Source organism: Salinibacillus kushneri (assembly GCF_900111405.1).
Taxonomy (GTDB): domain Bacteria; phylum Bacillota; class Bacilli; order Bacillales; family Alkalibacillaceae; genus Salinibacillus; species Salinibacillus kushneri.
Window position 1 is genome coordinate 1 of the sequence record NZ_FOHJ01000013.1, and the last position, 57,671, is coordinate 57,671.

At 37.2% G+C, this 57,671-nt stretch carries 62 protein-coding genes, 1 pseudogene and 2 riboswitches (1 of these 65 running past the window's edge); of the genes and pseudogenes, 17 read left to right on the forward strand and 46 right to left on the reverse strand.

Annotated elements, in window-relative coordinates; all coding sequences use genetic code 11:
* The 8 genes from BMX63_RS15085 to BMX63_RS15120 form a co-directional block, all read right to left on the reverse strand.
* The coding region (locus BMX63_RS15085) for a DUF5694 domain-containing protein (protein WP_143060174.1) at window positions 1-454 on the reverse strand (454 nt) is incomplete at its 3' end.
* 226 nt (window positions 455-680) lie between these two features.
* Window positions 681-1,085, reverse strand: coding sequence for a hypothetical protein (locus tag BMX63_RS15090; protein WP_093137112.1), 405 nt, complete (start codon window positions 1,083-1,085; stop codon window positions 681-683).
* A gap of 165 nt (window positions 1,086-1,250) precedes the next feature.
* On the reverse strand, window positions 1,251-1,484 hold the full coding sequence (locus BMX63_RS18190; protein WP_093136933.1) for a hypothetical protein: 234 nt from the start codon (window positions 1,482-1,484) through the stop codon (window positions 1,251-1,253).
* A gap of 196 nt (window positions 1,485-1,680) precedes the next feature.
* Window positions 1,681-1,890, reverse strand: a complete 210-nt coding sequence (locus BMX63_RS15100) for a hypothetical protein (protein WP_093136934.1) — start codon at window positions 1,888-1,890, stop codon at window positions 1,681-1,683.
* A 107-nt stretch (window positions 1,891-1,997) separates the two neighbouring features.
* Entirely contained in the window at window positions 1,998-2,231 is a 234-nt protein-coding gene (locus BMX63_RS15105) for a DUF3953 domain-containing protein (RefSeq protein WP_093136936.1), read from the reverse strand.
* A gap of 547 nt (window positions 2,232-2,778) precedes the next feature.
* Window positions 2,779-3,030, reverse strand: coding sequence for a hypothetical protein (locus BMX63_RS15110; protein WP_093136938.1), 252 nt, complete (start codon window positions 3,028-3,030; stop codon window positions 2,779-2,781).
* 70 nt (window positions 3,031-3,100) lie between these two features.
* Entirely contained in the window at window positions 3,101-3,541 is a 441-nt protein-coding gene (locus BMX63_RS15115) for a GNAT family N-acetyltransferase (protein WP_093136939.1), read from the reverse strand.
* A 23-nt stretch (window positions 3,542-3,564) separates the two neighbouring features.
* Window positions 3,565-3,756, reverse strand: a complete 192-nt coding sequence (locus tag BMX63_RS15120) for a hypothetical protein (protein WP_093136941.1) — start codon at window positions 3,754-3,756, stop codon at window positions 3,565-3,567.
* A 343-nt stretch (window positions 3,757-4,099) separates the two neighbouring features.
* Between BMX63_RS15120 and BMX63_RS15125 the strand changes: the two genes are divergently transcribed.
* Window positions 4,100-4,372 carry a hypothetical protein gene (locus BMX63_RS15125; protein ID WP_093136942.1) on the forward strand — a complete coding sequence of 91 codons (273 nt, stop codon included), beginning with the start codon at window positions 4,100-4,102 and terminating at the stop codon, window positions 4,370-4,372.
* Window positions 4,373-4,426: 54 nt separating this feature from the next.
* Here the strand turns inward: BMX63_RS15125 and BMX63_RS15130 are convergent, their stop codons facing one another.
* Window positions 4,427-4,882, reverse strand: coding sequence for a DinB family protein (locus BMX63_RS15130; protein ID WP_093137114.1), 456 nt, complete (start codon window positions 4,880-4,882; stop codon window positions 4,427-4,429).
* Between the two features lie 265 nt (window positions 4,883-5,147).
* Window positions 5,148-5,576: a VOC family protein gene (locus BMX63_RS15135; RefSeq protein ID WP_425441499.1), complete on the reverse strand. Its 429-nt coding sequence runs from the start codon at window positions 5,574-5,576 to the stop codon at window positions 5,148-5,150.
* Between the two features lie 158 nt (window positions 5,577-5,734).
* Between BMX63_RS15135 and BMX63_RS15140 the strand changes: the two genes are divergently transcribed.
* Window positions 5,735-6,505 carry an ArsR/SmtB family transcription factor gene (locus BMX63_RS15140; protein ID WP_177167347.1) on the forward strand — a complete coding sequence of 257 codons (771 nt, stop codon included), beginning with the start codon at window positions 5,735-5,737 and terminating at the stop codon, window positions 6,503-6,505.
* Window positions 6,506-6,611: 106 nt separating this feature from the next.
* Here BMX63_RS15140 and BMX63_RS15145 read toward each other — a convergent pair whose 3' ends face one another.
* On the reverse strand, window positions 6,612-7,502 hold the full coding sequence (locus tag BMX63_RS15145; RefSeq protein ID WP_093137117.1) for a manganese catalase: 891 nt from the start codon (window positions 7,500-7,502) through the stop codon (window positions 6,612-6,614).
* Between the two features lie 187 nt (window positions 7,503-7,689).
* Here BMX63_RS15145 and BMX63_RS15150 point away from each other — a divergent pair, with 187 nt between their 5' ends.
* From BMX63_RS15150 to BMX63_RS15160, 3 genes are read left to right on the forward strand one after another with little or no spacing between them, the layout of a single operon-like run.
* Window positions 7,690-8,166: a DUF2975 domain-containing protein gene (locus BMX63_RS15150; protein ID WP_093137118.1), complete on the forward strand. Its 477-nt coding sequence runs from the start codon at window positions 7,690-7,692 to the stop codon at window positions 8,164-8,166.
* A 10-nt stretch (window positions 8,167-8,176) separates the two neighbouring features.
* Window positions 8,177-8,395, forward strand: coding sequence for a helix-turn-helix domain-containing protein (locus tag BMX63_RS15155; RefSeq protein WP_093137120.1), 219 nt, complete (start codon window positions 8,177-8,179; stop codon window positions 8,393-8,395).
* Window positions 8,396-8,446: 51 nt separating this feature from the next.
* Window positions 8,447-8,881 carry a hypothetical protein gene (locus tag BMX63_RS15160; protein WP_093137121.1) on the forward strand — a complete coding sequence of 145 codons (435 nt, stop codon included), beginning with the start codon at window positions 8,447-8,449 and terminating at the stop codon, window positions 8,879-8,881.
* Window positions 8,882-9,019: 138 nt separating this feature from the next.
* Here BMX63_RS15160 and BMX63_RS15165 read toward each other — a convergent pair whose 3' ends face one another.
* From BMX63_RS15165 to BMX63_RS15190, 6 genes are all read right to left on the reverse strand, one after another.
* A complete protein-coding gene (locus tag BMX63_RS15165; protein WP_093137122.1) occupies window positions 9,020-10,231 on the reverse strand; it encodes an alanyl-tRNA editing protein in 1,212 nt (403 codons plus the stop codon).
* Between the two features lie 160 nt (window positions 10,232-10,391).
* Window positions 10,392-10,565, reverse strand: coding sequence for a hypothetical protein (locus tag BMX63_RS18545; RefSeq protein WP_245732851.1), 174 nt, complete (start codon window positions 10,563-10,565; stop codon window positions 10,392-10,394).
* A gap of 537 nt (window positions 10,566-11,102) precedes the next feature.
* Window positions 11,103-13,136 (reverse strand): iron ABC transporter permease, encoded by a 2,034-nt coding sequence (locus BMX63_RS15175; protein ID WP_093137125.1) that lies wholly within the window; start codon window positions 13,134-13,136, stop codon window positions 11,103-11,105.
* A gap of 5 nt (window positions 13,137-13,141) precedes the next feature.
* Window positions 13,142-14,152, reverse strand: a complete 1,011-nt coding sequence (locus BMX63_RS15180; protein WP_093137127.1) for an ABC transporter substrate-binding protein — start codon at window positions 14,150-14,152, stop codon at window positions 13,142-13,144.
* A 522-nt stretch (window positions 14,153-14,674) separates the two neighbouring features.
* Entirely contained in the window at window positions 14,675-16,132 is a 1,458-nt protein-coding gene (locus tag BMX63_RS15185; RefSeq protein ID WP_093137128.1) for a catalase, read from the reverse strand.
* A gap of 324 nt (window positions 16,133-16,456) precedes the next feature.
* On the reverse strand, window positions 16,457-17,287 hold the full coding sequence (locus BMX63_RS15190; RefSeq protein WP_177167348.1) for a patatin-like phospholipase family protein: 831 nt from the start codon (window positions 17,285-17,287) through the stop codon (window positions 16,457-16,459).
* Between the two features lie 276 nt (window positions 17,288-17,563).
* On the opposite strand from BMX63_RS15190, the gene BMX63_RS15195 reads away from it, so the two are divergent.
* Entirely contained in the window at window positions 17,564-17,944 is a 381-nt protein-coding gene (locus BMX63_RS15195) for a hypothetical protein (protein ID WP_093137132.1), read from the forward strand.
* Between the two features lie 167 nt (window positions 17,945-18,111).
* Window positions 18,112-19,311, forward strand: coding sequence for a DUF819 family protein (locus tag BMX63_RS15200; RefSeq protein WP_093137133.1), 1,200 nt, complete (start codon window positions 18,112-18,114; stop codon window positions 19,309-19,311).
* A 188-nt stretch (window positions 19,312-19,499) separates the two neighbouring features.
* Here the strand turns inward: BMX63_RS15200 and dapA are convergent, their stop codons facing one another.
* From dapA to BMX63_RS15230, 6 genes are all read right to left on the reverse strand, one after another.
* On the reverse strand, window positions 19,500-20,396 hold the full coding sequence (dapA, locus tag BMX63_RS15205; RefSeq protein WP_093137135.1) for a 4-hydroxy-tetrahydrodipicolinate synthase: 897 nt from the start codon (window positions 20,394-20,396) through the stop codon (window positions 19,500-19,502).
* 104 nt (window positions 20,397-20,500) lie between these two features.
* Window positions 20,501-20,679, reverse strand: a riboswitch (Lysine riboswitch).
* Window positions 20,680-20,817: 138 nt separating this feature from the next.
* On the reverse strand, window positions 20,818-22,308 hold the full coding sequence (locus BMX63_RS15210; protein ID WP_093137136.1) for an MDR family MFS transporter: 1,491 nt from the start codon (window positions 22,306-22,308) through the stop codon (window positions 20,818-20,820).
* A gap of 338 nt (window positions 22,309-22,646) precedes the next feature.
* Window positions 22,647-23,387, reverse strand: a complete 741-nt coding sequence (locus BMX63_RS15215; RefSeq protein ID WP_093137138.1) for a P-II family nitrogen regulator — start codon at window positions 23,385-23,387, stop codon at window positions 22,647-22,649.
* Window positions 23,384-24,112 carry a DUF1538 domain-containing protein gene (locus BMX63_RS15220; protein WP_093137139.1) on the reverse strand — a complete coding sequence of 243 codons (729 nt, stop codon included), beginning with the start codon at window positions 24,110-24,112 and terminating at the stop codon, window positions 23,384-23,386. Before BMX63_RS15220 ends, BMX63_RS15215 begins: the two co-directional genes overlap by 4 nt.
* Window positions 24,109-24,801 (reverse strand): DUF1538 domain-containing protein, encoded by a 693-nt coding sequence (locus BMX63_RS15225; RefSeq protein ID WP_093137141.1) that lies wholly within the window; start codon window positions 24,799-24,801, stop codon window positions 24,109-24,111. Before BMX63_RS15225 ends, BMX63_RS15220 begins: the two co-directional genes overlap by 4 nt.
* A gap of 319 nt (window positions 24,802-25,120) precedes the next feature.
* Window positions 25,121-26,380 (reverse strand): molybdopterin molybdotransferase MoeA, encoded by a 1,260-nt coding sequence (locus BMX63_RS15230; protein WP_093137227.1) that lies wholly within the window; start codon window positions 26,378-26,380, stop codon window positions 25,121-25,123.
* A 160-nt stretch (window positions 26,381-26,540) separates the two neighbouring features.
* Here BMX63_RS15230 and BMX63_RS15235 point away from each other — a divergent pair, with 160 nt between their 5' ends.
* Window positions 26,541-27,053: a MogA/MoaB family molybdenum cofactor biosynthesis protein gene (locus BMX63_RS15235; protein WP_093137142.1), complete on the forward strand. Its 513-nt coding sequence runs from the start codon at window positions 26,541-26,543 to the stop codon at window positions 27,051-27,053.
* Between the two features lie 4 nt (window positions 27,054-27,057).
* On the opposite strand, the gene BMX63_RS15240 is transcribed toward BMX63_RS15235, so the two are convergent.
* From BMX63_RS15240 to BMX63_RS15290, 11 genes are all read right to left on the reverse strand, one after another.
* Window positions 27,058-27,522 (reverse strand): hypothetical protein, encoded by a 465-nt coding sequence (locus BMX63_RS15240; RefSeq protein WP_093137144.1) that lies wholly within the window; start codon window positions 27,520-27,522, stop codon window positions 27,058-27,060.
* A gap of 116 nt (window positions 27,523-27,638) precedes the next feature.
* The gene (locus tag BMX63_RS15245) at window positions 27,639-28,994 is read right to left on the reverse strand and encodes an acetyl-CoA carboxylase biotin carboxylase subunit (RefSeq protein WP_093137145.1); all 1,356 of its coding nucleotides are present in this window, start codon (window positions 28,992-28,994) and stop codon (window positions 27,639-27,641) included.
* 243 nt (window positions 28,995-29,237) lie between these two features.
* Complete coding sequence (moaC, locus tag BMX63_RS15250) at window positions 29,238-29,726, reverse strand: cyclic pyranopterin monophosphate synthase MoaC (RefSeq protein WP_093137147.1); 489 nt, start codon at window positions 29,724-29,726, stop codon at window positions 29,238-29,240.
* Window positions 29,727-29,761: 35 nt separating this feature from the next.
* Window positions 29,762-30,004, reverse strand: a complete 243-nt coding sequence (gene moaD / locus BMX63_RS15255) for a molybdopterin converting factor subunit 1 (RefSeq protein ID WP_177167349.1) — start codon at window positions 30,002-30,004, stop codon at window positions 29,762-29,764.
* Window positions 29,997-30,485 (reverse strand): molybdenum cofactor biosynthesis protein MoaE, encoded by a 489-nt coding sequence (locus BMX63_RS15260; RefSeq protein ID WP_093137150.1) that lies wholly within the window; start codon window positions 30,483-30,485, stop codon window positions 29,997-29,999. Before BMX63_RS15260 ends, moaD begins: the two co-directional genes overlap by 8 nt.
* Window positions 30,478-30,978, reverse strand: a complete 501-nt coding sequence (gene mobB / locus BMX63_RS15265; protein ID WP_093137152.1) for a molybdopterin-guanine dinucleotide biosynthesis protein B — start codon at window positions 30,976-30,978, stop codon at window positions 30,478-30,480. Before mobB ends, BMX63_RS15260 begins: the two co-directional genes overlap by 8 nt.
* Before the next feature lie 26 nt (window positions 30,979-31,004).
* Window positions 31,005-32,096, reverse strand: coding sequence for a TDT family transporter (locus BMX63_RS15270; RefSeq protein WP_093137154.1), 1,092 nt, complete (start codon window positions 32,094-32,096; stop codon window positions 31,005-31,007).
* Between the two features lie 392 nt (window positions 32,097-32,488).
* Window positions 32,489-32,860, reverse strand: coding sequence for a RidA family protein (locus BMX63_RS15275; RefSeq protein WP_093137155.1), 372 nt, complete (start codon window positions 32,858-32,860; stop codon window positions 32,489-32,491).
* 149 nt (window positions 32,861-33,009) lie between these two features.
* Window positions 33,010-33,873 carry an MBL fold metallo-hydrolase gene (locus tag BMX63_RS15280; RefSeq protein WP_093137157.1) on the reverse strand — a complete coding sequence of 288 codons (864 nt, stop codon included), beginning with the start codon at window positions 33,871-33,873 and terminating at the stop codon, window positions 33,010-33,012.
* Window positions 33,874-34,009: 136 nt separating this feature from the next.
* Window positions 34,010-34,276, reverse strand: coding sequence for an AbrB/MazE/SpoVT family DNA-binding domain-containing protein (locus BMX63_RS15285; protein WP_093137159.1), 267 nt, complete (start codon window positions 34,274-34,276; stop codon window positions 34,010-34,012).
* A 283-nt stretch (window positions 34,277-34,559) separates the two neighbouring features.
* Window positions 34,560-36,620 carry a thioredoxin domain-containing protein gene (locus BMX63_RS15290; protein ID WP_093137160.1) on the reverse strand — a complete coding sequence of 687 codons (2,061 nt, stop codon included), beginning with the start codon at window positions 36,618-36,620 and terminating at the stop codon, window positions 34,560-34,562.
* A 283-nt stretch (window positions 36,621-36,903) separates the two neighbouring features.
* Window positions 36,904-37,004: riboswitch (purine riboswitch) on the forward strand.
* Between the two features lie 98 nt (window positions 37,005-37,102).
* On the opposite strand from BMX63_RS15290, the gene BMX63_RS15295 reads away from it, so the two are divergent.
* Window positions 37,103-38,398: an NCS2 family permease gene (locus tag BMX63_RS15295; protein WP_093137162.1), complete on the forward strand. Its 1,296-nt coding sequence runs from the start codon at window positions 37,103-37,105 to the stop codon at window positions 38,396-38,398.
* A gap of 212 nt (window positions 38,399-38,610) precedes the next feature.
* Here BMX63_RS15295 and BMX63_RS15300 read toward each other — a convergent pair whose 3' ends face one another.
* Window positions 38,611-39,036, reverse strand: coding sequence for an OsmC family protein (locus BMX63_RS15300; RefSeq protein ID WP_093137163.1), 426 nt, complete (start codon window positions 39,034-39,036; stop codon window positions 38,611-38,613).
* A gap of 264 nt (window positions 39,037-39,300) precedes the next feature.
* On the opposite strand from BMX63_RS15300, the gene BMX63_RS18195 reads away from it, so the two are divergent.
* Window positions 39,301-39,468, forward strand: coding sequence for a hypothetical protein (locus BMX63_RS18195; protein ID WP_177167351.1), 168 nt, complete (start codon window positions 39,301-39,303; stop codon window positions 39,466-39,468).
* Window positions 39,469-39,544: 76 nt separating this feature from the next.
* On the opposite strand, the gene BMX63_RS15305 is transcribed toward BMX63_RS18195, so the two are convergent.
* Complete coding sequence (locus BMX63_RS15305) at window positions 39,545-39,754, reverse strand: heavy-metal-associated domain-containing protein (protein ID WP_093137165.1); 210 nt, start codon at window positions 39,752-39,754, stop codon at window positions 39,545-39,547.
* 255 nt (window positions 39,755-40,009) lie between these two features.
* Between BMX63_RS15305 and BMX63_RS15310 the strand changes: the two genes are divergently transcribed.
* The 5 genes and pseudogenes from BMX63_RS15310 (at window position 40,010) to BMX63_RS15330 (ending at window position 44,671) form a co-directional block, all read left to right on the forward strand.
* Window positions 40,010-40,279 (forward strand): hypothetical protein, encoded by a 270-nt coding sequence (locus BMX63_RS15310; RefSeq protein WP_177167352.1) that lies wholly within the window; start codon window positions 40,010-40,012, stop codon window positions 40,277-40,279.
* A gap of 348 nt (window positions 40,280-40,627) precedes the next feature.
* Window positions 40,628-42,364 (forward strand): carbon starvation CstA family protein, encoded by a 1,737-nt coding sequence (locus BMX63_RS15315; protein WP_093137168.1) that lies wholly within the window; start codon window positions 40,628-40,630, stop codon window positions 42,362-42,364.
* 70 nt (window positions 42,365-42,434) lie between these two features.
* Window positions 42,435-42,695, forward strand: a pseudogene (locus BMX63_RS15320) (cory-CC-star protein); the annotation flags it as partial.
* 31 nt (window positions 42,696-42,726) lie between these two features.
* On the forward strand, window positions 42,727-43,698 hold the full coding sequence (locus tag BMX63_RS15325; RefSeq protein WP_093137171.1) for an ArsA family ATPase: 972 nt from the start codon (window positions 42,727-42,729) through the stop codon (window positions 43,696-43,698).
* Entirely contained in the window at window positions 43,679-44,671 is a 993-nt protein-coding gene (locus BMX63_RS15330; RefSeq protein ID WP_093137172.1) for a zinc-binding dehydrogenase, read from the forward strand. Before BMX63_RS15325 ends, BMX63_RS15330 begins: the two co-directional genes overlap by 20 nt.
* 461 nt (window positions 44,672-45,132) lie before the next feature.
* On the opposite strand, the gene BMX63_RS15335 is transcribed toward BMX63_RS15330, so the two are convergent.
* From BMX63_RS15335 to mntR, 8 genes are all read right to left on the reverse strand, one after another.
* Window positions 45,133-46,452 (reverse strand): alpha/beta hydrolase family protein, encoded by a 1,320-nt coding sequence (locus BMX63_RS15335; protein WP_245732852.1) that lies wholly within the window; start codon window positions 46,450-46,452, stop codon window positions 45,133-45,135.
* Between the two features lie 136 nt (window positions 46,453-46,588).
* Complete coding sequence (locus BMX63_RS15340; protein ID WP_093137174.1) at window positions 46,589-48,067, reverse strand: aldehyde dehydrogenase family protein; 1,479 nt, start codon at window positions 48,065-48,067, stop codon at window positions 46,589-46,591.
* Window positions 48,068-48,234: 167 nt separating this feature from the next.
* Complete coding sequence (locus tag BMX63_RS15345) at window positions 48,235-48,687, reverse strand: DUF2269 family protein (protein ID WP_093137175.1); 453 nt, start codon at window positions 48,685-48,687, stop codon at window positions 48,235-48,237.
* Window positions 48,688-48,759: 72 nt separating this feature from the next.
* Window positions 48,760-49,359 carry a histidine phosphatase family protein gene (locus BMX63_RS15350; RefSeq protein ID WP_093137177.1) on the reverse strand — a complete coding sequence of 200 codons (600 nt, stop codon included), beginning with the start codon at window positions 49,357-49,359 and terminating at the stop codon, window positions 48,760-48,762.
* 491 nt (window positions 49,360-49,850) lie between these two features.
* Window positions 49,851-50,204, reverse strand: a complete 354-nt coding sequence (locus BMX63_RS18550; RefSeq protein ID WP_245732853.1) for an alpha/beta hydrolase — start codon at window positions 50,202-50,204, stop codon at window positions 49,851-49,853.
* 130 nt (window positions 50,205-50,334) lie between these two features.
* Entirely contained in the window at window positions 50,335-50,835 is a 501-nt protein-coding gene (locus BMX63_RS15360; RefSeq protein WP_093137179.1) for a kinase, read from the reverse strand.
* Window positions 50,836-51,948: 1,113 nt separating this feature from the next.
* Entirely contained in the window at window positions 51,949-52,290 is a 342-nt protein-coding gene (locus BMX63_RS15375; protein WP_093137182.1) for a hypothetical protein, read from the reverse strand.
* Between the two features lie 369 nt (window positions 52,291-52,659).
* A complete protein-coding gene (gene mntR, locus BMX63_RS15380) occupies window positions 52,660-53,091 on the reverse strand; it encodes a transcriptional regulator MntR (protein ID WP_093137183.1) in 432 nt (143 codons plus the stop codon).
* A gap of 465 nt (window positions 53,092-53,556) precedes the next feature.
* Here mntR and zupT point away from each other — a divergent pair, with 465 nt between their 5' ends.
* Both zupT and BMX63_RS15390 read left to right on the forward strand, forming a co-directional pair.
* Window positions 53,557-54,369, forward strand: coding sequence for a zinc transporter ZupT (zupT, locus tag BMX63_RS15385; RefSeq protein WP_093137185.1), 813 nt, complete (start codon window positions 53,557-53,559; stop codon window positions 54,367-54,369).
* Window positions 54,370-54,526: 157 nt separating this feature from the next.
* On the forward strand, window positions 54,527-55,759 hold the full coding sequence (locus tag BMX63_RS15390; protein WP_093137187.1) for an aminopeptidase: 1,233 nt from the start codon (window positions 54,527-54,529) through the stop codon (window positions 55,757-55,759).
* A 104-nt stretch (window positions 55,760-55,863) separates the two neighbouring features.
* Here BMX63_RS15390 and BMX63_RS15395 read toward each other — a convergent pair whose 3' ends face one another.
* A complete protein-coding gene (locus BMX63_RS15395) occupies window positions 55,864-56,937 on the reverse strand; it encodes a Ger(x)C family spore germination protein (protein ID WP_093137188.1) in 1,074 nt (357 codons plus the stop codon).
* Window positions 56,934-57,671, reverse strand: partial view of a GerAB/ArcD/ProY family transporter gene (locus tag BMX63_RS15400; RefSeq protein ID WP_177167353.1) — the 3' portion only. It continues 351 nt past the right edge of the window; only the last 738 of its 1,089 coding nucleotides appear in the window; the start codon falls outside the window, past its right edge; its stop codon occupies window positions 56,934-56,936. The genes BMX63_RS15395 and BMX63_RS15400 overlap by 4 nt, the downstream gene beginning before the upstream one ends.

The following is a 57,671-nucleotide window of genomic DNA, read 5'->3' on the forward strand; positions in this document are numbered from 1 at the left end:
CATCAGAATTACTCGTTTCAACAATATTTTTGAAAACCATCAATTCTCTTTCCAACCATTTGTTTAAAAAGTCAAAACCAATCATTTTTTCATTGTTATCAGTTACAGTAACAAATGATAAGTACATTCTCTCTAGTTCTTTAGTAGTTTCATTGTTATTTAATTTTCTAAACGAATTAACCAATGGCGTGTTAAGACTAATATCAGGAGCATTTTCACTAATGACCTTCATTGTATTTAGTAATTCAGGATACGAACCTTGAATTAAGGCATTAAGTTCCGTCATATCTTCTTGGGAAATTTCCCCTGCCCAATTCACTGCATATACTTCCTTGTGATTTAACTTTTTGGCTAACCTAAATCCAATTTGTTGAATTTCATCGATTGAATAATTTCCATTTGATTTTTGGTATTCTATATTTAGTTCTTTATCTTCTGACTTTTCCCATTCCACAGCGACTTTAGTTGGCTTGTAATGTGCTAAATACTCAACTAACTCTATTACTTCCTTTTCTTTTTTTCTATTAGTTCTTCGTCTTGTTCAAAATGATAAGTCCCGACAAGTATTATTTCTTTTTTCAAGTATCTCTCCCCCAGTTACTTTGTTCCACTAACCTGCCCTTTAATGCAATAAGGTCTACGTTTTTGTTCCAGATACGCCCCCGTTTGTTTAATAGCTATCATTTGCTTAAACTGTCTAACAAAACAAAACCAAAGACAATTCCAGCTGTTGTTGTCAATGTTGTATTGCCTAACATTACCAACTCTCTGCTAAATAGCAAATTCACCTCAGAATAGTAAGACAGTATTGGGAGTATCGTGATATATAAGGAAGGTACACCTACTGCAACTATCTTTATCCAATCAAACTTCCATTGTTTCGTCTCTTTAATTTCAACAATTAGCTTAGGCAATCGTAAGCACATACCTATAAAAATAGGAAATACGGATGAAAATAACAAAACAGGCATTAAATCAAATGTTATATTCCCTTCTTCCTCTAACCAAATTTGATACTTCACACCTAGATAAAAAACAAATCCCATAATAACCGTACAACCGAAATAATATAAAAATCTTTTCATTTCAAATTTCCCCTTAAACTATATTTACTTTATATAAATACGATTGCTCTCTTGATATGTTTCAATATTCAGTTAAGTTTACTTGTTAAACTCTTCTGCTCCTTTAATTCAATAAAACAAGCTATTCTCCTTCTTGAAGAATAGCCCCGCTAAATGAATTGCCCACTAATTTAGAATTTCACTATTTGCATTTCGTATTTTAATTTCAAAAGAGGTAATATTGGAAACTGACTTTAGTTCTAGTTTATTTAATATTTCTTTTGCAGTTTCTTCAATATCCGAAGCTAACTTGTTGGTATCTTTACTTGAACCTTCTATGGATGTTTGTATGGTAATGCTTTTTTCTTTACTATCCGTAGTTATATCTCCTACATTATACTCTTTTAGACCTTTGTTCAATCTAGATGTTATTTGTAAAAAATCTTGGTTAATTCTTCTTTATTCTTCTTTCAATGAAGGTACTTCGAGTCTTTCTACAATAACAGAATAGTCCTTTAAAGGAGTTGATTTTATGATGTTTTTTACAGTGGACTCCATTTCACCTTTAACTGATTTAAAATAATCTTGTTCCTTTTTAACTTGTATTCTTAATTCTTTATGTGAATTCGTTATACTTCTCACCAAGCTGTTCTGTTACCAATTCTATTGTAGATATTATTTGATTTCTTTCTTTAGCGGTTAAAGATTTTGGTTCCTCTTCGTCTGCAACAGCCGTATTAGCTTCTGAAAAATAGCTTGTCAAAGTATGTGTAGTTATTCCAATCAGCATAAGTATTCCAACAATCATAAATGTCCTTTTCACCATATAATCCCTCCTTATTAGGAGGGTACGTACAACCACTAATAGTTATCCCTAAAAAGTACCAATATCATTTTTGAAAATTCATCTTACTTATTGTAGATACGCACCCGTTAACGTAATAAAAGTGTTTGAATCGATACGAATAATAAAAATAGAAAAACAACAACAAGTAACCAACCATACGCTTTTCGCTCTTTTTGAAATTCTTCTACCCCCATTACCAACAACATTAAACCTAAGAAGAACATCATATAAGGCTGAAAATTAAAATCACTCGTAATTAGTCCATAAACCGCAAATACCATAGCTATTATCGAAAAAATATAACGTAAAATCTTCAGCAAATAAACACTCCTTTTATTGAACAATCCTACTCCGTTAGCTCAATATCTCCTAAACTAATGTTAACATAATATTCCAATTATTTATAGATAAAATAAAGACGACCAAATTGTTGATCGCCTTGTTAAACTATCGCCCCCGTTAGTCAAGAACAAGTTCTATTTATATATAATAAAAGCAACAACTCCTAAAACGGCTAAGAAACCTGTTCTAAATATAACCTTTTCCTTTGTAGTAACACCTATCTTATTATCTGCAAATTGAAAGTAAGTAACAAGTCATAAATAACCAAACATAGTCAATGCCTACCCAATTGTATCTTGGATAACAGTTATGTGCCTCACTGCGGCTAACCCTACAAGCAGAAGACCTGAATATCCTATTACCAATCTGAGATATTTTTTCTTATTCTCGTCGTTCATATCTTATCCTCCCAAAAATCTTCTGCAACTAACCTGCTCCTTCGTAAAATGCCCGTTAGGATTCCTTATCGGCTGTTACTACCCCTCCCAGATAAATAATAGTTACGGGATATCTTCCAAGTATTCATTACTGGTGAATGGCCCGAAGTGCTTTTCCCTTATCATCAAGTTTTACATAAATTTTATATTCATCACCTAAATCACTGTATGCTCCACTTGGTGAAGTTGACACATTCGAAATTGATGCAACTCTGTACATCACTTGATTTGCTTTTAACCGATCGATCACCTTGTAGTAATCCTGTTGATTAAATGTGGTGTATATTAGAGTCTTTTTTTTCGAAAAACAATACTCAAGGAAATTTACAATAAAATCCAACACACATTCCCCCTTAGGAAGGTCTCTATTACTATACTTTATGTGTGTACCCTCTTAATTAGAAGAATTCTCATGAATGGAAGTCTTTCTTCAGCACATAACTTGCTATATAATAATCCATTTTCTCCTCATAAAATTGATGAGCATCCTTTCTATGTAATCCAGATGAAAGAGCTATCCGCTCATATTGATGTTCTTTAGCCCATTTTTCAACAAAGGAAAGCAGTTTTCTTCCATACCCGTTTGAACGATTTCTAACATCTGTTACCAAATCGCAGACCCATACAAACCTGCCGTAATATAAAGTAATCATTGGTTTAAAACCAGTCACTGCAACCAGCTTATTGCTATCATATAGAACTGCCATTTTATATCGATCATTCTCCATAGCTTCTAACACTAAATCCAGATAGGTTTCCTCATCAAGATGCGTTCGTAATTGTTTCATTAGGGGATATGCCTTCCGAATTTCTTCCTTCGAATCTAATTCTTTTATTGTCATAGTTTCCATCCTGTCATCCTCCATATAACGATTTAATCTTTATCTGTATATAAGGCTGCAACCAATTGAACAATAAATAACAAGATAATAATTACTAGATCGTTTTTCATTTCATCCATATACGATTTACCCATTACTAGATTGAAAATGATGATGACGGAAATCCCGCCCGAAAAGGTTGAAATCCAACGTTTTATAGATTTATTTAAAGACAATTTCTTCACTCGATTGCTTCCTGACATTGACTTTCCTGCCAGGAGTCGAATTTTGCTATTGCAGTGAAAAATTCTAAATATTCCCGTTATTTATTACCCTTATTTTACCATTTGTTTATGGAAATCACCACTAGTGGATTAGGTGGATGGTTAATAACTTTTCTTTCTTCGTACTAAAGATGCTCCATGTTCAAGTGTTTTAAAAAACTTCTATAGATCATCCATCCTATTAAATTCTTGTTCTTTGAAGCAAGTGATGAGATTATGTATGTTTCTATTGGAAAAACATACATAATCCGGCTACTATCAGAAATAATAAATATAGAAATGATTTGTAATGGAGGATACCGGAATGGCAGAAGAAAACCTACATCAACAATTACAGCAGGTAAGTAAACAAATTGATAAGGCAGAGGAAGCTGTTCGTCTATCACAGGGAACAGACTTTCAACTTGTCCAACAAGCAAAACAGCAACTAAAACATGCAGAGCAAAATCTGCAAAATGCTCAGGATCAATCAGGAACTGAGGCAACAGAAAATCCACAATTTCAACAAGCATTTGAACAAATTCACAATACACGTCAGCACATTCAAGAGGTTGAACAGCATAGTGATGACGTATAACCCACATACCCAAACGCTTGGATAGCATCCAAGCGTTAGTTCATGAAAATCAATCTACCCATTTACACCATCTTGCGGATTCCATGTACCCTGCCATTTTCTAATATAGATAATCTGTCCGGTATGGTAGGTCGTATGAATCGTCAAGTGGGCTAGTTCAAGTGCCATATTATCGAGTTTATTCTCACCTGCCTCACGGACAACTTCTGTCCATTCAGACATAATATTTTGGATACGTTTAACCGCAGCATCCCAACTTAATTTCTCTCTGTTTGTAAACGTATTGTTATCCTTATTCTTTTCATTTGGTATGTCTTTGAACCGGTTTAAATAACGTTGATTATAGAAAATCAAATGATTCACAATCTCAAAAATCGAGTTTGTTGCTTCACTAGGCTTCCATTTTGCTTGTTCTTCAGTAAGACCGTCAACTGCGTTTAGTAATGATACAAACCACGTATTTTCACGACAGGCATCCAGCTGTGCTAATAACATATCCTTTACATTCATTAAATGATATCCTCCCTTATATTCCTACTTTTTAAAAATGAACATCCCTTTGATCACATTCATGACTTAAGTTAAAAACTTCTATTCATTTACGATTTCGTTTACTTGTAAATGGAAATACAGTTGCCACCTGCCATCTATATATTTCCATATAGAACTGCGAAGTGTATGACGATTTTTGGTTTTATCAATTATAGAATAAGGAGTTAAAACTACATCGGAAGCTATTCATTTTTTTAATTGTTACTTTTACTTGCATGATTTATTATTCAATATATTCTTTTCCTAATATTACACTTACTCGTTCTCTCTCATCACCCTTATTTTTGTACTCAAATAACCCCAAATCATTTCCCCAGGGATCAGCGAAGGTAGCCCAGTAAACGGGTACCTCATCTCGAGTATTTACAGTAAAGTTTTCCACTTCTAATTCACGTATGAGTCTGTCTTTCTCCCTTTCGATATCCGGTACACCTAAACGTAATGGCCCACTGCCTTTTATTGGTGTCCCTTGTGCTAATTGAAGCCAGCTACCAGGAATCATTTCCCATTCAGCGATCCCTGCATGAGGTTCAAAATCAGGCTTTCGCTGAAAAAGCCTTTCGTACCATGACCTGCCTTCTGGAAAATCGTCCACTCGAAATTGAATCGTTATTTCAAACAGCAGCTTTCCTCCTCCTTTCACCTCATCCATATTTGTAACTGTATGGTTAACATATTCAATAAAATGTTCCTGTCTCCTTTTATTTTTATAATTTTTTACATTTTTTATTTACTCAGACAATTATTTATGTTACTATTTGGTCACATAAATAGCCTGTTATTATTTGGTAGTCTATGAGGAGGAATTGTGTGGGTACCGACAATATGAGTAAAGTATTTCAAGCTTTATCCCATCCTATCAGAAGAACTATTATCGATTTATTATCCAAGCAGCCATTAACCACAGGTGAACTTTGCGAACAGTTTGACGTATCCAGGTATGCCGTAATGAAGCATTTAACTATTCTGGAAAGCGCTCAAGTTGTCCTTACGAGAAAAAATGGAAGAGAAAAAATTAATTATTTTCATGCTGTTCCTCTACAGGAAGTCTATAGGAGGTGGATGAACCAATTCCAGGCTGATGATGCAAGCTCTATGATAAATCTAAAACATTTATTTAAAAAAAAGGAGAGTGATGATTGTATGACAAGAATACAGGAGAATAATTCGTTTCATATTGTACAGGAAATTTGTATTCAGGCAGGAAGAGAGAAAGTTTTCCAAGCTCTAACCAAAGACATTAACAAGTGGTGGTCCATTCGATTATTTGATCAATCTGAGCTTGTTGCAGAAAGTAAGCTTGGCGGAAAGTTTTATGAAACATCAGCAGAAGGAAAAGAAGCCCTTTGGGGGACACTGAATTTAATAAAGTCGAACGAGGAATTGCATTACAACGGAGCATTAGGGATGCCCGGAGCAGTAAATAGTTATTATATTTATAAATTAAAAGAAGACCGCCCTAATGAAACCATTTTACAGCTTGATCATACAGCCTTTGGCATGATTGATTCGTCATGGGAGGAAGATTATGAAGAGGGATGGAATCGTCTTCTTCATGATTTAAAACATTTTATTGAATGACAATGGATGGAGAAATTCATATTGCCATTATAATTTTCCAACTGCCTGCCTTTGGTATTCATTTAAAATAACGAAAACCCAGCATTATTTTTTGCTGGGTTTAAGGCTAATTTACTGGACCTGGACCTTGCTCCATATTCTGTTCATACTTAGCACTCTCGGTACCTGGTGGCATTTGTCCCGGTTTTGGGGTCCCATGAATATAATTGGGGGATGGATTTAATTCCGGAATTTGGCCCATTGCCTCTGGTTTAGCAATGTATTCAAATTCTCCTTGCCCATCCATGCTTTTTCCATGTGCCCAACTACCTTCTTCACTTTCAGTTCCTTCAGAGAAATTATAGAAAGAATAGGAAACCTCCTGCTTTTCTAAGTCCTGAGGGAAAGTACTTGGAACGATAGCTTTCTGATTTTGTTCGAGCTCCTCGATGGCAGCCATCCATTGATTTTGATGCATCGTATCACGTGCAATTAAAAAGGATAGCATATCCCGAACACCCTTATCGTTTGTCGATTCATAAAGGCGCACTACTTGGAGACGTCCCTGTGATTCCGCATTAAGGTTTGCCCTGAAATCCGCAAGCAAATTGCCACTTGAAATTGTATAACGGGAATTCCACGGATAACCAGCACTATCAGTTGGAGTCGCCCCTAAGCCCGATACAATGACATGCTGAGGATTCATCCCACCAAGTACCGCCTCAACGACAGGATCTTTTGCCGCATTTTCCTGTTCCTTTGCCGGTGCCCCGTCCAGAAGCTGTGCAATCATCGTTGCAATCATCTCCACGTGAGCAATTTCCTCCGTACCTATGTCCAAAATCATATCACGGTATTTTTTCTCTGCCCGGCAATTAAATCCTTGAAATAAGTACTGCATCATTACCGTTATTTCACCGAATTGCCCGCCCAGTATTTCCTGAAGCTTTTTTGCATAAACCGGATCTGGCCGCTCAGGCTTGGCATCATACTGTAATTCTTTTACGTGATAGAACAATGTTTGTTCCTCCTTTGCTGTCTAGTTATTCTATAGATTGTGCGGCAAATTCATTTCTTATTCTTATCAGGTGTTAAAAAGCATCCCTTCAACAATAAAAAAATAACATATTTCAATATTAATTTATCGTAAAACGATAAAATTTGTGTTATTATTAATTTTATAATAAATAAGTGAGGTGCTTTATATGAAACGACGTTCAACACTCTTTTTAAAGATAGCTGTTATTCTTATTGGACTCCCCGTTCTTGTTTTGTGTATATATATTTTGCTTTTCATTGCTCATGATCCGGTGAATCCAGATTATGCCCATATACTATATCCTATTTTAATTAGTATGTATGGATCAACCATACCATTTTACATTGCATTGTATCAGGCTTTTAGACTTTTAAATTATATTGATAAGAACAAAGCTTTTTCACAGGATTCTGTTCAAGCTTTAAAGAATATCAAGTTTTGCGCCATGACAATCAGTGGTTTGTATGTGGTCATTATGCCATTTGTCTATCTGGTAGCAGAACTGGACGATGCACCAGGTCTCATCATAATTGGAATGGTTCCTATCTTTGCTTCAATAGTAATTGCGGTGTTCGCTGCTGTTCTTCAAAGACTTTTACGGGAAGCAATTAAAATAAAATCAGAAAATGATTTAACGGTCTGAGGTGAAAACAATGGCGATAATAATCAACATTGATGTGATGCTGGCAAAAAGGAAAATGAGCGTAACGGAACTTTCAGAGAGGGTTGGAATCACGATGGCGAATCTTTCTATATTAAAAAATGGAAAGGCAAAAGCCATCAGGTTTTCCACTTTAGAGGCCATTTGTAAAGCTTTGGACTGTCAACCTGGAGATATTCTTGAATACCAAAGTGACATGGACATTGATTAATAAGCTAAAGGAATTGCTTTAAATCGAATTTTATTAGAAGGGAATGCTTTTATGAAAAGATTATGGGTTTTATCCATTACCGTTTTGTTCGTTATTCTTCTGTCGGCTTGTTCGGATAATGCAAGCGATGCAATGAAATCGAACAAGGATAATATGATTATAAATATAAAAAACAATGCGAATTTTGATTTTTACTCGATAGGATTCAAAACCTATAAAAATGGAGAATTGAAAACCTCAGGCGGTGTCAGTTACGCTGATGGTTCTAAAATACAAAAAGGAGAATCTCTCAGGAAAGAATATATTGACCAGAAAGATTTAAAATTAGAAGGTGAAGCATCATTTGAGGTTGTATTATTAGGTAAAGATCAAACAAATCAAGTACCTTTGAATACTGTTACACTTGAATTAACAACAAATAAGGAATACTTTTTTGAAATTACTGGTGAATCATCAGAGCAGGCAGAATTAAAAAGAGTAAAATAAGTATAAGGGTATCTATTAAGCTGTTAAAATGACACTTAGGATTCCAGAAGAAAGCCGCCTGTTAAATGAAAGTAGGACTGACGAAATAAGTCCATTCAAGAGGATCATAAAAGCCAACACACAATTGTTGGCTTTTATTCATACAAAGTACCATGTATCTATTTTTTTTATCATTTCTTCTAATAAAGCATCTGAAGAAATAAGCTTGTTTCCTCCCCCTTGGGCAATCGTTTCACTTCCTCCGCCTTTACCATTTATTTTAGGTAACAAATCTGTAATAAATGCTTTCATATTGATACCAACATCTTCACTTCGCGCACAAACCACTTGAAGCTTATCTTCCTTTTCGTTAACCATAAACACTAGCATATTGTCAGCTTTTTGCGTCACATTCCTGGCCAACTGCTGAAGCTCACCCATTGGTCTGTTTGAATAAATTTCCTTGACCATTCGGCAGTTATTCCTTCTTTTTGCCTGATAAATCAGCTTATCTTCTTCCTGTAGTAGAAGCTCCTTTTTTAACTCGCTAATGGTTTTTTCCAGAATTTCTTGTTTATCTAATAAGCGTTTTGCGGCAGCTTCTAAATTCTCCTGAGGTGCCTTTAATAAAGGATTTAAACCCTGTATGACTTGATGTTTTTCGTGTAGCTGTTTTCTCACTCTGTTTCCACATACAAAGTGAACACGAATCTTTTTCTTTTCCTTTTCCCAATGGAGAATTTTAATAGAACTAACCTGACCCGTTCCTTTTGGATGTGTTCCACCACATCCGTTGTAATCATAGTCTGGAATAATAACAAGACGAATATTTTCATTTACGGATATAGCCTTTCGTAATGGGAAATATCTTAGTTCATCTTGTGTTACCCACTTTGCTTCAATCGGTCGATTCTCAAGAATGATTACATTTGCTCTTTCCTCCACTTGGCTTGCTTCCTCTTCTAAAATTTTGGGAACATCAAGATCAATCGAACACACTTCTTTTCCCAAATGAAAGCTTACTGTTTTATATCCAAACATGTCCTCAAATGCAGCTGATAATATATGCTGTCCGGCATGCTGCTGCATATGATCAAATCGTCGTTCCCAGTTTACCTCTCCATAGCATTCCTTCTCTTCCAGGGGACGATCGATATAGTGCCGAATCACTCCATCTACTTCTTCTACATCATAAACCTGTACATCATTAATAGTACCGGTATCATGTGGTTGTCCACCACCTGTGGGATAAAAGGCTGTTTGCTTTAAAACAGCGTAGAAACATCCCAACTCATCTGTTTCGCATTGAAGAATTCGGCTAGAAAAAGACTGTATGTATGGATTCTGATAATATAATTTTTCTGTTGTCATAATGATCACGCCTTTATTTGTATTTTACCTTAAGGTGTTTTAAACAAAGAGCATAAAATAGATATCGGACATGTTAAAAGATAAAATTAAAAAATCAATCATCCAGAAGAAACCAAAAATAAGAAACAGCTATCATCTTAATTGTGGATTGTAATCCGTATTATTTTGCCTCTTTTAGTTGGTCAATATATTCCTTCCCTTCAATTAAGGACAGGCCTAAAGTTTCCCGGGCTTTCTTTACTGCCTTTACTTCTTTTCCTTCTTTAATAAGCTCACGTAATTCTTCGTCGATTGGATTTTCTCCTATTCCGAATTGCTCTGTCAATTGCTTCAACGTATATTGTATACCTTTCACCCGACCTTCTAATTTGTTAACCTTTATCACTAAAAAAAGGACCATAACAAGTAAAAAACTTATCAGAGTGTATTCCATAGTGTCATCTTTCCTTCCTTAAAGGAATCAATAATAAAAAATCTTTTTAATTAGTTTGTGGTTTGTTTCTTTTTACAACTTTATACGATACCAAATACCAGTAAGATCAATAGATAACCCATTCCTAAAATTACTGACAACATGAATATCTTAATCACGCCATAACAACTGAATGGAATATAAAGAAGTTAAAAAATCTTCTTACTTCGCTTGTTTTGTAAATAAATCGAAGTGAATAGGGCAAAAGCCAAGCTCATCCCGATTAACATACTAATCCATACCATTCCATACAGAATGACTTGCTCCATCCCGCTTTTCCAATTATTTCTAGCAAGCTCCTTTATATTAATTTAACATTAAACAATCATCATGCAGTCTATTCTTAAACCGATTTTCGATTAAAAAACGTGAATTCAATCAAGTATTCACGTTTTACATTTACCGTTGTATTTTATTTGTCCGCTTCATCAACCATAAAAAATAAGGTGCACCAATCAAGGCCACTAACACACCAGAGGGAATTTCTTTTGGAACAAGCAGCGTACGGCTTAAAATATCCGCAATCGTCAGGAATATGGCTCCAGTAATCGCCGTTAATGGCAACAGTTGTTTATTTTTTGGACCGATCAAAATCCGGGATAAGTGTGGAGCAATTAATCCAACAAAACCGATTGTTCCAACTGTCGCTACACTCGCAGCCGCTAAAATGGTAGCTAACATTGCCATATAAAAGCGAGTGGATTTTACGCTTAATCCTAAACCTAATGCTGCCTCATCTCCAAGAGATAGAACATCCAGCTTTTTCATGTTCATAAACAGGATTGGTAGAATAATAACAAATGGAAGTAGTAAATATTGAAATAGCTCCGCCCAGCCCTTCGCATATGTGCTGCCTGATAGCCAAGTTAACGCTGAAGCCACTCCCATATCCGCTTCTACGACTAAAATTTGAATGATTGAGGAACCAAATGCCGAAACCCCAATTCCAAGTAATGCCACAACAGACGGCTGAAAATGTGATTTAAGTGAAAAGAACATAATCAGTAAGAATGCAAGAATAGCTCCAATAAACGCTCCAACCGGAATAAAGAAAGCTGGTAGACTAAAGACATAAAGAACAAGCAGGGCACCGACACCTGCTCCCGATGTAATTCCAATCACAGATGGATCAGCTAAAGGATTTCTCAGAATCCCTTGTAAAACAAGACCTGCTATCGCTAACCCCGCTCCACTTATAGCTGCTACCAGTATTCTTGGCATGCGTAAATCAAAAATCAGATTACGCATAAACTCGTTACTGTTTCCTAAGATTACATCGATCGTTACACCGATTTCCACACCATAATTCCCCGTTGATATACCAATAAAAATCGCGATGACCAATAAGAACAATAATGACGTAAATAACCATTTAGGAGAAATCGGCAACTGAACCTGTCCTGCCGATACCGCCCCTTTTTCACTGGAATTGGCCCGAAATTTTCGGACGACCAGAATAATTAACCATGGAGATCCAATTAAAGCCGTCACCGCACCAACCGGAAGTTCAGAAAATGAATCATCTAAAATTCGCGCTAATACATCAGCTCCAATTAAAACGTTTGCTCCCCATAAAAAGGCCGCTGGAAGTAAAAGGTTATGATTACGGTAACCAATTAATTTCACTAAGTGGGGGGCAATAAGACCTACAAATCCAATCGGGCCGACAACACTTACAGTAACAGCGGTTAAAAAGACTGCGTTTACTAAAGCAAATAGCTTCACCCGATTAACATTTTGCCCCAGTGAAGTCGATACTTCCTCTCCTAGTCGCAAAATATCAAGCTTTTTAGCCATTAATAATAGAATGACAAAGCTAACAATAACAAGAGGCAAAGCAAATTGTACACCGGACCAATTATTTTGTACGAGTGATCCTGCCCCCCATAAAAACAGCCCGCTTGTTTCATATTCGTAAAAAATTTGAATGACGGATGTAAAGGAGGAAAACATGATGCTGACCACCATACCTGCTAAAACCATCTTGACGGGCGTGGTAGTCGAGCCCGCACCTGAGAGAGCATAGACTAAAAAAGCTGTCGCTAGTCCCCCTAGCATCGCTACAAGCAACCCGTTTGCTCCTAAAGCTGCAGGGAAAAAGACCGTAGCAAAAACGACAGCAAAGTACGTTCCAGAGTGAATCCCTAATGTACTTGCTGAAGCCAGTGGGTTTTTTGTAACCGTTTGGAGAATCACACCCGAAACCGCAAGTGCTCCCCCTGCTAATATGCCAATCACAACGCGGGGCATACGCAAATAACGCACGGTATGGTGTTCAATGATATCCTGTGGGGAAAAAATCGATTCAAGTACAGTCGAGATCGCTATATGTACATTTCCCTGATTAATATGTATAAATATGAGTAAAAATAAAACGGCGGCTCCCCCTCCAAAGGTGAGAACCGCTTTTATCCATTTATTTGAATCAGGCATTTACATCACTTCTTTTCTAACATGACATTGGTGATTTGGCTGGCGAATGTTTCGGCAGATAGCGGGCCACCAAATGTCCACGTATCTCCTGGTAATTGATAAAGTCTGTCATTCTTTACAAAATCAAGATTTTCCCAGGCTGGATTACCGCTTAATTGATTTTCAAACACATTATCGTCTTCCTGAACAATATAAAAGAAATGGGCATTCTGGAAGTTTTGCAGTGCTTCTACATCCGTCTGCTTATAACCATACAACTCCCAATCAGTCTCATCATAAGCATTTTGTAAGCCAAGCTTCTCCATTATTTGGGTTGCCATTCCATTGTCCGTAAACAGACGAATCGTAGGAGTGTTCTGTCCGCTATAGGCTTGTGTTAACACAAAAGGTGTATTATCAAAGCCGTTATCGACCAGTTTCTGTTTGGACTCTTCAAATGTATCCTCCATATTAGCTAAAACCTCTTCAGCCTTATCCTCTTTGCCCATTACCTTGGCAATTTTGTTGAAGGTACTATTCATCTCCTGATATTGATCCCCTTGCCCTTTTTCAGGATAAGGGTTAAAGGCTAATGTTGGTGCAATCGATTCTAAATCTTCCATAATCGCATCATGTCTGTAACTTGCCGTAATAATCAAATCGGGGTTTAAACGTGAAATCGCTTCAAGATTCGGCTCCTGGCGAGTTCCAACATCTTTAACTTTATCAGATAACTTCGGTTCAATATTTACCCAATTATGATAACCTTCAATGTCTGCCATTCCTACTGGCTCAACACCTAAAGCCAATAAATCTTCTGCATAGACCCACTCAAGTACGACAACTCGTTTTGGAGTCCCTTCAATCGTTTTCTTATCATAAACATCTTCAATTGTAACAGAAGCCTGTTCATTTGTAGAGTCTGATTCGTCTTTATTCTGATTGGCCTTCGAATCATCCTCTTGATTTTCTGTATTTCCACATGCTGCTAAAACAAGCACAAGACCCGTTACCAGAACTAAAAAGAACTTTTTCACCTCGTACTCCTCCCTCTATATGTAATTTTCTAGTTGTAAATACCCCATTTAACATGTGATAATCTGTCAATCAACAACTAATTCACGGAATATTCTAACTAATTGAAAAAGATTATCAATTAACTAATCAATGATAATGATAATTATATTCAATTAGAAAGTCAACTGGAAGTTTATAATTTTTCATCAATTTTGAAACATCTTTTCGTTTAGCTAGTATTTATTATCGTATCGTTTGGCTATATTAGAGTCTATGAAATTTTATTTTGCTATTTTGCGGAAAATATTAACCAAGTAGCGTTATTTTATTTACTGCCAACACATATTTATTTGTCAGCACCTCCATTGTTTGCCGTAAATATCGATTTATTGTGCTGCAATCAACCATTTCTTTGCCAAACTGCTACCTTACTAGTACGCCTCACCTGTCCCACTGCGACCTAATACAAAAAAACCGCCCCATTAAGGACGGTTTTTCTGAGAATGAGATTGAGAGATGAAAAGCGAAATCTAATTCTTAAATTATTTTACACCTTCTGGTACAGCAACGCCTAGTCCTTCAGCAACACGGCGGCCATACTCTGGATCACACTTATAGAAGTTTTGAACTTGACGTTCTTTTACTTCTTGACGAACAGGGTTCATAAAATCAACAACTGTTTCTATTAGACGATCTTTTTCTTCATCAGACATAAGACGGAATAAATCGCCAGCCTGTTGATAATGATCTTCATCATCGTAACCAACAGCTTCAGCAAAACCATTTACCTCATAGGAAGCTGGTTTCGCTTCAGGTACTTCTTTTGGTCCATTAAGACTATTAGGTTCATAGTTTGGTGCACCACCGTTATTTCCGTCGAAACGTAGGTAACCATCACGCTGATAGTTATTTACTTCTACTTTTGGACGGTTAACTGGAAGTGCAGTATGGTTTGCACCAATACGATAACGATGTGCATCTGCATAAGAGAACAAACGGCCTTGTAGCATCTTATCAGGAGAAGCACTGATTCCAGGTACAAAGTTTCCTGGTGAGAATGCTGCTTGTTCTACTTCTGCAAAGTAGTTTTCAGGGTTTTTATTAAGAGTCATGCGACCTACTTCAATTAATGGATAATCTTTATGTGACCAAGTCTTCGTTACATCAAATGGATTGAAACGATATGTCTTCGCATCCTCTTCAGGCATAATTTGTACATAAAGCGTCCAAGAAGGATAATCACCTTTTTCAATGGCATTGTAAAGATCTTCAATGTGGTAGTCTGGGTTTTCACCAGCCATTTTATCCGCTACATCATTGGTTAGGTTTTTAATGCCTTGATCAGTCTTGAAGTGGTATTTAACCCATACAGACTCTCCTTCATCATTGGTCCATCTGAATGTATGACTTCCATAACCATTCATATGACGCCATGTAGCAGGAATACCACGATCACCCATTAAATATGTTACCTGGTGCAAGGATTCAGGTGATAGAGACCAGAAATCCCATACAGCGTCAGGGTCTTTTAAGTGTGTTCTTGGGTTACGCTTTTGCGTATGGATAAAGTCTGGGAATTTAATGGCATCGCGAATGAAGAAGATTGGTGTGTTGTTACCAACTAAGTCATAGTTTCCTTCATTCGTATAGAATTTCACTGCAAAACCACGTGGGTCGCGTACAGTGTCAGCAGAGCCAAGCTCACCCGCAACAGTTGAGAAACGAATAAACATGTCTGTTTTCTTACCAACTTCGGATAAGAAATCAGCTTTTGTGTATTTAGATACGTCGTTGGTTACTTCAAATGTACCATAAGCTCCTCCACCCTTGGCGTGTACAACACGCTCAGGTACACGTTCACGGTTAAAATGAGCCAGTTTTTCCAGCAAATGAACGTCCTGGATAAGTGTTGGGCCTTGCGCTCCTGCTGTTTGTGAGTTCTGGTTGTCTGATACTGGGGTACCAGTACTCGTCGTTAAGTATTTTTTGTCTTGAGCCATTCTTTAATCACCTCATATTTTCAAAGATTTTACCCACTTAAAATTATAATATATATAGGTTTATAGTCAATACTTTTTTATAATTATTATAAATAACTTATGAGCATTTCCTAAAATATATCTAAGATAAGTGTTGCGGATTTCTGCCAAAAAGGAATCGTCAGTACATTTTTACTGTACAAAATGTAAGAGAGATTATCAATTAATAGGAACTAAATAAAAATATACTTCAGTTTCTTTATGTATCATTATAAAACTAAGAGAGAATAGATTTCTAATAAAATGCTTATGCAAGTTTCATGGATTTAGGACATAAAACGATTATTAGCAGGAAAATGTTTCAATTAAATTGTCCATTCGCTCTTTTGTATGAGAGTATCCTAGTTCAACACAGCGAGAAATTTGTTTAAAATCAAACAATCCTACATCCCCTAAATCTGGTTTTAAACACATAGTGGCTTTTGTATAATCTTCTCTCATTTGAGCCTCTAATAAAATATTCATGGACTGGTTTAATATCGTTGACATATCATCATAAGGTTCCGTATTCGAAAATGTTGAGATAGGATCAATGGCTAATACCTTCTCAGCGCCCAACCCTTTAACAATATCAACCGGACAATTTTTTAGCATTCCGCCATCAATTAAAATGTAATCATTCCAACGCACAGGCTGATACATAATTGGAATTGAAGCACTTGCTCTTACTCCTCTATCAATAGGCATATCTAATAGTGTTTCAAAGTCTTTTATAAGATGAGAGCTAATCACGATTGTTTGCTGACTTCTAAGGTCTGTAGTCGATACAGCACAAGGGATTTGGCAAGCTGAAAAAGTATCATCTCCTGTCAACTGATGAATAAGTGACTGCAGCTTTTCCCCCTTTACTCCTCCATCTAAATTCCGATGAAAGAAGAGAAAACGGCGACTAATCCCCTTCCAATCAACATCTATATGCGAGTTACTCAGCTGTTGAAGCTGAATTTCAATCTGACAGGGTGTATATCCATATGCATAAAGAGCAGCTACAATGGCACCTGCACTCGTTCCAGCAATATGACTAATTTGAATGCCTTCTTCTTCTAATGCCTTTAAAACACCTATACATGCAAATTTAGGTACAGCCCCACCAGAAAGCGCAACACCTATTTTCATTTTCATCCCTCCTTTACATCACTACTAAAAAAGCTAAGCATATACATATGCTTAGCTTTTTTAGGTATTTTTAGTTTTGTAATACAGTTTCATACATCCTTGTAATCATTCTCCTTAATAAATGCATCCGTTACGGTGTACAGATAATCCTGGATCTTTGATTCCCACTAAATATTTCTCCTTTTGTTCTCTCTGCTATATATACACATTTTTTACCACACAATTACATGTTTGATGTGTAATGGGAAACCTATAGTTTATAGGGAGGAATTTAATATGAATGATTTTCTAAATGGTTTATGGAAACAGGCAAAAAAGAAGACAGGAAAATGGGCAGAAACGGTAAAAGCTGCTCTACAACGAATGCAGGGAACAGAGCACATTACCATTCACGACTTGGCCACCGTTCTCTTATTACACCCCGAAACACAAATAAAGCAAGAGGAATATTTGAATCTAATCTTTAATGATTGCTATTTAAAACTAAATAAGTTTGAAGTTTATTTAGAAACAAAAGGCAAAAAACACCAGCAAATTCTTGGCTGCCGAATTATGAAACAGGGACAACCCCTTATCCACTATCAATCCTATCGTGCAAAAGATGACAAAATTGCATTACCTTCTGAAGTCAGTGTCTCACTTTCTCATTATTCATGAAGGATGTGGAATCTTCCACATCCTTTTTCCTTATAGGAGGTTGGAGATATATTCCTTTGCATATGGAAAAATAGGTGTGCTAAAATTTATTTTTCTTACATGTGTGATTGTTTGTAATTTCACAATTCAAAATGTCACAATATTTTCACCCAGAAGGAGTGTACAGCATGAATAATGGAGAACCATTGATACAAGAGCCGATGGCGGTTTTTGCTTATTTAATCGCCATTGTCGGAATGATGTTTATGTTATCAACTGTAAATAATAAAGGAATCCAGAAGTTTTTCAAATATGCACCACCTGTGATTTGGATGTATTTCTTACCGATGCTTTCCACTACCTTTGGAATTATTCCTCAAAGTTCTGATTTATATAGCTTCTTAGGTACTTATATCCTGCCTGCTGGTTTATTACTATTAATGATTAGTACCAATGTTCCGGCTACTTTTAAACTCGGGGGAAAAGCGGTTTTAGTATTTTTAGCTGGAACTTTAGGGGTGGTCATTGGAGGTCCGATTGCCATTGGCTTATTCCAGGGTATTTTACCTGAAGATACCTGGAGAGGAGTTGGAGCCCTTGCAGGTAGCTGGATTGGCGGTTCGGCGAATATGGGAGCTATGCTTGAGGCATTTCATACACCTGATGATATTTTAAGTCCGATTATCTTAACAGATACACTGGTTGGAATCAGTTGGATGGGAGTTATGATTGCTCTTGCCAATTTCCAGGATCGATTTAACCAATGGAATAAAGCAGATAATTCCACGATTAAAAAAGTAAACGAAGAAATTGCATCTGATATTGAAAATAATGCAAAGCCTTTGCAACTACCACAACTATTTGCGATTATCGCCATTGCTTTTGCAGGTTCTTATCTAATTCGAATGCTTGCGAAAATGGACTTCATTCCAAAAAGTGATATTATGAATGTTTCAACCTGGACATTTATTATCATTACAGCTATCGGAATTATTCTATCTTTTACAAAAGTTCGTAATCTCGAATATTATGGAGCCAGTAAAGTCGGGTATCTTGGGATTTTCCTTTTCCTAACAAGTATGGGAGCCCAGGCCAATCTGGCTGATATTGTAGAAGCACCGCAATTTATTTTAATGGGAGCCGTATGGCTTTCGATTCATATTATCACGATATTTACAGCTGCACGACTACTCAAAGCCCCATTATTCTTCGTTGCAGTTGGTTCTCAAGGAAACATTGGAGGAACAAGCTCCGCCCCCATTGTTGCCTCTGTATTCCAACCAGCTTTAGCCCCAGTTGGTTTATTAATGGGAATACTAGGTACTATTGTTGGAACTTACGCCGGCTTGTTAACAGGTAAATTGGCGCAAATGGTGATTGGTGGATAAAGCTCTCAACATTAAGTTACAATCTTACTTCTTAAAAAGATCGCCTATGAAAAGGCGATCTTTTTTATTGGCTGAAAAACAGTACAGATTTATTTTTTCCATACAAATTCATATTTTTTACGATATTTATCAGTAGTAAAAAACCAAAAAAAGAGAATAAGCCTATGCCTATTCTCTAACCATAATTATCATCCAGCAACTTCATTCGTTCCAATTTGATGATTAGCCAATACTTTGTACAATGAAGCTCGTTCCGTATCATTTAAAGGCACAAGCGGCAAACGTACACTTCCCACTGGTATTCCAATTCGATTTAAAGCTTCTTTTACAGGTGTTGGACTAGGTGCTGCAAACAACTCCTTCATTAACGGCAGAATATGGCGATGGATGGCTGCAGCATTAGCCACATCTCCGTTTTTATAATGATTAATCATTTGCTGCATCTCATTACCAATCACATGTGAAGATACCGATACAATACCTGTTCCTCCTACAGAAAGATGTGGTAATGTCTGACTATCTTCACCACTATAAACCGTAAATTCATCCGGGGTATGTGTAACAATCTGAGTGACTCGATCTAAGTCTCCACTCGCTTCTTTTATAGATACAATATTCGCAATTTGTGATAAACGACTAATGGTTTCCACTTCCATATTTACAACGCTTCGTCCAGGAATATTATACAGCATAATCGGAAGTTGGGTACTCTCCGCAATCGTATGGAAATGCTGATACATTCCTTCCTGAGAAGGCTTGTTGTAATATGGGGTTACAAGCAGTACTCCATCTACACCCATTTCTTCTGCTTCTTTTGTTAAATCAATGGTAGCTTGTGTATTATTAGAACCTGTTCCGGCAATAACCGGCACTCTTCCATCTACTACATCCACAACAAACTGGAAAAGCCTTACTTTTTCATCATGTGATAAGGTTGGAGATTCACCTGTTGTCCCCGCAACGACTAAACCGTCCGAACCATTAGCGATTAAATAATTGACTAATCCTCTCGTTGCCTCCAAATCCAGATTATCATTTTGATCAAATGGTGTTACCATAGCTGTTAATACTTGACCGAAATTCATAGCTTCACACCCTTTTTCTAAGGATTTTTTAGGTGTGGAGGACCAAAATAAAAAGCAACAACGAGAGAGCCGCTGTTGCAAATAGAACATATACCAGTTCTAAAGCATTAGATAGCCCTCCATATAGTCTCCTATATGACAGTCCTGCCTTTATTCAAAAACAGAACCAGCTTCAGGATAATGAGACTCCCTCCACTTCGGCAGATTCCCCTTTTCCCATGCTTCAGCGGAGCTCATTCTCCTCCACATGAGTAATCATGGTCTCTGCACCTCTATCCTTACTTCAAATATATTGAAAATAAGAATGTATACGATTATTACGTATAACATAACAGAAATAAAACGATTTAACAAGGATATTTTTGTTTTTTTAAGGATTTTTTATCTCACAGCTTGTGTTCTACCTTATTTATTTGGCTTACTAGCCTTCATTTACTGTTTGGGTTGTCGATGTCGTTACTTGTTGGTCAGTTTTCTCTTTCCTCCCTTTCTTTTCTAAAAAGAACGAAAGAAGCATACCGCCAAACGATAATACAGAAGCTAAAATAAAGGCTTGATTATATCCGCTAAGAGAAGCTTGATTCATCACTTGTTGTTGAGCTTCAGCCTGCGTTAGACCCTGTAAGCCTTGCATATTTGGTTCATAATTTTTTGCAGCTGTTGTCATAACCGTCATGAGAATTGCCGTTCCAATGGACCCGGATACTTGTTGCATCGTGTTAGCCATTGCTGAACCATGGGCATTCCATTCTTGTGGCAACTGATTTAGACCACTTGTCATAACAGGCATCATAGCCATTGATAAACCAAACATTCGAATGGCATAGATAACAGATAGGAATACGAATGAAGTATCCATAGATAAATTTGTAAACATAAAAGTGGTTATTCCTACAATAGTAAGTCCAGTAACAGCCAATTTTTTAGCACCGATTTTATCAAACAATGATCCTACAATTGGAGACATAATCCCCATAACGATAGCACCCGGCAATAGCATTAAACCAGATTCTAGTGGACTAAATCCACGTGTATTTTGCATGTATAACGGGAGCATGGTCTCTGCACCAATCATTGACATTATCACCACCATGGTGACAATTAATGCTATGGTAAAACGGCTAAATTTAAATACTTTAAACTCTAACATCGGTGTTTTCAACTTCAACTGGCGCCAAATAAACAAGGCGATAATTACAGCTCCACCCAATATAGTGGTAAGCACAGTCTTATCTGTCCAACCATCTTCACCTGCGCTACTGAAACCAAATAATAACCCACCAAATCCAAATGAAGATAAGAGAATGGATAAAACATCAATTTTAGGATAGGTTAATTTTGTAACATTTTTCACTGCAAAATAAGCGAACACAAGATTTAAAATCGCAATAGGTAACACTACGTAAAACAAAGACCGCCAGGAGAAATATTCTAAAAGCCACCCTGAAAGTGTTGGACCAATAGCAGGTGCAAAGGCAATGACCAGACCTGCAAAACCCATTGCTCCTCCTCGTTTATCAACAGGAAAAATCGTAAGAACTACTGTCATCATAAGTGGAAGCATGACCCCGGATCCCACGGCCTGGATTACCCGAGCCGTAAGTAATAGTGGAAAGGTATGAGAAATAGAAGCTACTAATGTTCCCAAAGTAAAAATACTAATGGCCGTTAAAAATATCTTTCTCGTACTAAAACGCTCAATTAAAAAAGCTGAAATAGGTATCATAACCCCATTGGTAAGTAAAAAGGCTGTCGTTAACCATTGAACTTTATTTTCAGTTATTCCAAAGTCATTCATAATTTTTGGCAGCGCTGTTGCCAATAAGGTTTCATTAAGTAAAGCAAAGAAAGCACCAATAAGCATAACCGCAATCATTGGGCCTTTTTTAAACTCTTGTTGTGTTTCCGTCATTTTACTACCTCCTAATCCTATTTGTTCTCGTATCTCAGTTGAAACCTTTCCTATTTAGCATTTATTCAGGCGGTAAAACGTTAAAACGCCGTCATGGATATTGATATCATCATCACTTAGACAGTCACTTAAAAAGTCTTTTATACCAATAAAAAACCAATCAGTCACAACGAATGACTATTTGGTCACGATATGTATCATACCTACTATCCAATCATTTGTCAACAAAAAATTCCACAAAAAATTAAAGGACTTCATTTAAAGCTAACAAACAGAAGAAAGATAAATGGAGAAATCAACGTAAAAAAACTAAGCCCTTAAGGACTTAGCTATAAAGTCTATTTTTTTACCTCATTATACTTTTCATTTACCATGTGATTTAAAAGATGATTAATCCCTACCGTACGTTCAACTTCCATTACAAAGGCAATTCCTTTTCCAGGTTTATTTAACTCACCTTCTTCTTCTATAGCTTCCAGTACGTCGTTCGTTTTATCCCGGCTTATTAAAGTTAATACCACTTCTTTTTCCGGCTCAATTAAAATATTAAAAAGTTTTGCCTTCTCATGAATGCCTGTGCCACGTCCGTTAATTATAGTACCACCTTCAGCACCAGCAGATTTAGAGGCTTCTACAACCTGATCCGAATCACCTTTATTTACAATCGTTACAATAAGGTCATATAACACCTTTTGATCTTCTAACATATCGCTTACCCCCTCTTCCTCTGAGGCTTCCCTATCCACCTCAAAGCCTAGCATATGGCAAACACCTGCAATGTTTTTTGTATCTAATACAAAGCCAATCCCTTGTCTTGGCTGATTCAGATTTACTGATTCTGTTATCGCTTTTAAAACGCTTTCATATATATCATTTGGAACGAGGGTTAAGATTATAGCTCTTTCACGTTCCACAGGGATCCCTAATACTCTTCTTTTTTCATTCATTTTTATACCATTTCCCAAAAGGGTGGTGCCCCCCTGGGCCCCAGCATTTTTGGATTCCTGAATAATTTTTTTCGCTTTATCCTTCTTTACGATGGTGACGATTACCTTTTGACCCTGATTCAAAATCGTCATTCCTGCCTCTTCTCCTTTCTACCGAATAAAATTCCCAACGTCAAAACAGATAGAATCGGAGCGAGTGCAACTAAAGCGACCATTCCGAAACCATCAAGAAGAGGATTACGCCCTTCCGTAACAGAGGAAATACCTACAAACATCGCTAATATAAATGTTGCAGTCATTGGGCCAGTGGCAACACCGCCCGAATCGAAAGCAATTAACGTAAAGACTTTTGAAGAGTAGTTTATCATGATTAACGCTATTATATAACCTGGCAGAATAAAATACCATAGGGAAATTCCATAAATAATTCGAATCATGGATAAAGCAACAGCTAACCCAACTCCAATAGATAAGGTATAAAGCAGCACCTTTTGAGGAATATAACCAGCCGATACCCTTTCAACCTGTCGATTTAAGACGGCTACCGCCGGTTCAGCATAAACAGCGAAAAACCCTAGAATAAATCCTACGAGAATAAGAAACCATTTGTGTGGGAAGGTGCCTAATTTTTCTCCCATTATTTCACCAACTGGAAGAAAACCGATGTGTACACCCTGTAAAAAGAAAGCTAAACCAAAATATGATAGTAAGAAGCCTATTCCAATATCCTTAAACCTTCGAATAGGTAATTTTAAAAAGAAAACCTGAAAAAATAAGAAGACAATCAAAAGTGGTGACAGGGCCATGGTGACATCAACGAGCACATCACCAAAACCTTGAAATATGTGTATATTCATCCGTAGATAACCCCCAATAACAGGACCGATAAGATGGGACCGATAGATGCAAGCCCAATAAGCCCAAATCCATCTCTAGAGGCTGATTTTCCTCGCAGGACAGATGCCACCCCTAATCCTAATGACAGAATAAAAGGAACCGTTAATGGACCCGTTGTGACTCCACCTGAATCAAAGGAGATGGGAACGAAAGTCGGGGGTGTGAAAGCAGCCAATAAGAATACGAGGCCATAACCAACAGCAAGCAAATACACTATCTTAACATTAAATATAATACGAAATATGGCTAATGAGACAAAAATCCCTACCCCTAGAGCCACAGACAAAATCAAGATACTCTGGGGGATTTCTCCATTTGAGACCTGATCAATCTGCGTCGATAAAACCCGCACATCAGGCTCTGCTATTGTAACCACAACGCCTAAAACAAAAGCGAAAAAGAGAATCATCAACAGGCTTCGAGTCTTGGATAATGCCGAGCCAATCATTTCCCCTACAGGCTGTAATCCTACATTTACACCTAACAAAAACAAAATAAGGCCAACACTAACTAAAACCGAACCAATTAGAAACTGGATAAATAATTCCATAGGAAGCCATATAATGGTAAATTGCAAGGCTGTAACCACTAATGTAATCGGTAAAACAGAATGAATCACTTCCATAACAGTCTCTTTAATATTCTCCATATAAAACCTTCCTTCAAGTTGTGATGTAATGTGTCCTGGTGGTAAATACATTCTTACTGGAAAAATAAAGCAGATGCATAAATAACAGAATTTTTATGCATGGTGCAGAAGTTTTAAAAACCATAGAGGACTCTGTGAAATCCTTATGAAGTTCATCAGGAAATAAAGCTTAAAATACTCACCTGGAAATGAGGGATAAACTTGAGGTCAAACCTTTACTACTATTATATTAACAGAAATATAAGAAAATTCTCTATTCATTTGCACAAATGCTTACCCTCTCACGAAATAAAGGATGTAAAGAGGAATCCCTACATCCTTATACCGGTATAACATTGACTTTTTCACCCGCCTTCATCCCCGTTTTGGTAGGTGGAATGACAATGAGCGCATTGGTATCTTTCATGGATAAAAGTGCACTGGATTGATCGAGTCCAACGGGTTGTGCCCACAGTTCTCCATCCTTTACTTCATAATATCCTCGTAAAAAACGGGGGAAAGCATTTACTTTTGTATAATTCACTTTCAAATAGGCTGTTTGTTTGTCCTGAACTCCCAGTCCACCAAGCATTCGTTCGATGGAAGGCTTTACAAATAGTTCAAAACCAACATAGCTGGCCCCTGGATTTCCCGATAAACCAAATAGGATTTTATCTCGGAATACACCTGCTGTAGTTACACTGCCTGGACGCATTTGAACTTTATTAAACAACGTCTTTCCTTCCCAATTGAGAAATATGTCTGTCATAATATCATAATCTCCAACAGAGACTCCACCTGTTGTTATGATCATATCCAATTCCTGATTTGCCAAAAGGGATTGCAATTTTTTCCTGGCAGCATCCACATCATCAGGAAATTTTTCAATTATAACAGGCTCTCCACCATTATGCTGAATTTGTCCTGCTATCATATATGTATTGCTATTACGAATTTTGCCCATTTCTAATGGTTCATCTACTTCCAGTAATTCCGTACCAGTAGATAAAACAGCTATTTGGGGTTTCTTATAAACGGGTACCTGTGAAAATCCTAAAGAAGATAAGACAGCCATCGCACCTGGGTTAACCTCTGTTCCTTTAGTTAAAAGGACTTCTCCTTCAGCTGTTTCCTCCCCAATCGGTGTAATATTTTTTCCCGATTGAATCGGTTTGGTGAATTTTACATAAGTGCTTCCGTTCCTTTCTTCCTGCTCCGTTGCTTCTAGCATGATTACACTATCTGCTTCTTCTGGTACCATGGCTCCAGTCATGATTCGGGCCGTTTGTCCACTTTCAAGCCGCCGACCTGGTACCTCGCCACAAGGAATATCATCGACAAGTTTTAAGTAAACCGGGGATTGTTTAGAGGCCTGTTCTACATCTTTAGATTGTACTGCATATCCATCATAACCAGAACGACGAAAATGCGGAACGGGATGCGAGGTCTGTATGTCCTCAGAAAGCGTTCTTTTTAAAGATTTTTCAAGTGAAACCTTTTCTGTTTTAGCCTTAGATATGTACGAAATAATGGATTGAAGAGCATCCTCCACTTTAACTGCTTTACGACGAAATCTTGTTAATGGCTGATTTTCACTCATCAAATCTCCCTTTCTATTAATAGAGTCAGGAAAGTCCAAGCATTTTTCATCCCCTTGGTACCATTTTAATGCTATTACTATTTTATCATTCTCCTATCTTCAAAAGAACTACCGATTATAATAAACTGTGAATATATAGTAAATATTAGGAGGAATAAAAGTGGGCGTTCATGATCACCGACAATCGTCACCGGCAATCGTTCCATGTGCGATTGTTACTCTATCGGATACAAGAACAGAAGAAACAGATAAAAGCGGAAAACTTATAAAAGATTTGCTTACGGAAACGAACCATAAGTGTGTTGATTATCAAATCTTACATGATGATTATCATTCCATTCAGAATATCATTAAAGATTTATCCAAACGTGAGGATGTGCATTGTATTCTTCTTAATGGAGGAACAGGAATTTCTGTTCGGGATACGACTTATGAAGCCGTTCGTGATTTACTCGAAAAAGAAATGCCAGGCTTTGGTGAAATTTTTCGAATGTTAAGCTATCAAAAAGATATTGGCTCCGCTGCCATATTAAGTAGAGCCACCGCAGGCATCTATCAAAACACAGCTATATTTTCCATGCCTGGATCTTCAGGTGCAGTTAAACTTGCGATGAAAGACATTATTCTTCCTGAATTATCCCATATCCGGCATGAAATAGAAAAACAATTGTAGAGCATCATGCCTCTTTCTTCTGTTTAGAGATAAGCAATTGATAACTATAAAGGAGAAGAGCATACCCTATATAAGTCAAAAATAGATAAACAGCTTTAAAATTGACAAACTTATAAAGATTATACCTTTGGAAAAGTGGATTCAATAAAAAAGAAAGAACAATATTCAAAATGGAATTGACAACGACATAACGCCGAAAATTCCCAAAAGTAAAGTGAAAAATCCAAAGGGTTCCAGCAAAAAAAGGACCAAACACAAAAGATAAATCATTAAAAAATCGTTTCACTATATTCCCGCTGACCATCCAAAACTTATATCGAAATGAAACAGAGCAAAATAATAAGACAAGTCCGGAAGTAAATAAGGATACGGGGAAATAGTTTTGCAAGGATTTTTTCGGATATAAAATGAAGGACAGCCACGAAAGTACAAGAAGACCTAAACGAATAATGGATGGAAGCATCTTCATCTATTACTCCTTTTTTCTTTACGTTTTGTAAAAGGGGCTGGTCTTATTCCAGCTTTTTTACATATACGCTAAAAACTGACCTGAACAAGCTATCCAGGTCAGTTTTGTTCATTTTATTAGAATTTTGCATGCTGTCCCTGTAAATATTTCGATACAAAGTCTGTTGTTGTATCCCCTGATTGAAAGGCTTGATGCTGAACAACATCTATTAACATCGGAATATTTGTTTTGATACCTTCCACTTTATAATTTTCCAGTACATTTAATAAGGAGTGTATGACTTCATCACGGGTCTTTCCCGATACAACTAGTTTTGCAATCATTGGATCATAAAAAGGCGTAACCTTTGACTGAGAATGGACGGCTAATTCATGACGGATATTTTCTCCTTCAGGGTAGTTCAGTTCTGTGATTTGGCCTGGAGAAGGAAAGAAGGTTTTAGGATCCTCGGCATAAATCCGAACCTCCATCGCATGTCCTTCCTTTTTAATCCTAGTTTGTTCTAACGTAAGAGGTTTTCCACTTGCAATCCGAATTTGTTCCTCAACTAAATCAAGACCTGTTATTTCTTCAGTAACAGGATGCTCCACCTGAAGTCGTGTATTCATTTCAAGGAAGTAAAAATTCTTTTCTTCATCGACTAAAAATTCAATCGTCCCAGCGTTATAATATCCAATCGACTTCGCACCTTTCACGGCTGCCTCACCCATTCTTTTTCTTGTTTCTACATCTAAAAACGGTGAAGGAGCCTCCTCTACTACCTTTTGATGACGCCGTTGAATAGAGCATTCCCGTTCCCATAAATAAACGGTCTCTCCTGCTTGATCGGCCAGGACCTGAATTTCAATGTGGCGAGGGTTGGAAATATATTTCTCCACATACATCGCTCCATCTCCAAAGAAGGTTTGGGCACGTTTTTGATTGCCTTCAAATGCTTTTTTTACCTCTTCCTCGTTATGAGCGATTTGCATTCCAATTCCCCCACCACCCGATGAGGCTTTTAACATAACCGGATATCCCATTTTGTTGGCTACATGTGCAGCCTCTTCTGCATCTTCAAGGGGATACTGAATACCGGGAACCACAGGCACTCCTGCTTCCTGCATCGTTTTTCTTGACTCAATTTTGCTTCCCATTTTCGCTATTACTTCAGGAGATGGACCGATAAACACAATACTATCTTCCTGGCAGCGCCTTGCAAAATCAGGATTCTCGGACATTAATCCATATCCTGGATGGACAGCCTCGGCTCCAGACTCATGAATCACTTCAAAAATACGGTCCATATTCAGATAGCTCTCCTGTACTTGATTTCCACCTACTTGATAGGATTCATCAGCCATCTTTACATGGAGACTTCCTGAATCTGCCTCAGAATAAATCGCTACAGTTTCAATCCCTAGCTTTTTACATGTTCGAATGACCCGTGCTGCAATCTCCCCACGATTGGCCACTAAAATTTTATGAAACAATCTTTTCCCTCCTTTTACTTCCAATAAAATGTTTATACCTTATTATCTATCATAATATGTTAACGCTTACATTTAAATGATATATCTATAGATTATTCTATTTTTAACAAACGGAAGCTTGTCACTAAGAAGGAAATTAGTTCTTTTTTTGATTGAAGCTCGCTTTAGGTCAATATGGTCATTACATATCATAGTAAAAGAAGCTTGGCTATCCAAGCTTCTTTTTGGCTGATTCACTGTTATTTATGGTTCTATTGTTGAGTATCTTTGATAATGACCACTTTTCCCGCCATCTTTTTCAATAAGATAAGTTGGTCCAAGCTCCATGCTCTTATCCATTGCCTTACACATATCATAAATCGTCAATCCGGTAACACTTGCTGCTGTTAATGCTTCCATTTCCACACCCGTGGATCCTTTTGTTTTAACGGTTACATAGATTCCAATTAATCCTTCTTCAGGGAACTCAAAATGAATATCCATTTTGGTTAACATTAAAGGGTGACACATAGGAATAAGGTCAGAGGTTTTCTTTCCCGCCATAATCCCTGCCGTTTGGGCTACAGCCAGCACGTCCCCTTTTTTCATGTTCCCTTCTTGAACCGCTTTCCATACGGTTTCCTTCATTTTAACTTGTGAGTACACAACAGCTTTTCGCCCTGATTCATCCTTATCAGATATGTCGACCATGTTGGCTCTTCCCTGCTTATTAAAATGGGTAAACTCTGACATGTAAACACCTATCTTTCTATTCCTGTTTTTAAATTTTATCCCCCGCTCACTGGAGGAATGAATGCGACTATATCATGATCTGCCAGTGTTTCCGTTCTCTCTGCATATTCTTCATTTATGGCAACCATCGATTGCGCTAATTCACTTTTCGCACTTGGATATTGTGCTTGAAGCCACTCGGTTAATTGATCAATCTGCCAATTTCCAGCTTCTTCAATCACCATCTCACGTTCTCCTATTTTTTCAGCAAGTCCTGCAAAGAATAAAATTTTAACCATTTGCTTCCCCTCCATCTATTGGTTCACCTTTAGGATAGGCAATGGTTTCCTGTTGATTACCAACCCATGACTCCCCATTTGTCCAAAATTCCTTCTTCCAAATCGGAACCATCTGTTTAATACGCTCGATGCCATGGCGGGAAGCTTCAAAAGATTCGTTTCGGTGTGGTGTGGACACTGCGACAATGACTGCTATATCGGAAATGTCCATTCGCCCTATTCGATGTTGAATAGAAACACATGCCTCAGACCATTTTTCCTTAATTTCATTTCCAATTTTCTGAAGCATTTTTTCAGCCATTTCATCATAGGCTTCATATTCTAAATACTGTGTTTGCTTATCCCCCGTCCATTCTCTTACAGTACCGACAAAAAGATTAACTGCACCTGCTTTTGGATTGGAAACATGCTGTATTGCCATTTCCGTCGATAGTGGTTTTTCTGTAATGACAAACGGCTTATCAAAAACCTCATCACTCATCCATATTTCTCTCCCTTACATTTTGGTTTAAAAAATAACACAACTGCTGTTTATCTTCTATTGAAAAAACAGGATAGTCTAACCAACCAGTCGAAAACCACGTCATACAAGCCATTATATTTGAAAGCCCTGCTAGTAATTCCTGGTCCTGATCCTCTTTTAACATCACCACTTTGGGATAGTCAGCTTCTTTAAAGCCTTCTACAAAGATGATGTCTGCTTCCGATTTCATAAACGCTATCATTTGATGTAAGGTCATAGGACTTTTCTTTAAAATTGCCGACTTTTGCCCGGATGTAATGGCAGTAATGGTAGCACCAGCCTTACGATGACGCCATGTGTCCGTTTTTTCATGATCCATTTCAAAATTATGTCCATCGTGTTTAATCGTACCTGTACGAAAGCCCTGTTCAGAAAAATAATCCACTAGTTTTTCAATTAACGTAGTTTTTCCTGTGTTTTTATAGCCCACCACCTGAATAACATTGGTCAAGGTCTCCCCTCCTCAGAAATCACAAATTACTCAGTAACAAGGTTCTTTTTATTCAGAAGGCTTTTTCCTTTAACAAAAAGAATACTTTCATAGATAATAAAAAATAAAATGATCCAAGCGCCTGCAATGAGAATAAACACACGAATAGAAGGTAAAATACTCGCTGTGACCCATGGTAATTCTGTAGCATCAAAAGACAACGTAAAGGCGTATAACATACCAAATGTAAAGTTTCGTGACCACTGTGTTACATTATATGAGCCAATCCCTTCTTCAAAACCTAAGTCTCTAATACGAACCCATGCCCGGTAAATCTCGATTATCTCTACAGCTACATACCAAATCAGAACCCAAAACCAAATAAACAGAATATAAGGGCCAGGAACAACATCAGATAATGTACTGGCAAGTCCTGTAATAGACATGGCTCCATGTATAATACAATTTGTATTTGGCCAATCCTTTTTGATATCCTGTACTTTGCTATTCATATATCTCCTTGCAATATAAATAAAACCAATAATGTAAAAAACAACTCCCAGGCTAATAAAAAATAGATAAACAAAACCTGGAATTTGGTCTCCAAATAATGTTGAGAATAAAACAACTAAAGATTCAGTACTTACAGTTGATAATAAGACAGACCCATGAACATGCTGAAACTTTTCCTGTTTCCAAATATAGACAAACCTCTTCATAATAATGACAACATAAAAAACCCATAAAAACAAAGCGATAAATCCCATTACATAAGCTAAAATGCTGAATTCTGGCAGACGATTAGCCACTACGACGCCTGTTACAGAAGTTCCGGCAATCCAGGTACCTACAGCAAAAATCTGCATAGAATTCTTAAAATGATCCGACCTTTTTTCTTTATGAGCAGCTACATTTAAATAGGAAGAACCTATCGTAATCCAACATAAAATAAGAAAAATACTTAATAATTGATATATACGGGATGGAAAGGGAAGTTCATGTAATGCTCCCATTATAAAAATCCCATAGGCCATCACAACTGCAGCAGAAGCTGTTTCCGATGGCGAATGACTGAAAAACTTTTCCTTAATAAAGTAAAAGATGATACCTGCGATGATTGTCCAGAGAAGTAACTCCATCTCTATTCCCCCAAGTACTATATAAACTGGTTCATGTATAAAATAACAGTAATGATTAACAAATGGATTGGCGAATCCACTTGTTTTAAAGAGGAATTGGATATACCATGGTCTATTATGAATATACTCTTGCTTCCATTGTAAAGCATTTTGTCTATGTATAAACATTTTAAATGGAACAATCCTGGTAAATTCATTCATAAACAGATAAAAGGCTTAGGAAAAACCTAAGCCAAAATTCGGTATATTTTAGTTATTTTTTAAAATTTATATCCTAATAAGTAAAGTACCGCTCTTGTCGTATAAGGACAAAACCCGAAGAGCAGTTTCCTTTATGATGAGATGATTTTCATAACTTGGTACTTAAAGGTATTTGGAGTATATTCCCGGAATTATTTATATGCTACTGCATCAATTTCCACAAGAACATTTTTTGGCAGGCGGCTTACTTCAACAGTAGCACGTGCTGGATAAGGCTCGTCCAAAAACTTGGCATAGGTGTCATTAATGGTTGGAAAATCATCCATGGATGTTGTGTAAATCGTAAACTTTACAACGTTCGAAAATGTAAGTCCTGCCTCCGTTAAGATGGCCTCGATATTTTTCATAACTTGCCTGGTTTGATTAACGATACCACTTGCAATCTCTCCACTGTCCGGATTTATCGGAATTTGTCCGGAAACATATAAGAATCCCCCTGCCTCTACAGCTTGTGAATAAGGACCAATTGCCTGCGGTGCATCAGTCGTTTGAATCGTCTTCATGTTATCACACTCCTAAACGGTTATTATCCCCTATTTATAACGTGAATTTCAAAGATTGTGAACCCTTTTTAATCAAAAAATGTTATAAATAGAAAAACTGCCTCTTCCCACATCGAGACAGTTCATCCTATCATCCTAAAAAATAATCTTTAATGCTCCTGATTTTGTCCGTCAACATAACGCCCATAATCGGGAATTGCCAATTGATCAAAGTGCTCAGCCAATTGTTGCAATTGAGTGGATAACTCCTCTCCGGACATAGGAATACCATGACCAGCGACGGCTACATTTGGTTTTAAGGCTTCGAGTTTTCTGACAGAATCCCGTGCCGCCTGCCAATCTGTTGTTAAATAACGTGGTGGACCACTTATTTCCTGGTCCTGAACCATCACTTTAAAAAGAGATTCCTGCTTAACGGTTACAAACGCATCCCCGACAATTAACGAACCATCCTGTTCCCGGAAAAAGGATACATGACCAGGGGAATGTCCAGGAGTATGTATCCACTTCCATTCACCAAGATGTGGAACACTGCCATCACTCGGTAAAGCTTGCACGTGATCCCCCAGATTTATCGGTTCATTTGGAAAATAGGGTGACATCTTAGCCACCATGCCCCCTTCTACTGTAGGATCAGGTTCAGGATAACTCTTCTCACCAGTTAAAAATGGGAGTTCGGACTGATGAGCATAAACCGGAACATCCCAATGCTCAACTAAATCCACAATAGCTCCTACATGATCAAAATGGCCGTGTGTCAGTATAATTCCCTCTGGTGAACGATCCTCACCAAAGCGTCTTACTACTTCACTGATAATATCATCTGCTGAACGGGGCATACCCGCATCTATGAGCATCCAGTTATCTTCTTTCGGTTTCCCGACAAACACTACATTTACTACCTGAATCGGAAAACAATAAATATCTGGGGTAACTGCTTGTCCTACTCCGCTTGTAAGGGATGTCACAGGGATAAAACGATGGTCATCGCTATATTCCATATAATCCGTCATACTTTCCCTCCTCTTGAAAATGAACTATCAATAGTTTTTCATTTGGTAGAGAAAGTATGAATGTACATTATATCTTCTTGAAAAAATAAACAGGAAACGATTGGTTCCTGTTCCTTTTTCATGAAAATATATAGATTTAAACCTCCTGAGGTTGTCCCATGCTTTTAATCTCTTCTGCACACTCATAACATACTTTCTTTCCTTTAAAATCAACAGTATCCTTTACATTATCACATATAACACACGATTCATGGGAGCGAAACTTTTTCAAAACAATCATATCGTCATCCACGAAAATTTCAATCGGATCCTTAATGTTAATATCCATCGTACGTCTAAGTTCGATGGGAATGACAATACGCCCCAACTCATCTACCTTCCTTACCAATCCAGAAGCTTTCATATTTTACAAAATCCTCCCTATTTAAATAATTTTTGTTTTTCTTCCCATTTATTTATATAAGTAAACTACTATTTACATAGTTTATCAAAAAATTTCCACTTTTCCATTAACAGTTATATTACAATTGAAATTAAAGCCATATACCTAGATAGAAACACCTATTGCTATTTAGCCTTTGATTCCTTTTTACATTAATTATTATCTTAATCAGTGTTTATCCGCAGAGCTCCAATCATTTCTTGTCCTAAAGAAAAGGCGTGCACTGATATTGCACGCCAGGAGTTTAAGAACGTATGGTTTTTATTGCTTCATCTATATCAGTAGTTGGTCGCTTGCAAGCAAAATTTTCACATACATAAACAGTTGTCTTGCCCTCCATTTGATAATATTCTTTAGCGAAAGGAGCTACTTTTCCTATTTCCTCTTCTGATTCCCCGACCAGGACAAAAACACCGGGTAAAAAGGACTGGTTTAGTTGCGAGAGGAGTTTTTCACGGTTTTCATCTCTCTTATTTCCTATAATCACAACTTCCTTTGTTGGATACTCGGATAATAATAGACTTTGTAAAAAATATGTACTGCCAGAGGCATAATGTTCGATTTCTTCCTTAAAACTGTAGTACATCTCCTCTACTCGGTCTAACCATTCCCTTTCTCCTGTCAAATTAGCCATTTTATGCAGCATTAAAATGGCTACGCTATTTCCTGATGGAATGGCACCATCATTTACTTCTTTTTCCCGTGCAATTAATGTCTCACTATCGTTACCGGAAAAGTAAAATCCCCCCTCTTCTTCATCCCAAAATAATGAAAAGAGATCCTGAACAATTTCTTTTCCCTTTTGCAGATAGGCTAAGTCATAGGTGGAGCTGTAGAGTTCTACATAAGCCCAAAGTAAAAACGCGTAATCATCTATAAATCCTTTATTTTGTACCTGACCATCACGGTATCGGACCATTAATCGTCCATCTACAAACAAATGCTTCTCAATAAAATTCATCGCTTCTTGAGCTTGTTCAACGTAACGCTTTTCATTAAAAACTTTTCCCGACCGCGCCAATCCTGCAATCATAAAAGCATTCCACGCCGTTAACACTTTGTCATCCACATGAGGGTATACCCTTTTTTTCCGTTCTTCAAATAGTTTTAATCGGGCACAATCCATTTCCTCCTGCAATTCCTGTGCAGTCATTTGATATTTCGCGGCGATTTTCTTCCAATTGGTACGAATGAGATTCGGTATATTTTTTCCTTCAAAGTTTCCGGCTGGGGTAATATGGTAGACCTCTGAAAAACGTTCGCCTAGGTCATCCCCTAACACGTCAAAAATTTCTTCTTCGCTCCATGTATAATACTTCCCTTCTATACCTTCTGAATCCGCATCAATAGCCGAAAGAAAAGCACCATCCCCGTTTTTCATTTCCCGTAAAACAAATGAAATAACCTGCTCGCTTATTCGCTTATAGTCCGTGTTCTTCGTTAACTGATATCCTTCTGTGTAGGCCAGTAAAAGTGCAGCCTGGTCATACAGCATTTTCTCAAAATGAGGAACCAGCCATTTTTCATCCGTTGAATAACGGGTGAAACCAAAGCCAATATGGTCAAACAATCCTCCATCAGCCATCGACTTTAACGTTTTTTCAACCATTTGCCTGGCCGGTGTTTTATCTGTAAAGTGATAATACCTCATTAAAAACATTAAATTATGAGCCGACGGGAATTTCGGTGCAGATCCAAATCCTCCATCCTCTACATCAAATATTCGGCCCAGCTGTTTATAAGCTTTATGGGTAATGTCTATCGACAGCCGTTCCGCTGCTTTTTTCTGCTTGATTTTTTCAAATGCATTTATCACACTTTCTGTCACTTCTGCAATATGCTCCGGATCCTCTTTAAACTTTCGATACAGCTGTGTTACCACTTCTTTAAAGCCTGGCATTCCATACTTACTCTCTATAGGAAAATATGTACCTGCATAAAAAGGAACCTTATCTGGAGTTAAAAATACACTTAACGGCCAGCCACCGTGTCCCGTCATCATCTGACAGACCTTCATATAAATGGAATCTAAATCCGGACGTTCCTCCCGATCCACTTTTATTGATATAAATCGCTCATTAAGCAGCTCTGCCATTTCTTCATCTTCAAAGCTCTCATGCGCCATGACATGACACCAATGACAGGTTGAATAACCTATTGATAAAAAAACAGGCTTTTCTTCTTTCCTCGCCCTTTTAAAGGCTTCTTCACCCCACGGAAACCATTTAACAGGGTTATGTGCGTGTTGGAGTAAGTATGGCGATTTTTCATGGATTAACCCATTCGAACGTTTATCATCTGCCATTAAAAAACCTCCCTAAAATTATATGATAAAGCAGGACTCTATTTTACATAGTGTGATTAATTGTAAAGCCCTATTCAGAAAGAAATGACACTCTTGATTCTTTCTACAATATTTTTCTCCCATTATAACCATGATATGACAATTTGAACTCCCTGGGAATATCGAAACCATTAGTTAATAGGAATTCAACTATATACTTCTGATTTTTATGAACTGAATGAATTAGGTGAAAGTTTCTATTCCCATTGACGTACAAGTATAAACTTGATACTATTTTTCTATTATTTAAAAGAATATCGAACCTTGTATAAGTTCAGGAATATGGCCTGAACGTCTCTACCAGCTACCTTAAATAGCTTGTCTACAGGGAATGGAAACTTTTGATAGGTTAGACTATCTTCTATTCCTTTGTAGATAACTTTGGCTGCTTATAGTCAAAGTTTTTTTCGTTTAAACCACACAGAATAGGAGATGCAGACATCATGAATAACTTTTTTCATTTTTCAGAGCGAGACACATTCTATAAACAGGAAACTATGGCAGGTATAACAACTTTTCTATCAGTAGCTTATATTTTAGTAGTTAATCCTCTTGTCCTAAGTCAGTCAGGCATGGATAAGGGTGCTGTTTTTACAGCCACAGCACTTACAGCTATTATTGGAACTTTACTTATTGGTTTACTGGCTAATTATCCGATCACCATTGCACCAAGCATGGGTTTAAACTCCTTTTTTACGTTTTCGGTTACAATTGGAATGGGTATCGAATGGCCAGTTGCTTTAACGGGGGTTTTTATTGCGGGAATTATTTTTATGATCTTAAGTTTAATGAAAATCCGGGAAAAAATTATTAACGTCATCCCAAAAGATTTAAAACATGCTGTAGCCTCGGGAATCGGATTTTTTATAGCATTTATTGGATTAAAAAATGCTGGAATTATTGTTTCTGATTCCGATACATTTGTAACCATTGGTAACTTAACCTCTCCCATGACAGCACTAGCTGTACTTGGTCTAATCTTAACCGTATTTATGTTAGTACGTGGGGTAAATGGAGGAATATTCTATGGAATGGTGATTACCACCATTATAGGGATGGTTGCTGGCGCCATTAACATCCCCTCATCCTTTGTTGGGAAGATTCCTAGTCTTGAACCAACATTTGGGGTTGTATTCTCATATTTAAATCAAAGTTTCAGCGCAGAATTAGTAGCCGTTATTTTTACCTTTTTGTTTGTTGCCTTTTTTGATACAGCCGGTGCTTTAATTGCCCTTACCAGTCAAGCAGGAATTATGAAAGACAATAGAATCCCAAACGCAGGAAGAGCACTGCTCGCTGATTCTTCAGCTGGTGTTATGGGAGCTATTTTAGGAACATCCACACCTGCTACTAGTGTTGAATCATCAGCAGGTATTGCCGTCGGGGGCCGAACAGGATTTACTTCTGTAGTGATTGCAGCTTGCTTCGCCATTGCTTTATTCTTTTCACCTGTTCTTTCCGTTATTACGACAGAGGTGACAGCTCCTGCGCTCATTATTGTGGGATCACTTATGGCAAAGCAAATCAGCAACATCAATTGGGGTAAATTGGAGGTTGTAATTCCAGCCTTTATGACCATTATCATGATGCCTCTTACTTCGAGTGTAGCTACAGGTATTGCGTTTGGTTTTATTCTTTATCCATTATCCTTAGTGGCACAAAAGCGTTTTAAAGAAGTTCATCCGATTATGTACGTGCTATGTTTGTTATTCGTGTTATACTTTGTGTTTATAGCATAGAACATTGTTTTTCTTTTAGGTGGCTGTAATCTGGAGAACTTTGAAAAAGAAAGTCCATGTTTAAATACCCGAAAAAATTCATTAATGATTAAAAACAAGTTTATTATTTTCCTAATAAGGGTAAAAAAAGAGTAGTGTCTACGTTATATACACATATATAGAAGAGGTTGGGACATAACAAATACAATCAACTATTGTCCCAACCCCATGTTCTACAAATCCTTTTCTCCTTTTTCTCCATTAATGGAATAACTAGCCGTAATATTTGCAGATAGTGAATGAGATACAGAGCAATATTTATCTTTGGATAATTGAATCGCTCTGACTACTTTATCCTCTGGCAGATCACCTTCTAAGACGTAGTGAATATGGATATTTGTAAATTTTTTAGGATGATCATCAGCCCTTTCCCCTTCTACTTCCATATGAAAGGAAGCCGGTTCTAAACGCATTTTTTTCAATATAGAAATGATATCAATCCCTGTACATCCAGCTACGGCATTTAACAACAATTCAGTCGGACGAGCACCACTATTTACTCCTCCCACCTCTTCAGCTGCATCCATTTTCATTTCATGACCAGAAGGAGTTACACTTGCAAAAGCCATGTGATCAGTCCATTGTATACTGGTTTTCATCGTATTCACCTCTTATTTTAAACTTGCACCTTCCCATTTTCTTTATACAATATTTTATCACTAAGTAACGAATACTGGCCAGTATCACATCTTTAAGAACAGCGTATTAAGTTTATGGGAAATACCTTTAAAACTTACGACCAACCGACTTCCTTATTGGGATATGCTCTTCACATTCCAACTGTAAATCATTTACACTTTTTTTTAGTTTTTTCGTATGACTATACACATTTTGGGAAAAGTATGGGTTAGGAGGTGATAAAGGTGGCCAAAAACAGGAATCGAAATCGCGACAACAATAACAACAACAATAATAATAACAACAATAATCAGGAACTAAATGTAGATGCTAACACAGAATTTGCAGATGAAAATGATGCACGCGATTTCCAAAACCGCAACAACCGTAACAATAACAACAATAACAATTAATTGAAGAGTATGAAAAGAAGCGAAGTGCTTCCTCCTTTTTCTACATATTGGCGGAAACACTTCGCTAACTAAAAAGTCAGGTCTCGATATGAAAACCTTGGGATAAAATATTCTTCGCAATTTCCTGTAGTTGAATTTCTGTATCATCATACTCCACTTTAATTTCGCCATCATCGGGATCAACTAACACACGTTCAATTCCAGCAACATTCATAAGCGTTGCTTCTAATTCTTGAATGTTTTCATGTGCTTTTGCTTCTTCTACAAAGAACGTATTATGAGGCATACAGAACCCCTCTCTTTGTTTCTTAGTCATCTGTTCACATTTATCATTCCCTAATTTTAAAGAACCATTAAAAAAACGAACATGCAGCATTTCCCATTACAAACAAAGGCTGCATTAAAGATAGTCTGGATAAAATTTTCACTTATTAGAGCCTTTCTTTATACCTTAATCATATAGCATTTGTCTGTTCCTTAAATCCATGTATAAATTTTTTTGATTTCCACAAACTATAAAAAAGTCTTCAAACTTAAGGTGGTGAAGGTCAAATGGGTATCTTCCAATCCATTAATGGGTGGAAAGAAAATCTTAGGGAAAAGAGACGAGCAACCATGGAAGCAAAAGGATATTGCCCTGAATGTCGAGGTAGGGGATTTAATGTTGTGCCGTATAGCGAAGCATATTATATCCCACCCATGGATTGCACGGGTTGTGACGGTAGTGGTTTATACTCAGATTGGGAAAAAAATCAATACACCTGATTGTGACGGGTTAATAGCCCGTATTTTTATCATATGCCATACATAAGGCTCCCTTCAAACATAAAAAGGGAGCCTTATCTTTTAATAATCCATACCAACACTACAATTAACGTGAATCCACCACCATATCCATAACTTATCAGAAATCCCCCTTACTCTATGGTTTAATTCACTACACTTTTCTTGTCTAGGACAGTCATGGAATTTGTTACACAATTGTTGCGTGAAGTCATTTTCTCTAACTCGATAATGACTTGTGACAAAAATTTCTAACTATTTCAAATTTTACACATGTTTATCTTTTATTCCTCATATAAATCTAGTAAAATGTTTTTGTAAGCGTTTTACTAGATTTATTTTACAATTTTATATTTCGAAAAGGAGGGTGATCACTATGAATGGGATTGTCTTAGCCATTGTTGGTGGAATCATGTTTTTTTTAGGTTATCGAATTTATTCTAAATATTTGGCTGAGAAGATTTTTCGACTGGACCCCAATTATGTAACCCCAGCCAATCGTTACAATGATGGTATCGACTTTGTTCCCACAAACAAATGGGTTCTATGGGGGCATCACTTTACCTCTGTTGCAGGAGCAGCACCAATTTTAGGACCTGCAATTGCTGTGTATTGGGGCTGGCTTCCGGCACTTTTATGGGTGATTTTAGGTACTATATTTGCAGCCGGTGTCCATGACTTTGGAACGATTGTCTTATCTGTGAGGAATAAAGGGCAATCGGTTGGAACCTTAGCTAATAAGTTAATTGGTCAGCGGGCAAAGATTTTATTTTTGTTTATTATTTTATTATTAGTATTGATGGTTAACGCTGTTTTCGCCTGGGTTATAGCAAACTTATTTATTTCAAATCCATCTAGTGTTCTATCTGTCTTTATTCAAATTCCGTTAGCCATTTTGATTGGGTATCGGGTTTATAAAAGAAAAGGCGGGATGTTACTTCCATCCTTGTTTGCACTTGTTGCGATGTATGCAGCTGCAGTATTGGCCAGTTATGTACCAGCTCTACAAATTGACCTTGTTAGGTACTTTGGGGGCGAAGGGGCTACCAGTTTATTTGGTATGAGCGCTACTTCTGCGGCATTCATGGTCTGGATTATTATTCTGATGATATATGTGTATATTGCTTCGACTTTACCAGTTTGGAAGCTTTTACAGCCAAGGGACTATATTAATTCGCATCAGCTTGTTGTAGGCCTATCGATCCTTTATTTAGGGTTATTTTTCACGCTTCCACAGGTAACAGCACCTGTTACAAACACCAACGCCGATACACCATGGTTTCCACTACTCTTTATTACAATTGCCTGTGGGGCGATTTCCGGTTTCCATGGGTTAGTATCTTCAGGTACAACGTCAAAACAACTTGCTAATGAAGTTGACGCACGGCAAGTAGGATATTTAGGTGCTGTTGGTGAGGGAGCTCTTGCTTTAATCTCGATTATTGCGGTCGTTACCTTCTTCCCATCATTAGGTGAATTTTCTGCTGTCTATAGTGGATTTGAAGCAGCGAATGAATCGGGTTTAGGGAACTTTGTAGCAGGTGCTGCCCAACTAGCTACTGGAATAGGTATTCCTGAATCAGTTGCATCTACTATTGTTTCTGTAATTGTGGTAAGCTTTGCCGCCACAACACTAGACTCATCCGTTCGACTTATGCGGTATATCATTTCTGAATTAGGTGAGGAATATAAAATTCGTCCAATGACGAAAATGCATGTAGCTACCTCCATAGCTGTTGTATCCAGTACTGTATTAACACTTCTTCCTGAAGGTTCAAGAGGATTTGGTTCAGGTGGGTATTTATTATGGCCATTATTTGGTACATCCAATCAGCTTCTTGCTGGTATTAGTTTATTGCTTATTGCTATTTGGTTAAAACGTCAAGGCCGAAATTATTGGCCAGCTTTAGTGCCGATGGCTTTCCTTATGTTTATGACCTTATGGGCCATGGCACAGCAAGTGATTTTTGACTGGTCAGGTTTTGGTGAAACAGACACGAATATGCTTCTTTTTATCTTTGGAGGTATTATCCTTATCTTTGCCATTTGGATTATTCTAACAGCTATATCCGTTCTCTCCAAAAACAATCAAGATGGAATTCCAAACGAGTAGCAAATCGTAAAAGCCGTGCAAATTTTGTGCGGCTTTTCTCTCTTTTTAATTTACAACAAGAAGAAAGGAGAAAACAATGAAATCACTAAAGCAAATTTTTGAACTGTATGATGAAATTCTAAGCCTTCCTCATAAACAGGAAGTAGCACGGGAACTGCGCGATGAAGATGATCTTTTTTTACTACTCCTTTATTCAGACATGTTAGGGATTCCAAATCCAGCCTTTTATTATACCCTTGAACTGTATCCTTATATTATTGAACGATTCCACGATTGGCATTTACGCATGGGTATGGATAAATCACCTCTAGAAGGTATCCGCTGCTGTTAACTCCTATCACACTAATTATGGAGGTTATCAAATGAATGAACTATTACAAAAACGAATTATCTTTGTCGGTGGAAAAGGCGGTGTCGGAAAATCAACATCCTCATCTGCCCTTGCGCTGGCCTTTTCCAGAAATGGAGAGAAAACACTTATTATTTCAACAGATCCAGCCCATAATCTTGGAGATATATTTTATAAAAAGATGGGCAATCAACCAACAAAACTCGGCGAAAATCTGTGGGGATTGGAAATTGATCCGGAAACAGAGTCCAAGCGCTATATTGAATCCGTAAAAGATAATTTAAAAGGTCTGGTTAAATCACGCATGGTTGAGGAAGTTCATCGTCAAATTGATATGGCAAGTGCTTCTCCAGGGGCTGATGAAGCAGCTTTATTTGACCGCATCGTATCGATTATTTTAGATGAAATAGAAAACTTTGATAAAATAATCTTTGATACAGCACCTACCGGTCATACAATACGACTACTCAGTTTACCTGAACTCATGACGGTGTGGATTGATGGAATGGTAGACAGACGTAAGAAAATCAATGATAATTATACCCAGCTCCTCCATGATGGGGAACCCGTTGAAGACCCGATATATGATGTTTTACAAACAAGGAAGGAAAAATTCACGAAGGTACGGAATATTTTATTAGATGGTTCAATGACTGGGTTTACGTTTGTCCTCATTCCTGAGCGGCTGCCGATTCTGGAAACTGAAAAGGCTGTAAAACAGCTTGACCACTATCATTTGCACATACGTACACTGATAGTCAATAAGGTATTGCCAGATCATGCTGATGGGGAATTTTTATCCAAAAGGCGACATCAGGAGCAAATCTATCTGCAGGACATCGGCAAAACATTTAAAAGACAAGCTTTGTTACATATCCCTTTATATGAGGAAGATATATCTAATAAGGAAACCTTGCGTTCATTTGCTAATCAATTATGGGAGAAATTAAAGGAGGAATCTGACCATGAAAGCGATCGTTCATAAGGAACGAGAAGGATTAAAAGGATTATTCTATCAGGAGATGGATGAGCCTACAAAGAAAGAAGGACAAGTTATCATTAAACTAAAAGCAGCCGGAATGAACCGTCGTGATGTAGCCCTATTACACCGGCACAAGTCGGATCAGCCACCATTAATTATGGGCTCAGATGGTGCTGGCGTTGTAGAAGCCATTGGTGATGGTGTACATCATGTAAAGGTTGGAGATGAAGTGGTTATTGATCCTTCGCTAGGATGGCAAAAGAAAAGTGATGCTCCACCTAAAGGATTTGAAATTTTAAGTATGCCTGACCATGGCACATTTGCTGAATACATTGCAGTTCCAGCTGAAAATGTAGAAAAAAAGCCTGCTCATTTATCATGGATTGAAGCAGGTGTTCTGCCCTTAGCAGCTCTAACGGGCTATCGTGCTCTATTCACACGAGGACAGGTCCAAAAAGGGGACACTGTCATGCTTCCGGGAATCGGAAGCGGTGTACTCACCTACGTATTAATGTTTGCAAAAGCAGCAGGGGCAAGGGTGATTGTGACCTCAAGAAGTGAAGAAAAGCGCCAAAAAGCAGTTAAACTGGGAGCAGACGTAGCTATACCAACTGAATCAGACTGGAATGAAGAGCTCAAAAATGAAAGCGTCGATTTATTAATTGAAAGTATCGGACGTGCTACGTTTCATAAATCTCTTGGTATTATTCGCAAAGGTGGAACGATTGTAACCTTTGGGGCAACCACTGAAGATAAAGTAGACATTGATATTCGTAAATTTTTCTATGGGCAATATAATCTTCTTGGCTCTACCATGGGCAGTCATGAAGAATTTAAAGAAATGTTATCATTTTTAGAAGAACACCATATAAAACCTATTGTTGACAGCGTTTTTCAATTATCGGACCATCAGGAGGCATTTACTTATTTGCGTGATTCTAAAAACTTTGGCAAAATAGCTTTTGAATTGGAATAGCAGCTATTCTAAAACCAGTTCAGGAACTTTGGCCTGGTTTTTCTTCCCCCCTGCTTCTCATCATTTTGCATAAAACTTGGGAACATAAAAACATGAACATCTATAAGGAAGAAGTTAGATGGAGACTAATCATCATACAAGATTAACTGCACCAGAAATCTCCCGTCTATGAACTCAATATATGTTTGATAGTATGTCTTAGCAATTTATCGAGTATGCTCTTGAACATATCGAGGATGAAGACATCCGTTCCCTATATTTGTAAAGCCAACAACCATAAGGTGTTGGCTTTCTTTATCCATTTAATGCTTTGCCTAATATTGGTCAAATGTATCAAGGGCTGATACCCCCTTGTGAGAGTAATTCTCCCCCACCAAGCACTTGTACTTCGCCATACGTAGGCCGACTATTTCAGGCAAAAGCAATTTTCAGAAGCAATTGTCTTTCCCTTTTATCTTATATTATTTCGTAAAATCATGGTTTTCCATGAAGGAGATGATTCCATCCATTAATCCTTCCGCTAATGGTAAATCTGGATTGGAATAGGTATCTACATTCCCTGAACGATCCTCAGGCGCTTTTTTCAATACATGATTCATCTCTTTGATTAAGAGAAGTTCTGAATCTTCATACGATTTGTGCAGTCGCTGTCCCTCTTCTTTTGCTACTTGAAAATCATGCTCACCATTAACAATCAGGACAGGAATATCCAGTTTTTGAATCTCTTCGATTGGATTGTACTGCATCCATGAAGACATAAAAGCTTGAATGGATGGTCGGAACGTACTTTGAAGCTCTTGTGGAACGTTAGCTACCTTTTTACCTTGCTTTAACTGCTCTAAAATCCTTTTACTTTCCTTTACCAAATCTTCCTTTAGACCTTCTTGCAATTGGTCATATAGTACTTTATCAATTGAGCGGCTTGCACCAGAAATGGATATAAAGGTATCCACATCTGTATTAGCTGCTGCAAGCATGCCAACTAATGAGCCCTGGCTATGGCCGATGACACCTACACTGGAAAACTGATTATCGCTTCGTAATTGGGTTATCCACGCTTCCGCATCTTCAACAAAATGACCAAATCTCAAATCCTCTTCTGCAATTAGTACATCCTGATTCCGTCCGATCCCTCTTTTGTCGTAACGGAGACTCGCAATCCCTTGTTTAGCTAATTCTTCTGCAAGCATTTTCAAGCTGTTATTTTTGCCAGGAATTGTAGGGGTATTTCCATTTCGATCCGTAGGTCCTGATCCCGGAATGATAAGAACAACCGGATAAGGTGCTTCTGCTCCATCAGGTATACGAAGTTCTCCTTCTAGTTGACCATGTTTAGTACTTACGTTGATGAATTTACCCTCATCTTCTGCAGTCTCGTTTTTCTTTTCTTCCCCCTTTTTCAATGTAAAAGGAAAGGACTGACCATTTTGGGTAAACGATCCTTCGATAGAGTCACTCTTATTTTTTCCATCAAATGTAATACTTTGCCCTTGAAGCTTCATTTGAAAAAACACATTAGGTGCATCAACCGAAACATTAGATAAAGGATAATCCTTTACCCCTTGAGCAGGAATACTAATCGTCCCTGACCAATCATTGGGTTTGGAAAGCTTAACAACAATGGGCAAGGGTTGATTTGGCACTTCTATAGCTCCACTCCAGGTTCCTTCCAATTCCTTTAAAACTCCCCTTTCATTTGAATCCTCTCCCTGATTATTCGAACAGCCTGCTAATAAAAGCAGCATGATTAAAACCATACTGCTTAAAGTTCTCATCTTCATAGATATGCCTCCCAAATAGAGCAAAACATTCGTGCAGGGATTTGTGATATATTATTTCTTATTACGAACAAATAAATCTTTAGTTTCAAAATTATGTACAAATAAATCGGGAGTGAAAGTCCTCCCGATTTACAAGTTATTTTGGAATATAAGGTAAATCCAATTGCTCAGGTACGTTAATTACGTGGGTAGAGGTATAAGCTTCAAGCCCTTCTGCTCCATATTCTCTTCCAATACCTGATTGCTTTACACCACCAAAAGGAAATTTAACATCCAGCCCTTGGACTGCTGCTGTATTGATCATTGTCGTACCTGCCTCTATTTGTCCTGCGACATCAATAGCATGTTCTTCCTTACCCCAGACAGAACTGGTTAATCCGTAAATGCTGTCATTGGCAAGCTTAATGGCATGCTCATCGTCTTTAAATTTTAATATAGGTACAGTAGGGCCAAACTGTTCCTTTTCAACAATTGGGTCATGTTGATCAGGTCCTAAAACTACTGTAGGATGCATGAAAAAGCCTTGCTCAAATAGCTTTTCATCAAGAATTGTTCCGACTTTGATGACTTCCGAACCTCTCTCTTTAGCATCATCAATCAATCCTTGAACAAACTCCACCTGTCCTTTATTATTAACAGGCCCTACGGTTACATTTTCGTCAAAAGGATCTCCAACACGTATCCAATCATTGGCGGCTTCAATATATTTTTCGACAAACTGATCATAAATCGATTCATGAACATAAATACGCTTGGCAATCATGCAAATCTGCCCTGCTGTTAAAAAGTTCGCAATAACAAGCCGGCGCATAGCATCTTTATCGTTCACATCAAAATCATTCAAAATAATTGCAGCATCATTACCTCCTAACTCTAAGGTCATTTGCTTAATCGTATCAGCTGCTGCTTTCATAATATGTTTAGCTGTTTCTGTTCCACCAGTAAAGGCGATCTTTGCAACCTTTGGATTCGATGTTAATTCCTTACCAACATCTGCATCCCCGTGAACCAGATTTAAGACACCTTTTGGAAACTCCGAAGCAATAATTTCAGCAACCTTACTAACAGCAAGTGGTGCAAATGGACTTGGTTTAAGAACAAGTGTATTTCCTGTTAATAGTGCAGGCGCAATTTTTATGGTAGAAAGTGAAATGGGATAGTTCCACGGTGAAATTGCAGATACAACACCTATGGGATCCTTTTTAATAATGGTTCGTCCGTTATCGTGTTCCCGAACCTCTTCTTTCAACATCTCTTTTACATTCTTCATTGCAAACTCCATCCACATGAGGGAAACTCCTATTTCCCCTTCTGCATCATATAAGGCCTTTCCATGCTCTCGGGATAGAAGCTTAGCAATTTCAGGTGTTTGATCTTTGATTTTCTGAATCGCCCGCTCCATTCGTTTTACCCGCTCATCTATGCTGGATTTTTTCCATTCTTTATACGCCTCTTCAGCAGCCTCAATTGCTTGTACCGTTTCTTCTCTTGTATTTAAAGGATAATAACAGACAACTTCGTCAGGATTTGTCGGGTTGATTCGTTTGTCCTGGTCCTTTCCTTTAACCTTTTCTCCATTAATTAATGAGTGTACTTGAATCACTTCTGATGTCATTTGACTATCCTTCCTTTCATCTATACTTTCTAATACTTAGTATTTTACCCTTATAACTTTATGATACATCTAGACTCTTCTCATTTTCCAGGAAAATGAATTAGAGACACAAAAAAACACAGATGACAGTAATAAATCACCTGCATTCCTTATTGGAGGAAACGCTTTTAAAATGGTTTTAAAATCATGAGTACAATTATGATTAAAAAAATGATATTTTCCAGTCTCTCATACCGAAACAACTTTTTCTCCATACTGTAGTATTTACTTGGAATCTCTTGCCCATTGTATTCATTTAACCATCGCTTAATAGGTTTAGACCTCGGAGATAGTAAAAGAGGACCAAAGGCTAAGGCAATAAGAAATAGAATAAGACTAAGCCAGTACCACCCTTCTGCAAATAAAGAAGGATTTAAAAAGCCCATAGCAAGCCCTGTAATTAAAAGTAAGGTACCACCAATCATGACAAAAGTGTGAAATCGATTCCGAATCGCATAAGCGTGTCTTAATTCTGTCATATTTTTCGCAGAGGAAACGACACGAATCATGACAAAACCAGGACCCATTCCAAGAATAGCTGAAAAAACATGTATCGTCACCAATAACATATATAATGACATCGTCACTCCCCCTTATCAATCTACTTTCTATTATATCGCAAGCTAAGTCAATAAGGGGGCATATATATCACGTTAGTTGATTACTTCCTGCTCCTTTTGGTTATGAAGATGCTTCGTACAATTTAAAAGCTGGCAGTCCCACTGGTTTCCGATTTTTTCAAAAACTGAGAAAGCTGTATTATCAAAGCGCTCATCAAAATGAGGGTCCTCCAGCAATCCTTTAATCAGCATATTCAATGTTGCTCCATGACTGACGAATAAAATACGCTTTCCTTCATAGCTGTAACAAAATTCCTCAACGCATTCTACACTTCTCCGGGTTACTGCTTCTATAGCTTCACGACCTAAGTCAAGTTCCCGCCAATTTTCACCGAACCTATGAATCCGTTCCATTTCCGTCGTGCCTTCAACCTCCCCAAAACCTCGTTCCTGCAGACGATGATCTTCTATAACACCGGCACCTATTTTTTTCGCTACTGCTTTGGCAGTATCAGCAGCTCGAGATAAGGGGCTTGTAACAATCACATCCCACTCCCTTTCTTGAAAACGGGTTGCTAAAACCTCCGCCTGTTTCCGCCCTATCTCGTTTAACGGAATGTCGGTTTGGCCTTGTGCTTTCTGTTCAATATTCCAATCTGTAAGTCCATGCCGTATTAGCCCAATTGTCGTCATAATACTCCTCCCCACCTATCGTTTTGTAAAAAGTATGAATGCTATTATTATACGATATTTTAGGAGGAAAGAAAAACAGTAACGGGTTCCGTTTTGACGTACAAAATGGAAAATACAGCTATATTCACAAGTAAATTCGCATAAAATTCACAATCCAACTCACTGGAAAAGGAACTTGGTTATCCAAGCTCCTTTTAATGAGATCAAAGTATATTATTATTCAACTAAGCCCCCGTTTGTTTAATAATGTCCCAACCTTGCTCAGATAACATAAAAAGGGTTCACGGAATAAATTACAAGCTCTCTATATCGTTCACCAATATAGGTAATCCATTGTGAAACAAATGTTGTCTGCCTTCAAGTTCCCGTAAGGTTGCTTGTGGAAGTTTTTCTGCATAGGTTTTATGGTGTTTAAACGGTACGATATCTTCGTCACGACTATGATAAAGGAACAAATTGGGTATTACAGGTAGATTTCCTTCAAAACTACTTTAAAGAGTGAAATCTTTCGACTGCCAATCTTCATCTAAACACCAGTATGGTGCTGCGATGATAAACAAACCACGGAAAGTTAGGTTACATGATTCTTCAGAAAGGTACTTTAATAAGACAGAACCACCCAACGAATGACCAACTAAAATCACCTCTCCATTAAGCATATTCAGTTCTTTTTCAAGCTGATTTTTCCAAAGTACATACTCTGGATTTTCTGGATTAGGCATCTTAGGCATAACAAATTGAAATTTATCCCTAAGTTCTTTTTCTAAATATGCTGAAAGATTACTACTTCCTTGATTCCTTTCCTGTGGACCCGCACTATGAATAAATAAAACAGTCTTTTTCATCTTGGTATCTCCTCACCTACCTATTAAAACAATTAGCTAATTTATTCAACAACCTTGCTTCTATAGCACAAGAAGCCACTTCCCTAATTGTGCTATAGCACTCCGTTTGTTTAAGAAGCCAAAAGAATAATTACCTTTGTAGTTGATTTAAAATCTGTTTCAATACATCATTTTGCGACATATCATTAGTAAATAGTGTTTCTCCCTGCACTCCAAGGTAATCGTTTGAATTCCACCAGTCACGTAAAGAGTCTTCTCCAAATTCCATCTTTTTGGAACGAGTGTTATGACGTATGACTGTTTCATCAAAGGATAAATCAAAATAATAAGTATATGCCTCCTCTTGGTTATAGAACTGGATTAAGTCCTTCAGCATTTCACCATAACGGCTTTTATTTAGAATTCCTTCCACAATAACAAATTCACACTTACCTCTTCCGTATTCTGCAATTTGGCGAATCAAATCAATTGAAGGATTTCCATCTCTATCGTGAACTTTCAACATATCACGACGAACGACATCCTGAGAAACCAAAAGAGTTCCATGACCTAAATGATTTTGAAGGTTTTTCGCAGTCGTAGTATTTCCACTCCCCGAATTGCCTCGTAAGATAATTAGCTTAGATTCCATAAACTTCCCTACCCTTTGTTCTTTTATATCTTACTTTTAATACATCAAATTAATAATCAATTCTTCCTAATTGAACATAACTGCCCCTTTACTTCAATAACAAAAGCATTATCCTTCTTCCAAACGTTAGCCCCTTACGAATTTGAATTAGAAAAGAAAATCAGAAGTATGATTGTTATAATTAGGGATTGAGCAAAACATATGACTAAATCATTTTTCCAGTAGGTTTTACCGAATGGACTCGATTTACCTCCCCATAAACTAAATAACCTTGCTATTATAAAACTACACAACCATAGAGTTATGAAAGTAATGATAAATCCCATTAGGTATCCTCCTATTGAAAAACTTTATATAAATCCTTAGGCTGCTATTAAACAATCCTGCCTCTTTAGCACAATGGGAGCTGCCTCATTGACAGCTACTTATACTATATTCGCCACCGTTAGACAAGAGGGTTGAAATTATGCGAATAAGTGAGTATTTGAAAGAAAAAAAGGTTCTAACCGAGGGAGTGCAATTGTATTTTTTTACATTTGTATTTGGAACTCCAGCTTCTATGTAACTTCTTATCAATTTCCAATCATTGTTTTCATTTCTCTTAAATGTCTGAAAGAATAAGCTAACATTCTCTACTTTCTTTCCATCAATTATGAGTGTAGCTGATAAAATTACCATAACTTCATCTTGTAGTAAAGGAATTATCAAAACTTCATTCAAGTCCCATTTGTTTTCTTTTTGTTTTGCGAAATTAAACCCTTGTTCTCAACCCGTTATCGCCTCTTCATAACCAAAGTCTACTAATTCACCATTTGAAATCTCTCTTGCTTTATAATCTTTCGAAATAATATCTTCAGATCTGTTAAAGATGAGTTCCTCCAAACATCTAAATATGAATTAAGAAACTTGCGAAATGAACTATTTTCCATATTAAGCTCTCCTAAAATATTGAATATCTTTCCGGAACCGTAATTACCATAAAATTCAAATAATTTAGTCTAATTCCCAAAAAAGAAAGGGAACATCAGTCAGTTATAACTTGACGTTCTTCTTGATGTGTTAAAGGACCAGTTACGTTAAATTTTACTTTTTCTATTGATTGCCCCAATTTATTTACACCATTGAATTTATTCTATTTAGTAAAGTCTCATCATTATCTACTAAACCTAATTGAAATGCCTTGTCCATAACCTCCCAAACCTTTAAAGTATGACTTGGATTTTTGCCATAATTCATCTGAACTTGAAGGGCCTTCTCATGAAATGAAGACATATCACGAACATTTTTTTCGTTAACAACCTTTTCTTTCTCTAATATTTCCTTAAATTGGCTAAATCCTATATCATTTGATTGACCGCCAAATTTGGTTCCGTATTTTATATGTTTTTGAAATCTAGCAGATAATGTCAAACGAGTGTATGCAGCAAACTGTGCATTATCTGGAGTTATTTTCATGTAAACCATTCCTCCTTTAATACTTTCTCCCTATCTATATCGGTATTTTCAAAAGAGTTTAAACTATAGTGATTCATTCATATATATCTTCATGATTCTCTGCATTTTTGATAATTTGATAACCGGTAAGTTCTAATTCCCTTTCACACTTATCCCATGGGAGCGTCCCCAAGCAAACCAATCATTTCGTCCATCTTTATCCTCTTGGTAGGGATCTTTTTTACTTTTGTTTCGATCAACCATACACAATAATTAATGAGCTTCATACTTCCGCTCCAATCAACTTGATAGAAAATAAACAATAAGCTTTAACAAAGCCATATAATAAAGCTTCTGGAAATTATTTATCCAGAAGCTTTATTATATGGCTTAACCTATCGAATCATTTTCTTGATTTATAGCTTGTAATGTATGGATTCTACTTTGATCCTCTTTAAAATACTGAACGAGATTTGCAATCTTATCTATGGCTTCCCAGCTTAAATGATGCTCGATTCCTTCTACATCACCATATATTTTATCCTTATGGACACCAATAATCTCCAGGAATTGTTCTAATAAATCATGGCGATAGACCAAAAGATGGCCGAACTTTTTTCCCTTAGAGGTCAGATTCAAGCCACGATATCGTTCGTAAACAAGATAACCATCATCCCCAAGCTTTTGTACCATTTTCGTTACTGAAGATGGCTGAACCGATAAATTTTCTGCTATCTCAGATACTCTGGCATAGCCTTTTTTATGTATTAATATGTATATCTGTTCCATATAATCTTCCATACTCGGAGTCGTTCCACCCATTACACAAAGCCCCTTACATCAATCCCTTTACCTAAATTATAGATGAAAACAACGATTATAACAAGAAAAGCATAGGCGACTGATTAGGTCCGACTGCATAAGCGGAATTCATGTAGTGGCGGGCTTTGCCACGGAATTGATTCCGCTTATGACAGCTTGGACCTAGGAGCCGGAGCTGGACATAGAAAAGCGTAGGCGACTGATTAAGTCCGACTGCATAATCAAGCTTTTCCTAACCATTAAATGAATGAATTGACATCTCCAGGCAGTTGCTATATTTTAGTCTCAGGAAACTTTTTTACAATTGCAAAAAAATTGATACGCACATTCGCCTATGGAACTTCATATAGATTCATTGTGAATATTATTTTTTTACCAATAAGTTTCCTTAGGGAAAGACTTGTTTAAAATGAAGGAAATTTTCACTTACTAAAGGTAAAGATTGAACATCAAGGGGAGATGAACATGACTGAAAATGTACTGATGGCTCTAAGCCTAACAGTGATGGCTGGCCTATCAACCGGTATCGGCAGTGTTTTAGCCTTTTTTACTTCCGATACGAATACGAAATTCCTATCCTTTGCGCTTGGGTTTTCAGCGGGGGTTATGATTTATGTTTCGTTCGTAGAGATCTTTGATAAAGCTCAGGAATCACTTGTGTCTGCGATGGGAGATACACTTGGAAACTGGACTACAGTTGCAGCATTTTTTGGCGGGATAGGAATTATAGCCTTGATTGACAAATTTATACCACAGCATGGGAATCCTCATGAAATTAAAAAAGTAGAGGATATGAAAAAAGAGCCAACAGTTATAAAAGAACAGTCTTCGTTGCTTAAAATGGGATCTTTTACCGCGTTAGCGATTACCATTCACAACTTTCCTGAAGGAATAGCTACATTCACCTCAGCCCTCCAGGATCCAGGGTTAGGAATTGCGATTGCCGTTGCTGTTGCGATTCACAACATTCCTGAAGGCATTGCTGTATCTGTGCCTATTTATTTTGCAACCGGTAATAAGAAAAAAGCTTTTAAGTTGTCCTTTTTATCAGGTTTGGCTGAACCATTAGGAGCCATTGCTGCTTATCTACTTCTTCTTCCGTATTTAAATGACATGATGTTTGGAATGATTTTTGCTGCAGTAGCTGGAATAATGGTCTTTATATCCCTTGATGAATTATTACCTGCTGCAAAAAAATATGATGAAGCCCACCTTTCTATTTATGGATTAATTGCCGGAATGGGAGTTATGGCCATGAGTTTACTGTTATTTATATAACCTACTTTAAGATGCGACTGAACCCTTACTTCGTCGCATCTTTTTCATAGTAAGCAAATGATCATTTGGCACTTCCTGCGTTAGTTCTTAGAAGAAATTTTTTTGTACACGATTTTGATTTGTGAAATAATAGGATTGTGAAAAGGAGGATGACGAAATGTCAGATTTTCAAACCAACTTAGAAAAATATGCAGAATTAGTACTACGCAAAGGGGTAAACTTGCAAAATAATCAGGCACTGATGGTGAATGCACCTACAGAAGCTGTCCAATTTGTACGTGTTGTAGCTAAAAAAGCATACGAAATGGGTGCAAAGGATATACATATGAATTGGTCAGATGAAACACTTACCCGTCTCAAGTATGAACATGCACCAATGGAAACTCTTGAAACCGTTCCTCAATGGCGTGTGGATATGCATGATTATTATGCAGAGGATGGAGCTGCGGTTCTCTCTATAAAACCGTCTAACCCTGATTTATTAAAAGGAATTGATCCAAGTAGAATTGCAGCCGCAAATAAAGCATCAGGGAATGCTTTGAAAAATTTCCGCAGCTATACAATGAATGACCGCATTACATGGTGTGTAGCAGCTGTTCCAGGACAAGCATGGGCAAAGAAGGTCTTTCCGGACGAATCTCCGGAAACGGCAGTTAAAAAATTGTGGGAACAAATCTTTACGATTACTCGTGCTGATCAAAAAGATCCAGTAGAAGCCTGGAATCAACATAACGAAACATTAGCAACCGTTAGGGATTATTTAAATGATAAACAGTATGCAAAATTGGTTTACAAAGCACCTGGCACAGATTTAGAAATTACTTTGCCAAAGGGACATGTATGGAAAGGCGGGGCGTCCCCATCTGAAAAGGGAACCATTTTTAATGCTAACATTCCATCCGAAGAAGTCTTTACCATGCCACATAAATACGGAGTAAATGGAACTGTAAGTAATACAAAACCACTTAATTATGGTGGAAATTTGATTGATGATTTTTCCATTACTTTCAAAGAAGGAAAGGTAGTCGATTTTACCGCTGAAGAAGGCTATGAAACCCTAAAACATTTATTGGATACAGATGATGGAGCAAAGAGACTTGGAGAAGTAGCACTAGTGCCAGACGAATCACCAATTTCACAATCAGGTTTAATATTCTATAACACTCTTTATGACGAGAACGCATCCTGCCACCTCGCCTTCGGAAAAGCCTATCCAACGAATATCAAAGGTGGTTCCCAAATGGATGACGATGCACTGGACAAAAACGGAGTCAACAATAGCCTGGTCCATGTCGACTTCATGATGGGCTCTAATAAACTGGATGTATATGGCGTCACTAAAGACGGAAGGCAGGAACCTATCCTCAACCAAGGCTCATGGGCGATATAAAAACAGATTGAAATCTTGTTCTTTAGATAAAGCTTAACAAGGATTTATAAAAGAAAGTCCTTCATATTCCCTTTATGAAGGACTTTCTTTTGAATTCCACTCGATTATCTTCGGATGCCATATTCCATAATTTTTACATCTATTTTTGGTGTTATCTTTATATTAGGGTACATGTCTTCCCATTTTTTCCAATTAAAATTTCGATGTTCACTGTGATATTCATTGCCTAAACCCAGAGGATCGATATTTAGCTCCTGAAGCTTATTAAGAATGTCCTCTGCTTGTTGCTTCATTTGCTTTTCCATCGTGTTTTCTATTTTTTTAATCACTTTTTTCGTAATTTTACCTCCGCGGTATTCTCTGATTATTCCTTTAATATGAACATTAATCACTAATTCCGTATGATTCCCTTTTCCGTTATATTGAATCTTTCTGTCCGACCTTATATTACTGACCGAAGCACTTTTTTTATCTCCACGATAGACAGGAAATATCGCATTTTGAAAATCCCCTATTAATGAATTAAAAGTAAATGTTTGCTCATAAGGAAGACGACCAACATACCGTTCATCATCAAATAAAGCAATTCCGTCAATTTTCACCATATCTGTTACAGATAAAAATGGCAAAAACGGATCTGCTCCTTTGGAATATAAATTATACGTAAAAAGATGTAAGTTCGTTTCGGGGATTGTTCCCCTGTCAATATTTTGTTCAAACATATCGGATAAGTACATGCCGGAATCATCGTCCCAGTATTCACGTGTAAGCACTTCTGTTGTTGAACCTTCTACAATACCTAACCTGACCCTTGATCCTAAACTGGGATCTCGAACAAACACATCTTTTAGCTTCTGCAAGCCTTTCCTGGCTAATTCTTCGTTAAATAAAATGACTTCCAGCTTTCCAACAGCCAACGGTCGATTGGCTTCTGCATTTAACTTAAAGTTATTTTCACGTAACAGCATGGATGTATCGCTGAATATTTCAGTTGTTACGGCCTTATCAGCCTGAAAGTTAGGTACCGCGATGGTTCCTTTAACTTTATTCCCTTCTACAGCATCATAACCTACAGCTGTAACGAGTGAAAGATCATCAACAATTTCCCTTTCGACACCACAGCCTGTTCCTAAAAATACAACAATGGACAACATTACGGCTATAGTAGCTGTTTTCATTTTGATTTCCTCACTTTATTGTAAATGGTGTAGACAATAAATAGAAAAGGAATGTAGAAATATACCATATAAAAACCGACTCTGCTTATATATTCACTAAGTAGGCTTATCCTTTCATGACCATTTATCAAGACATTGGCAATAAGGACAATAATGAGGAAAACAATAACGGTTTTTCTTTGATTAAATCGAAATAATCGTTTCATTCCCCTTGTCGAAGCCCAAAGAGTTAGTGTCATATTAGGAAGAATAACCAATGCCCATGAACTAATTCCTATATATTCAAACCGTTCCACAAAAGGCATTTCGATAATTTTCCACATTCCAAGAGTTGGCCAAATAACCGTTTTAATTTGCTCTTCATCATAAAAAACAAAGGCAACCATACTTATAGCTACATAAACAACAATGGTAAATAAGACACCAAAATGTGCCCATTTATGTGCTTTTTTGGGATGTTTTATAAATGGAAAAAAGATGAATAAAGTTGAAAATCCTAAAAAGCTTAGTGTCATTTCTTTCGATGACAACATTAAATCTTTAACAGAATGGTTTAATACAGGTAAAAGATTATGAAAATGAGCAAACTCCAAAGGGAATATCAAAGTAAACAGCAGATATATAGGAATAACTGTTCCCAAGAAACAAATCCCTACTACAACCCGAAACCCCCCATTGATGACATAATAGACAAGGATTAAAAAAAAGATTCCAAGATATAAAATGCTGATATG

Bases quoted from the DNA above. Each gene is read 5' to 3' on its own strand.
- BMX63_RS15210 (WP_093137136.1), bottom strand. From the start codon at position 22,308: ATGACGGAAACACAACAAGAGTTTAAAAAAGGCCCAATGATTGCGGTT.
- BMX63_RS15335 (WP_245732852.1), bottom strand. From the start codon at position 46,452: ATGAAGATGAGAACTTTAAGCAGTATGGTTTTAATCATGCTGCTTTTA.
- BMX63_RS15360 (WP_093137179.1), bottom strand. From the start codon at position 50,835: ATGGAATCTAAGCTAATTATCTTACGAGGCAATTCGGGGAGTGGAAAT.
- BMX63_RS15230 (WP_093137227.1), bottom strand. From the start codon at position 26,380: ATGAGTGAAAATCAGCCATTAACAAGATTTCGTCGTAAAGCAGTTAAA.
- BMX63_RS15135 (WP_425441499.1), bottom strand. From the start codon at position 5,576: ATGGATGAGGTGAAAGGAGGAGGAAAGCTGCTGTTTGAAATAACGATT.
- BMX63_RS15350 (WP_093137177.1), bottom strand. From the start codon at position 49,359: ATGACGACAATTGGGCTAATACGGCATGGACTTACAGATTGGAATATT.
- BMX63_RS15225 (WP_093137141.1), bottom strand. From the start codon at position 24,801: ATGGAGAATATTAAAGAGACTGTTATGGAAGTGATTCATTCTGTTTTA.
- BMX63_RS15315 (WP_093137168.1), top strand. From the start codon at position 40,628: ATGAATGGGATTGTCTTAGCCATTGTTGGTGGAATCATGTTTTTTTTA.
- BMX63_RS15215 (WP_093137138.1), bottom strand. From the start codon at position 23,387: ATGACGATTTTGAATCAGGGTCAAAAGGTAATCGTCACCATCGTAAAG.
- BMX63_RS15115 (WP_093136939.1), bottom strand. From the start codon at position 3,541: ATGGAAACTATGACAATAAAAGAATTAGATTCGAAGGAAGAAATTCGG.
- moaC (WP_093137147.1), bottom strand. From the start codon at position 29,726: ATGTCAGAGTTTACCCATTTTAATAAGCAGGGAAGAGCCAACATGGTC.
- BMX63_RS15270 (WP_093137154.1), bottom strand. From the start codon at position 32,096: ATGGAGTTACTTCTCTGGACAATCATCGCAGGTATCATCTTTTACTTT.
- BMX63_RS15185 (WP_093137128.1), bottom strand. From the start codon at position 16,132: ATGGCTCAAGACAAAAAATACTTAACGACGAGTACTGGTACCCCAGTA.
- BMX63_RS15290 (WP_093137160.1), bottom strand. From the start codon at position 36,620: ATGGCAGATGATAAACGTTCGAATGGGTTAATCCATGAAAAATCGCCA.
- BMX63_RS15345 (WP_093137175.1), bottom strand. From the start codon at position 48,687: ATGTCATTATATATGTTATTGGTGACGATACATGTTTTTTCAGCTATT.
- BMX63_RS15300 (WP_093137163.1), bottom strand. From the start codon at position 39,036: ATGAAAACCAGTATACAATGGACTGATCACATGGCTTTTGCAAGTGTA.
- BMX63_RS15195 (WP_093137132.1), top strand. From the start codon at position 17,564: ATGAATGATTTTCTAAATGGTTTATGGAAACAGGCAAAAAAGAAGACA.
- BMX63_RS15240 (WP_093137144.1), bottom strand. From the start codon at position 27,522: ATGAAGATGCTTCCATCCATTATTCGTTTAGGTCTTCTTGTACTTTCG.
- BMX63_RS15275 (WP_093137155.1), bottom strand. From the start codon at position 32,860: ATGAAGACGATTCAAACGACTGATGCACCGCAGGCAATTGGTCCTTAT.
- BMX63_RS15390 (WP_093137187.1), top strand. From the start codon at position 54,527: ATGTCAGATTTTCAAACCAACTTAGAAAAATATGCAGAATTAGTACTA.
- BMX63_RS15220 (WP_093137139.1), bottom strand. From the start codon at position 24,112: ATGAATATACACATATTTCAAGGTTTTGGTGATGTGCTCGTTGATGTC.
- BMX63_RS15375 (WP_093137182.1), bottom strand. From the start codon at position 52,290: ATGAAAATAACTCCAGATAATGCACAGTTTGCTGCATACACTCGTTTG.
- BMX63_RS15200 (WP_093137133.1), top strand. From the start codon at position 18,112: ATGAATAATGGAGAACCATTGATACAAGAGCCGATGGCGGTTTTTGCT.
- BMX63_RS15330 (WP_093137172.1), top strand. From the start codon at position 43,679: ATGAAAGCGATCGTTCATAAGGAACGAGAAGGATTAAAAGGATTATTC.
- moaD (WP_177167349.1), bottom strand. From the start codon at position 30,004: ATGGTTAAAATTTTATTCTTTGCAGGACTTGCTGAAAAAATAGGAGAA.
- BMX63_RS15090 (WP_093137112.1), bottom strand. From the start codon at position 1,085: ATGAAAAGATTTTTATATTATTTCGGTTGTACGGTTATTATGGGATTT.
- BMX63_RS15190 (WP_177167348.1), bottom strand. From the start codon at position 17,287: ATGAAAATAGGTGTTGCGCTTTCTGGTGGGGCTGTACCTAAATTTGCA.
- BMX63_RS15160 (WP_093137121.1), top strand. From the start codon at position 8,447: ATGAAAAGATTATGGGTTTTATCCATTACCGTTTTGTTCGTTATTCTT.
- BMX63_RS15260 (WP_093137150.1), bottom strand. From the start codon at position 30,485: ATGAGTGATGAGGTTTTTGATAAGCCGTTTGTCATTACAGAAAAACCA.
- BMX63_RS15175 (WP_093137125.1), bottom strand. From the start codon at position 13,136: ATGCCTGATTCAAATAAATGGATAAAAGCGGTTCTCACCTTTGGAGGG.
- BMX63_RS18550 (WP_245732853.1), bottom strand. From the start codon at position 50,204: ATGAAAAAGACTGTTTTATTTATTCATAGTGCGGGTCCACAGGAAAGG.
- BMX63_RS15325 (WP_093137171.1), top strand. From the start codon at position 42,727: ATGAATGAACTATTACAAAAACGAATTATCTTTGTCGGTGGAAAAGGC.
- BMX63_RS15340 (WP_093137174.1), bottom strand. From the start codon at position 48,067: ATGACATCAGAAGTGATTCAAGTACACTCATTAATTAATGGAGAAAAG.
- BMX63_RS15305 (WP_093137165.1), bottom strand. From the start codon at position 39,754: ATGCCTCATAATACGTTCTTTGTAGAAGAAGCAAAAGCACATGAAAAC.
- BMX63_RS15395 (WP_093137188.1), bottom strand. From the start codon at position 56,937: ATGAAAACAGCTACTATAGCCGTAATGTTGTCCATTGTTGTATTTTTA.
- mntR (WP_093137183.1), bottom strand. From the start codon at position 53,091: ATGGGTGGAACGACTCCGAGTATGGAAGATTATATGGAACAGATATAC.
- BMX63_RS15100 (WP_093136934.1), bottom strand. From the start codon at position 1,890: ATGGTGAAAAGGACATTTATGATTGTTGGAATACTTATGCTGATTGGA.
- BMX63_RS15280 (WP_093137157.1), bottom strand. From the start codon at position 33,873: ATGACGGATTATATGGAATATAGCGATGACCATCGTTTTATCCCTGTG.
- BMX63_RS15285 (WP_093137159.1), bottom strand. From the start codon at position 34,276: ATGAAAGCTTCTGGATTGGTAAGGAAGGTAGATGAGTTGGGGCGTATT.
- BMX63_RS15165 (WP_093137122.1), bottom strand. From the start codon at position 10,231: ATGACAACAGAAAAATTATATTATCAGAATCCATACATACAGTCTTTT.
- BMX63_RS15130 (WP_093137114.1), bottom strand. From the start codon at position 4,882: ATGAATGTAAAGGATATGTTATTAGCACAGCTGGATGCCTGTCGTGAA.
- BMX63_RS15125 (WP_093136942.1), top strand. From the start codon at position 4,100: ATGGCAGAAGAAAACCTACATCAACAATTACAGCAGGTAAGTAAACAA.
- BMX63_RS15155 (WP_093137120.1), top strand. From the start codon at position 8,177: ATGGCGATAATAATCAACATTGATGTGATGCTGGCAAAAAGGAAAATG.
- zupT (WP_093137185.1), top strand. From the start codon at position 53,557: ATGACTGAAAATGTACTGATGGCTCTAAGCCTAACAGTGATGGCTGGC.
- BMX63_RS15295 (WP_093137162.1), top strand. From the start codon at position 37,103: ATGAATAACTTTTTTCATTTTTCAGAGCGAGACACATTCTATAAACAG.
- dapA (WP_093137135.1), bottom strand. From the start codon at position 20,396: ATGAATTTCGGTCAAGTATTAACAGCTATGGTAACACCATTTGATCAA.
- BMX63_RS15150 (WP_093137118.1), top strand. From the start codon at position 7,690: ATGAAACGACGTTCAACACTCTTTTTAAAGATAGCTGTTATTCTTATT.